Origin of the sequence: Curtobacterium sp. VKM Ac-2884, from assembly GCF_015350945.1 — a bacterium.
Lineage (GTDB): Bacteria > Actinomycetota > Actinomycetes > Actinomycetales > Microbacteriaceae > Curtobacterium.
In genome coordinates, this window is record NZ_JADKSA010000003.1 from 51120 (window position 1) to 108303 (window position 57184).

At 69.9% G+C, this 57184-nt stretch carries 54 protein-coding genes (1 of these 54 running past the window's edge); 30 read left to right on the forward strand and 24 right to left on the reverse strand.

Going from position 1 to position 57184, the window contains the following annotated elements; genetic code table 11:
- Positions 1-56: 56 nt before the first annotated feature.
- The 4 genes from ITJ60_RS08590 to ITJ60_RS08605 form a co-directional block, all read right to left on the reverse strand.
- Positions 57-2201, reverse strand: a complete 2145-nt coding sequence (locus ITJ60_RS08590; protein WP_194647645.1) for a 3-hydroxyacyl-CoA dehydrogenase NAD-binding domain-containing protein — start codon at positions 2199-2201, stop codon at positions 57-59.
- Complete coding sequence (locus tag ITJ60_RS08595; RefSeq protein ID WP_123338336.1) at positions 2198-3418, reverse strand: thiolase family protein; 1221 nt, start codon at positions 3416-3418, stop codon at positions 2198-2200. Before ITJ60_RS08595 ends, ITJ60_RS08590 begins: the two co-directional genes overlap by 4 nt.
- 127 nt (positions 3419-3545) lie before the next feature.
- A complete protein-coding gene (locus ITJ60_RS08600) occupies positions 3546-4802 on the reverse strand; it encodes an HRDC domain-containing protein (RefSeq protein ID WP_416371907.1) in 1257 nt (418 codons plus the stop codon).
- Positions 4799-5380 carry a DUF3000 domain-containing protein gene (locus ITJ60_RS08605; RefSeq protein ID WP_194647646.1) on the reverse strand — a complete coding sequence of 194 codons (582 nt, stop codon included), beginning with the start codon at positions 5378-5380 and terminating at the stop codon, positions 4799-4801. Before ITJ60_RS08605 ends, ITJ60_RS08600 begins: the two co-directional genes overlap by 4 nt.
- A gap of 23 nt (positions 5381-5403) precedes the next feature.
- On the opposite strand from ITJ60_RS08605, the gene ITJ60_RS08610 reads away from it, so the two are divergent.
- The gene (locus ITJ60_RS08610) at positions 5404-6627 is read left to right on the forward strand and encodes an alpha/beta fold hydrolase (RefSeq protein ID WP_194647647.1); all 1224 of its coding nucleotides are present in this window, start codon (positions 5404-5406) and stop codon (positions 6625-6627) included.
- A gap of 105 nt (positions 6628-6732) precedes the next feature.
- On the opposite strand, the gene ITJ60_RS08615 is transcribed toward ITJ60_RS08610, so the two are convergent.
- The 6 genes from ITJ60_RS08615 to ITJ60_RS08640 form a co-directional block, all read right to left on the reverse strand.
- A complete protein-coding gene (locus ITJ60_RS08615; RefSeq protein WP_194647648.1) occupies positions 6733-7299 on the reverse strand; it encodes a hypothetical protein in 567 nt (188 codons plus the stop codon).
- Positions 7296-8021: a hypothetical protein gene (locus tag ITJ60_RS08620; RefSeq protein WP_194647649.1), complete on the reverse strand. Its 726-nt coding sequence runs from the start codon at positions 8019-8021 to the stop codon at positions 7296-7298. The genes ITJ60_RS08615 and ITJ60_RS08620 overlap by 4 nt, the downstream gene beginning before the upstream one ends.
- A gap of 87 nt (positions 8022-8108) precedes the next feature.
- Positions 8109-8528 carry a DUF6188 family protein gene (locus tag ITJ60_RS08625; RefSeq protein WP_194647650.1) on the reverse strand — a complete coding sequence of 140 codons (420 nt, stop codon included), beginning with the start codon at positions 8526-8528 and terminating at the stop codon, positions 8109-8111.
- Positions 8516-13891: a DUF6531 domain-containing protein gene (locus tag ITJ60_RS08630; protein ID WP_194647651.1), complete on the reverse strand. Its 5376-nt coding sequence runs from the start codon at positions 13889-13891 to the stop codon at positions 8516-8518. The genes ITJ60_RS08625 and ITJ60_RS08630 overlap by 13 nt, the downstream gene beginning before the upstream one ends.
- Positions 13892-14035: 144 nt before the next feature.
- Positions 14036-14485: a SufE family protein gene (locus ITJ60_RS08635; protein ID WP_123312753.1), complete on the reverse strand. Its 450-nt coding sequence runs from the start codon at positions 14483-14485 to the stop codon at positions 14036-14038.
- On the reverse strand, positions 14482-15387 hold the full coding sequence (locus tag ITJ60_RS08640) for a sulfurtransferase (protein WP_194647652.1): 906 nt from the start codon (positions 15385-15387) through the stop codon (positions 14482-14484). Before ITJ60_RS08640 ends, ITJ60_RS08635 begins: the two co-directional genes overlap by 4 nt.
- 137 nt (positions 15388-15524) lie before the next feature.
- Between ITJ60_RS08640 and zapE the strand changes: the two genes are divergently transcribed.
- The 3 genes from zapE (at position 15525) to ITJ60_RS08655 (ending at position 18832) form a co-directional block, all read left to right on the forward strand.
- Positions 15525-16544, forward strand: coding sequence for a cell division protein ZapE (gene zapE, locus ITJ60_RS08645; RefSeq protein ID WP_228510002.1), 1020 nt, complete (start codon positions 15525-15527; stop codon positions 16542-16544).
- 205 nt (positions 16545-16749) lie between these two features.
- Entirely contained in the window at positions 16750-18024 is a 1275-nt protein-coding gene (locus tag ITJ60_RS08650; RefSeq protein ID WP_111086361.1) for an ammonium transporter, read from the forward strand.
- A gap of 157 nt (positions 18025-18181) precedes the next feature.
- Positions 18182-18832 (forward strand): tyrosine-protein phosphatase, encoded by a 651-nt coding sequence (locus tag ITJ60_RS08655; RefSeq protein ID WP_194647653.1) that lies wholly within the window; start codon positions 18182-18184, stop codon positions 18830-18832.
- A gap of 139 nt (positions 18833-18971) precedes the next feature.
- Here ITJ60_RS08655 and ITJ60_RS08660 read toward each other — a convergent pair whose 3' ends face one another.
- Positions 18972-19943 (reverse strand): aldo/keto reductase, encoded by a 972-nt coding sequence (locus ITJ60_RS08660; protein WP_123338347.1) that lies wholly within the window; start codon positions 19941-19943, stop codon positions 18972-18974.
- Positions 19944-20110: 167 nt separating this feature from the next.
- Here ITJ60_RS08660 and ITJ60_RS08665 point away from each other — a divergent pair, with 167 nt between their 5' ends.
- Positions 20111-21079, forward strand: coding sequence for a beta-ketoacyl-ACP synthase 3 (locus ITJ60_RS08665; protein WP_194647654.1), 969 nt, complete (start codon positions 20111-20113; stop codon positions 21077-21079).
- Between the two features lie 58 nt (positions 21080-21137).
- On the opposite strand, the gene ITJ60_RS08670 is transcribed toward ITJ60_RS08665, so the two are convergent.
- Positions 21138-22061: a hypothetical protein gene (locus ITJ60_RS08670; RefSeq protein ID WP_194647655.1), complete on the reverse strand. Its 924-nt coding sequence runs from the start codon at positions 22059-22061 to the stop codon at positions 21138-21140.
- A 38-nt stretch (positions 22062-22099) separates the two neighbouring features.
- Between ITJ60_RS08670 and ITJ60_RS08675 the strand changes: the two genes are divergently transcribed.
- Positions 22100-22729 (forward strand): hypothetical protein, encoded by a 630-nt coding sequence (locus ITJ60_RS08675; protein ID WP_194647656.1) that lies wholly within the window; start codon positions 22100-22102, stop codon positions 22727-22729.
- 35 nt (positions 22730-22764) lie between these two features.
- On the opposite strand, the gene ITJ60_RS08680 is transcribed toward ITJ60_RS08675, so the two are convergent.
- The 5 genes from ITJ60_RS08680 to ITJ60_RS08700 form a co-directional block, all read right to left on the reverse strand.
- Positions 22765-23724 carry a hypothetical protein gene (locus ITJ60_RS08680; protein WP_194647657.1) on the reverse strand — a complete coding sequence of 320 codons (960 nt, stop codon included), beginning with the start codon at positions 23722-23724 and terminating at the stop codon, positions 22765-22767.
- A gap of 474 nt (positions 23725-24198) precedes the next feature.
- Positions 24199-24567 (reverse strand): flagellar assembly protein FliW, encoded by a 369-nt coding sequence (fliW, locus tag ITJ60_RS08685; protein WP_194647658.1) that lies wholly within the window; start codon positions 24565-24567, stop codon positions 24199-24201.
- On the reverse strand, positions 24564-25445 hold the full coding sequence (gene flgL / locus ITJ60_RS08690) for a flagellar hook-associated protein FlgL (protein ID WP_194647659.1): 882 nt from the start codon (positions 25443-25445) through the stop codon (positions 24564-24566). The genes fliW and flgL overlap by 4 nt, the downstream gene beginning before the upstream one ends.
- A 2-nt stretch (positions 25446-25447) precedes the next feature.
- Positions 25448-26869, reverse strand: a complete 1422-nt coding sequence (gene flgK, locus ITJ60_RS08695) for a flagellar hook-associated protein FlgK (RefSeq protein ID WP_194647660.1) — start codon at positions 26867-26869, stop codon at positions 25448-25450.
- A 4-nt stretch (positions 26870-26873) separates the two neighbouring features.
- The gene (locus tag ITJ60_RS08700; RefSeq protein WP_111086397.1) at positions 26874-27359 is read right to left on the reverse strand and encodes a flagellar protein FlgN; all 486 of its coding nucleotides are present in this window, start codon (positions 27357-27359) and stop codon (positions 26874-26876) included.
- 463 nt (positions 27360-27822) lie between these two features.
- Between ITJ60_RS08700 and ITJ60_RS08705 the strand changes: the two genes are divergently transcribed.
- The 23 genes from ITJ60_RS08705 to ITJ60_RS08815 all read left to right on the forward strand — a co-directional run bounded on the left by ITJ60_RS08705 (position 27823) and on the right by ITJ60_RS08815 (position 48458).
- Positions 27823-28641 carry a sigma-70 family RNA polymerase sigma factor gene (locus tag ITJ60_RS08705; RefSeq protein WP_194647661.1) on the forward strand — a complete coding sequence of 273 codons (819 nt, stop codon included), beginning with the start codon at positions 27823-27825 and terminating at the stop codon, positions 28639-28641.
- Positions 28642-28758: 117 nt separating this feature from the next.
- Positions 28759-29598, forward strand: a complete 840-nt coding sequence (locus tag ITJ60_RS08710; RefSeq protein WP_181437623.1) for a flagellin — start codon at positions 28759-28761, stop codon at positions 29596-29598.
- Between the two features lie 104 nt (positions 29599-29702).
- Complete coding sequence (fliD, locus tag ITJ60_RS08715) at positions 29703-31091, forward strand: flagellar filament capping protein FliD (protein ID WP_323749129.1); 1389 nt, start codon at positions 29703-29705, stop codon at positions 31089-31091.
- Between the two features lie 10 nt (positions 31092-31101).
- Complete coding sequence (fliS, locus tag ITJ60_RS08720; RefSeq protein ID WP_194647663.1) at positions 31102-31575, forward strand: flagellar export chaperone FliS; 474 nt, start codon at positions 31102-31104, stop codon at positions 31573-31575.
- Between the two features lie 43 nt (positions 31576-31618).
- Positions 31619-31921, forward strand: coding sequence for a hypothetical protein (locus ITJ60_RS08725; protein ID WP_123292718.1), 303 nt, complete (start codon positions 31619-31621; stop codon positions 31919-31921).
- A gap of 540 nt (positions 31922-32461) precedes the next feature.
- Complete coding sequence (locus ITJ60_RS08730; protein ID WP_194647664.1) at positions 32462-32806, forward strand: flagellar basal body rod protein FlgB; 345 nt, start codon at positions 32462-32464, stop codon at positions 32804-32806.
- Entirely contained in the window at positions 32803-33198 is a 396-nt protein-coding gene (locus ITJ60_RS08735; RefSeq protein ID WP_235035933.1) for a flagellar basal body rod protein FlgC, read from the forward strand. Before ITJ60_RS08730 ends, ITJ60_RS08735 begins: the two co-directional genes overlap by 4 nt.
- A complete protein-coding gene (gene fliE, locus ITJ60_RS08740) occupies positions 33198-33533 on the forward strand; it encodes a flagellar hook-basal body complex protein FliE (RefSeq protein WP_123312739.1) in 336 nt (111 codons plus the stop codon). Before ITJ60_RS08735 ends, fliE begins: the two co-directional genes overlap by 1 nt.
- Positions 33533-35206 carry a flagellar basal-body MS-ring/collar protein FliF gene (gene fliF, locus ITJ60_RS08745; RefSeq protein ID WP_194647665.1) on the forward strand — a complete coding sequence of 558 codons (1674 nt, stop codon included), beginning with the start codon at positions 33533-33535 and terminating at the stop codon, positions 35204-35206. Before fliE ends, fliF begins: the two co-directional genes overlap by 1 nt.
- 8 nt (positions 35207-35214) lie before the next feature.
- Positions 35215-36279, forward strand: a complete 1065-nt coding sequence (gene fliG, locus ITJ60_RS08750; RefSeq protein WP_123292859.1) for a flagellar motor switch protein FliG — start codon at positions 35215-35217, stop codon at positions 36277-36279.
- Complete coding sequence (locus ITJ60_RS08755; RefSeq protein ID WP_194647666.1) at positions 36272-36934, forward strand: hypothetical protein; 663 nt, start codon at positions 36272-36274, stop codon at positions 36932-36934. The genes fliG and ITJ60_RS08755 overlap by 8 nt, the downstream gene beginning before the upstream one ends.
- A complete protein-coding gene (locus tag ITJ60_RS08760) occupies positions 36931-38274 on the forward strand; it encodes a FliI/YscN family ATPase (RefSeq protein WP_194647667.1) in 1344 nt (447 codons plus the stop codon). Before ITJ60_RS08755 ends, ITJ60_RS08760 begins: the two co-directional genes overlap by 4 nt.
- Positions 38274-38705 carry a flagellar FliJ family protein gene (locus tag ITJ60_RS08765; RefSeq protein ID WP_194647668.1) on the forward strand — a complete coding sequence of 144 codons (432 nt, stop codon included), beginning with the start codon at positions 38274-38276 and terminating at the stop codon, positions 38703-38705. Before ITJ60_RS08760 ends, ITJ60_RS08765 begins: the two co-directional genes overlap by 1 nt.
- Complete coding sequence (locus tag ITJ60_RS08770) at positions 38702-39436, forward strand: C40 family peptidase (protein WP_194647669.1); 735 nt, start codon at positions 38702-38704, stop codon at positions 39434-39436. The genes ITJ60_RS08765 and ITJ60_RS08770 overlap by 4 nt, the downstream gene beginning before the upstream one ends.
- Entirely contained in the window at positions 39433-40902 is a 1470-nt protein-coding gene (locus tag ITJ60_RS08775; protein ID WP_194647670.1) for a flagellar hook-length control protein FliK, read from the forward strand. The genes ITJ60_RS08770 and ITJ60_RS08775 overlap by 4 nt, the downstream gene beginning before the upstream one ends.
- A gap of 25 nt (positions 40903-40927) precedes the next feature.
- Positions 40928-41371, forward strand: coding sequence for a flagellar hook assembly protein FlgD (locus ITJ60_RS08780; protein ID WP_123292727.1), 444 nt, complete (start codon positions 40928-40930; stop codon positions 41369-41371).
- A gap of 56 nt (positions 41372-41427) precedes the next feature.
- Positions 41428-42603 carry a flagellar hook protein FlgE gene (locus ITJ60_RS08785; RefSeq protein WP_123338361.1) on the forward strand — a complete coding sequence of 392 codons (1176 nt, stop codon included), beginning with the start codon at positions 41428-41430 and terminating at the stop codon, positions 42601-42603.
- Positions 42604-42718: 115 nt separating this feature from the next.
- Positions 42719-43900 carry a site-specific integrase gene (locus tag ITJ60_RS08790; protein WP_194647671.1) on the forward strand — a complete coding sequence of 394 codons (1182 nt, stop codon included), beginning with the start codon at positions 42719-42721 and terminating at the stop codon, positions 43898-43900.
- Positions 43893-44459, forward strand: a complete 567-nt coding sequence (locus ITJ60_RS08795) for a hypothetical protein (RefSeq protein ID WP_194647672.1) — start codon at positions 43893-43895, stop codon at positions 44457-44459. The genes ITJ60_RS08790 and ITJ60_RS08795 overlap by 8 nt, the downstream gene beginning before the upstream one ends.
- 535 nt (positions 44460-44994) lie before the next feature.
- Positions 44995-45906, forward strand: coding sequence for a hypothetical protein (locus tag ITJ60_RS08800; protein ID WP_194647673.1), 912 nt, complete (start codon positions 44995-44997; stop codon positions 45904-45906).
- Between the two features lie 66 nt (positions 45907-45972).
- Positions 45973-46377, forward strand: a complete 405-nt coding sequence (locus ITJ60_RS08805) for a GNAT family N-acetyltransferase (protein WP_194647674.1) — start codon at positions 45973-45975, stop codon at positions 46375-46377.
- 609 nt (positions 46378-46986) lie between these two features.
- On the forward strand, positions 46987-47793 hold the full coding sequence (locus ITJ60_RS08810) for an isocitrate lyase/PEP mutase family protein (protein WP_194647675.1): 807 nt from the start codon (positions 46987-46989) through the stop codon (positions 47791-47793).
- 188 nt (positions 47794-47981) lie between these two features.
- Positions 47982-48458: a hypothetical protein gene (locus ITJ60_RS08815; protein ID WP_194647676.1), complete on the forward strand. Its 477-nt coding sequence runs from the start codon at positions 47982-47984 to the stop codon at positions 48456-48458.
- A 376-nt stretch (positions 48459-48834) separates the two neighbouring features.
- Here the strand turns inward: ITJ60_RS08815 and ITJ60_RS08820 are convergent, their stop codons facing one another.
- Positions 48835-49692, reverse strand: a complete 858-nt coding sequence (locus tag ITJ60_RS08820; protein ID WP_194647677.1) for a DUF2510 domain-containing protein — start codon at positions 49690-49692, stop codon at positions 48835-48837.
- 236 nt (positions 49693-49928) lie between these two features.
- Here ITJ60_RS08820 and ITJ60_RS08825 point away from each other — a divergent pair, with 236 nt between their 5' ends.
- Positions 49929-50795 carry an AraC family transcriptional regulator gene (locus ITJ60_RS08825; RefSeq protein ID WP_194647678.1) on the forward strand — a complete coding sequence of 289 codons (867 nt, stop codon included), beginning with the start codon at positions 49929-49931 and terminating at the stop codon, positions 50793-50795.
- Between the two features lie 347 nt (positions 50796-51142).
- Here ITJ60_RS08825 and ITJ60_RS08830 read toward each other — a convergent pair whose 3' ends face one another.
- From ITJ60_RS08830 to ITJ60_RS08855, 6 genes are all read right to left on the reverse strand, one after another.
- Positions 51143-51448 (reverse strand): hypothetical protein, encoded by a 306-nt coding sequence (locus tag ITJ60_RS08830; protein WP_123314036.1) that lies wholly within the window; start codon positions 51446-51448, stop codon positions 51143-51145.
- A gap of 243 nt (positions 51449-51691) precedes the next feature.
- Positions 51692-52486 carry a polyprenol monophosphomannose synthase gene (locus ITJ60_RS08835; RefSeq protein WP_194647679.1) on the reverse strand — a complete coding sequence of 265 codons (795 nt, stop codon included), beginning with the start codon at positions 52484-52486 and terminating at the stop codon, positions 51692-51694.
- Positions 52487-52966: 480 nt separating this feature from the next.
- Positions 52967-54511 (reverse strand): glycosyltransferase family 39 protein, encoded by a 1545-nt coding sequence (locus ITJ60_RS08840; RefSeq protein WP_194647680.1) that lies wholly within the window; start codon positions 54509-54511, stop codon positions 52967-52969.
- On the reverse strand, positions 54508-55155 hold the full coding sequence (locus ITJ60_RS08845; protein WP_194647681.1) for a phosphatase PAP2 family protein: 648 nt from the start codon (positions 55153-55155) through the stop codon (positions 54508-54510). The genes ITJ60_RS08840 and ITJ60_RS08845 overlap by 4 nt, the downstream gene beginning before the upstream one ends.
- A 612-nt stretch (positions 55156-55767) precedes the next feature.
- Positions 55768-56520 (reverse strand): ABC transporter permease, encoded by a 753-nt coding sequence (locus ITJ60_RS08850; protein WP_123314040.1) that lies wholly within the window; start codon positions 56518-56520, stop codon positions 55768-55770.
- A 138-nt stretch (positions 56521-56658) separates the two neighbouring features.
- On the reverse strand, positions 56659-57184 hold the 3' portion of the coding sequence (locus ITJ60_RS08855) for a DedA family protein (RefSeq protein WP_123314105.1). The gene runs 131 nt beyond the window's last position; 526 of the gene's 657 nt are visible here — the last part of the coding sequence; its start codon lies beyond the right edge, outside the window — the gene reads right to left on this strand; its stop codon occupies positions 56659-56661.

The following is a 57184-nucleotide window of genomic DNA, read 5'->3' on the forward strand; positions in this document are numbered from 1 at the left end:
CGCGCCCCGAGGAGTCGGGGCGCGACGCCCGCCTCGGGGCGCGACACTCGCGCCGGCTAGCGGGAAGCGGGGCCGACGATCAGCGGGTCGTGGAAGCTCCCACCGAAGACGCGCTCGGACGCCCCACTGCGGTCGAGGTACGGGCTGATCCCACCGGCCTGGAACGGGTAGCCCGCACCGAGGATCAGGCCGAGGTCGATCTCCTCGACGTGCTGGACGACCTCGTCTTCGAGCATGCGGTGCAGCTCGTCGGCCAGGGCGTCCTCGAAGCGCTGCTGCATCGCGGCGGCGTCGACGGGCGTCGCGTCCTTCTTCGACGGCGCGACGAGCTTGACGGCGGCGGGGTCGTACCCCGTCGCGTTGCCCTTCTTGTCGCGGGTGAGGATCTTCCCGTGCTCGGCGATCTTCTTCAGCCCGTCACCGGGGTAGAAGCGCTCCGGCCACGCGGCGTGGTGCGAGTCGAGCACGTGCGCGCCGACCGGCAGTCCGACGAGCTCGAGCAGCTCGAAGGGCGACATCGGCAGTCCCAGCGGCGCGGCACCGGCCGCCACGACGTCGAACGAGGTGCCCTGCTCGACGCCGCGCATGGCCTCACCGAGGACCCGTGCGAGCACGCGGTTGACGACGAAGCCCGGCTGGTCGGCCGTGATGATCGCCGTCTTCTTGAGGGTCTTCGCGACGGCGAGTGCCGTGACGAGCGTCTCGTCGGAGGTCTCGGCGGTGCGGACGACCTCGAGCAACGGCATGACGGCGACGGGGTTGAAGAAGTGGAACCCGACCAGGCGCGACGGGTCGGACAGCACCGAACCCATCTCGGAGACCGACAACGACGAGGTGTTCGTCGCGAGGATGGCATCCGGGGCGATGACCTGCTCGATCTTCCGGAAGACCTCCTGCTTGACGGTCATCTCCTCGAAGACGGCCTCGATCACCCAGTCGGCGTCGGCGAAGGCGTCGTAGGACACCGAGCCGCTGACGAGGGCCGTGATGCGGTTGGCGTCGTCGGGGGAGATCCGGCCCTTGTCGAGCAGCTTCGCGACCTCGCCGCGGATGCGCTCCACGCCGGCGTCGACGCGGGACTGGTCGACGTCGGTGATCACCACGGGGACGCCGAGGCGTCGGGCGAAGAGCAGCGCGAACTGCGACGCCATCAGCCCGGCGCCGAGGACACCGACCTTCGTGATCTTCTTCGGCTCGACGCCCTGCGGAGCGCCGACGGGCTTCTTCGCACGCTTCTGCACCAGGTCGAACGCGTACATCGACGCAGCGAACTGGTCACCGGAGAGCAGGTCGGCGAGGGCGTCGTCCTCGTCGGCGAACCGTTCGTCCAAGGACCCGCCGCGAGCGGCGGCCACGAGGTCGAGCGCGCGGAACGGCGACTTCGGCACCGTCCCGATCTTCGACGCGACCTGCCCACGGGCGACCTTGACGACCGTGCCCCATGCCGCCTTCTCGAGCATGCCCGGTTCGTTGGGCCGCTTGACCGACACGCGACCGGCGATGACGCCGTCGGCCCACGCGACGGCCGACGGCAGGAACGTCACCGACGGGATCAGCGCGTCGCCGATGCCGATCTCGACCGCAGCCGGACCGTCCATCAGGCGGTTGTTCTTGAGGGGGTTCTCGACGATGACCCGGAGCGCGCGCTCCGGACCGATCAGGCGGGGGAGCAGTGTCGCGCCGCCCCAGCCCGGGATGATGCCGAGGAAGACCTCGGGCAGGCCGATGCCCTGCGCCGCGGACGAGAACACCCGGTAGGTGCAGTGCAGTCCGATCTCGAGCCCGCCGCCGAGGGCGATGCCGTTGATGAACGCGAACGACGGCACCCCGAGGTCGGACAGCTTGCGGAGGGTGGCGTGGCCGAGGGCCGCGAGGTCGTGCGCCACGTCCCGCGACGGCACGGACGCTGCCTGCGAGAGGTCGGCACCGGCAGCGAAGCAGTACTCCTTGCCGGTGATCGCGACTCCCTGGATCGTGCCGGCGGTCGCCTCGGTCTTCAGGGTGTCGAGCACCCCGGAGAGTTCGCGCAGCGTGCGCGGCCCGAGGGTGCTCGGACGCTTGTAGTCCTTGCCGTTGTCGAGCGTGATGAGCGCCAGGGTGCCACCGGAGGGCATCGTGACGTGCTTGACGAACGAGTGGGTGACGACCTCGTCCTCGCTGAGTTCGGACAGACGGTCGGTGTCGACGGTGGTCATGCTCATGCCCCCTTCCGAGCCGAACGTGCTGCGGACTTGCTGAAGCCGGGGTTCTCCCAGATCACGGTGCCGCCCTGGCCGAGTCCGATGCACATCGTGGTGATGCCGTACTGGACGTCCGGGCGCTCGGCGAACTGCGCGGCGAGCTGGTTCATCAGGCGGACACCGCTCGATGCCAGCGGGTGGCCGACGGCGATCGCGCCGCCCCACGCGTTGACGTTCGCGGAGTCCTGCGCGATGCCGTAGTTGTCGAGGAACGCGAGCACCTGCACCGCGAACGCCTCGTTGATCTCGAACAGGCCGATGTCGTCGATCGACAGGCCGGCCTTCGACAGCGCCTTGTCGGTCGCGGGGACCGGGCCGACGCCCATGACCTCGGGCTCGACGCCGGCGAAGGCGAACGAGACCATGCGCATCTTCGTCGGCAGGCCGTGCTCCTTGGCACCCTCGGCCGAGGCGAGCAAGCTCATGGTCGCGCCGTCGTTGAGGCCGGCGGCGTTGCCGGCGGTGACCCGTCCGTGCGGGCGGAACGGCGTCTTCAGCGCGGCCAGTGCCTCGAGCGTGGTGCCCGGACGCGGCGGCTCGTCGGTGCTGATGACGTCCCACCCGTCGCCCTTGTTCACCTCGACCGGGATCACGTCGGGCTGCAGCTTGCCGGCGGCCCACGCTGCGGCGTAGCGCTGCTGGGACTGGACGGCGTAGGCGTCCGTGCGGTCCTTCGTGATCGCCGGGAAGCGGTCGTGCAGGCGCTCGGCGGTGGACCCCATCACCAGCGCGTCGCTCGACACCATGCGTTCGGCGATGAACCGCGGGTTCGGGTCCGAGTTGAAGCCCATCGGGTGACGCCCCATGTGCTCGACACCTCCGGCGATCGCGATGTCCGCGGCGCCGAAGGCGATGGCACCCGCGAGCGTCGTGACGCTCGTCATGGCCCCGGCGCACATGCGGTCGATCGCGTACCCGGGGACCGACTTCGGCAGGCCGGCCAACATGCCGACGGTGCGGCCGAGGGTCAGCCCCTGGTCACCCTGCTGCGTGGTCGCCGCGACGGCGACGTCGTCCACCGCTGCGGTGTCGAGCGAGGCGTTCCGGTCGAGCAGTCCGCGCATCGCGTGCACCGCGAGGTCGTCGGACCGGGTCTTCCAGAACACCCCCTTCTCGCCGGCTCGTCCGAACGGTGTCCGTACTCCGTCCACGAACACGACGTCTGATGCCTTTGGCAATCCGGGCCTCCCAGATCCTCATCGATCGGGCCGGAACGCTGGTCGCTCCGGCCGGCCGGGCCTCGCCCGGCGACGCTCCCGACGCTATGCCCCCAGGCTGGGCGGCCGCATGCCGGTTGGGCGGTTCCTACGACTCGACGTCGTCCGTCGGCGCGGGCTGCTGTGCAGCAGCGACAAAGGCCGACGCGATGATCGAGGCGAGTTCCTCCACCTGCCAGGGGCGGGCCTCGTGTGCGGCGAGGGCGGCCCCGACCAGCTCGGTCGATGGCGGCGACGGCGGTGCCCACGAGACCACACGCAGGGTCTCCGGCGTGAGCAGGTTCTCGAGCGGGATGTCGAGCTCCTCGGACCGCTTCGTCACCGCGGCCCGTGCGGCCTTGTACCGGCGGTCGGCCGCGGGGTTGCGGTCGGCCCAGGCGCGGGGCGGCGGGAGTGTCGCCTCACCGGATCCGCGGAGCTTCGGCAGGTCCTCGGTCGTCAGGCCCTCGTCGACCGCGGCCCACCAGCGGTCGAGCTCGGACCGGCTGGCGCGACCCGTGAACGCCTTCAGAGCGCCGAGTTCGGTGCGCGACGACGGTGCGGCGGCTGCCGCCGCGACGATCGCGGCATCGGGGATCGTGCGCCCCGGAGCGATGTCGGCGGCGCGGGCGTACTCGTCACGGGCAACCCAGAGCGACCGGGCGATCGCCAGGGCGCGGGCACCACGGAGGGCGTGCATGCCGGACAGCCGGCGCCACGGCTCGGCACGGACGGGCTTCGGGGCGCGGTGCAGCACCGCGTCGAACTCCTCTTCCGCGATGCGGGACTTGCCGGCCTCGTCGAGCTTCGCGGCGAGGGCGTCACGCAGGTCGGGCAGGAGTTCGACGTCGAGCGACGCGTACACGAGCCACGACTGCGGCAACGGCCGGGTCGACCAGTCGGCTGCCGAGTGCGCCTTGGCGAGCGTGATCCCGAGCAGCTGCTCGACGACGGCGCCGAGACCGACCCGGGGGAACCCGGCGATGCGGGCTCCGAGTTCGGTGTCGAAGATGCGGGTCGGGACGAGACCCACCTCCTGCAGGCAGGGCAGGTCCTGCGAGGCGGCGTGGAACAGCCACTCCTCGTCGACGATGGCCGCCTGCAGTTCGGAGAAGTCGCCGATCGGGATCGGGTCGAACAGGAACGCGCCGGCACCGCGACGGAACACCTGGATCAGGTAGGCGCGCTGCGAGTAGCGGTAGCCGCTGGCGCGTTCGGCGTCGACGGCGACGGGCCCGTGACCGGCGGCGATCGCCGCGACGGCCTCGAGGTAGTCGTCGCGCGAGTCGATGACCTTGACGGCCTCGTGCGAGTCCTCGAACGCGGGGTCCGGTGCACCGGGGGTCGAACTGGCGGGGTCGGTCACTTGGCGAGCCTCCTCGGGGCCAGCAGGGTCACGCCGTCCGAGGCAGGAGGCAGACCGGCGAGCATGGCGACGATGTCCTGCCATGCCTGGACGTGTGCGGTGAGGTCGTCGCCGCGGGGCGTCCACGACGCGCGGAGTTCCAGCTGGGCGCCGTCGCCCTGTGCGGCGAGGTCGCCGTACCCGCGGGAGATGATCTTGGTGGCCGTGCCCGAAGCGTGGTCGTACTCGGCGCCGTGCGTCGCGAGCGCGTCGACGAGCCAGCTCCACGTAACGTCGGCGACGAACTCGTCGACACCGATCTCGGGTTCGAGTGGTGCTTGCGCGAACGAGACCACCCGGAACGCGCCGCCCCAGCCCTCGGGTTCCTCGGGGTCGTACAGGGCGATGAACCGTCCGGTGCCGAGGTCCGACTCGACGCCGTGCGCGGTGCCGGACACGTCCGCCGCCAGGGCGATCGAGAACGGTGCGATCCGCGTGGGCGAGGGGATCTCGGTGACGGTGGTCTCGGAGCGGCTGCTGCCGGAGGACACGAACGCGCGGAGCCGCGCGAAGGCGTCGGGCTCTCGGGTTTCGGACACACATGCAGACTAGGCTCCGGGCCATGTCCCGATCCGCGCGACCCGCCGAGGACGTCGTCCAGGAGACCGCACGATCGGCCGGCTTCATCGCCCTCGGCGCCGGGCTGGCCGCCGCCGCGGTGGGGACGGCCGTCATCGGTGGCTTCGTCGCCGCCGTCGCCCGCGCCGTCGTCACCCCGGACCGCAAGCGCACCGAACGCGTCCCGATCCACGCCGTCGACCCGGTCCGGATGACCGTGACCATCGAGCGGACCGCCGACACCGAGCTGCAGGGTCGGTACTCGCTCTGGTTCGGCGCCGGCACCGGTCACATGCGCGTCGGCGAGGTCCTCGGCACCACCGACACCACGGTCACGCGCCGCATCATCGCGATCGACGCCGGCGACCCGACCGCTGCACGCCGCGGACGCTGGGGCGGCTGGTTCTACCTGACCCCCGGCGAGCTCGACGTGCCCGTCGAGGACATCGACATCCCCACCCCGAACGGGCCCGCACCCGCCTGGGTCGTCCGTGCCGACGACCCGGACGCGCCGTGGGCCGTCCTGGTGCACGGCCGCGGCGTCACCCGAGCCGAGACGATCCGCGCCGTCCCCGTCTTCCGCGCCGCCGGCTACTCGGTCGTGCTTGCCTCGTGGCGCAACGACGGCGTCGCTCCGCCGAGCGTCGACGGTCGCTACGGCCTCGGCAGCACCGAGTGGGAGGACATCGACTCCGTCCTCCGGTGGCTCAGTGCCCAGAACGCGCAGAGCGTCGTGCTCATGGGCTGGTCGATGGGCGGTGCCGTCGTGCTGCAGACCCTGCTGCGCTCACGCTTCGCCGGGCTCGTCGATGGCGTGGTGCTCGAGTCACCCGTGGTCGACTGGCACGCGGTGCTCAAGTCGCAGAGCCAGCTCATGGGGTTGCCGCGGCCGGTCCGCAAGGTCGCCCAGCGTCTGCTCCGCACCCCGGTGCTGCACCGGCTCGCCGGCCTGCAGCAGCCGGTGGACCTGCGGGAACTCGACATGGTCACCCGGTCCGCCGAGCTGACGGTGCCGATCCTCCTGCTGCACAGCGACGACGACGGGTTCGTGCCGTCCTCGGCCTCGCACGACCTGGCACGCGCACGGCCCGACCTGGTGCGGCTCGAGGTGCAGACCACGGCCCGGCACACCAAGCTCTGGAACCACGACGCCGACTGGTTCGACGCCCGCATCCTCGCGTGGCTCACCGAGGTGGTCCAGCGTCGCGGGGCGGCCAGCGCGCGGTAGACGCGATCGGAAAGCGGACGGGAGGCGCGGTGCCAGCTGGCACCGCGCCTCCCGTCCGTCCGTCCTTGCGTCCGTTCGGTCGCATCGTGAGCAGAAATGGTCGGATCACCGTCGCGCACTCGACCCGTTCTGCTCACGAAGCGGCCGGTGTGGCGCGGCATTCGTCCCGTTCGTCGTCTGCTGTCGTGGCCCGAACTCCTCGAGACGCGTCGCCGGTCGGCCGGGGTGCGCTGGGCCGTGCGTCCGGTCGAAGGCATCGCTCATCGTCGTGAGCGGCGGTCGGACCGTCACGGTCCATTCGCCACTGTCGAACGCGTCGATCCGGACGACCAGGTTCGACCCGTCGGCCAGGTCCGAGCCGGGGAGGTAGCCGAGGAACACGCCGTCGATGAGCTGCCGCATGCTGTCAGCGATCTCCATCGCCTCGGCATGGCTCAGGATGAGCCCGGGTTCCGCCGCCGCGTCGACGCGGCGTTCGAGTGGGAGCGCTTGGACCGGCTTGTCAGAGGACGTGACGGCGTACAGGGTCGTGAGGACCCAGACGAGCTCTGGTGAATGGAGTTCTGGTGTTTCGAGCTCTGAGAAGAACTGCACCAGGTCGGGCAGCACGATGCGAGCAGCGGGGATGCGGTAGGTGACCATCCCCAGGTCGCTCGGCACTGTCGTGGTCATCCGTTCTCCTCGGTCGTTCCTGTCCGGGGCGAGAGCCCGCCGACGCTCATGGCGGCGAGGACGTCGGTCCTGCAGGGCGTGAACGCGGTGATCGCGACCGCGGCGTCAGCCTGCACGGTGCAGAACCCCGGCTGCTCGGCGCCGAGCGGAACAAGCGCACCTGCGAACCCGTCGAGTCCGCGGATGTCGAAGCCCTTCTCCGCGGCCGTCGTGTACTTCGTCAGGAAGGTCCGTGCCGTCGACAGCGCGCCCTGCTCGAAGATGCGGACCCGTTCCTCGGCCGGACACTGCGATGCCACCTCGAGCGCCAGTTCCACTCCCGGGGCGTTCGACGCACGGAGGCGCGCATACAGCTCCTGGACGGTGATGTGGACGAGCCTGACGGAACGGTCGATCGCCGTGGCTGCCACGAGCGTTCGGTCCGTCGCGCGCAACACGACCGTCACGAGTTCATCGCCGTGCTCGACCTGACAGATCAGGACGAGCTCGTCCCCGAGGGCTAGGAGCGGGTCGATGAACGGTACGAGGTTCGGCTCCTGCTTCGAGTAGGTCCGCCGGATGACCGCTGCGAACGACCGTGCGGACACGTCGGAGACGAACACATTCGTGTCCGGCCCGACAGCGGCGAGGATCTCGACGACACGGTCCGGCAGGTCCACAGTCGTTCCGGTGGTGACCGCTCGGAGATGACCGATCGAGATCTCCGGGGGCGCGTCCGTCACCGTCGGATCTCCGCCGACGATGGGTTGTGTCGGTTCCGGACCTCGTCTGGTCGAGGCATCTGGCTGCGCGGCCATCGTCAGCTCAGCTCAACCGTGCTCGATCGGAGTGCCGTCACCAGGTATCGAGATGAACAGGTTGCCACCTCCGAGAGCGGTCGCTCTGACCGGCGGCGTCTCAGGGCCGGAGTAATGCCACGATTCGTAATCGTCGTCCGGTTCTGCTCGAAGAGTCGTTCCCGATGAGAATGTGATTTCGAGCGCACTTTCGTCGATCCGAGCTCCCGTGACGTTCTGTGTGTGGAGATGGAGAGCGGGGAGCAGGGAATCCTTGTCTTCCGGATCCACCGAGACCGTCACACCATCCGTATCCCTGATCGCGAAGGTGGTCTCGAACGAGACCATGCTCCGGTTCGAGAACGCGAGAGTGAGCCTGAAGTCGATCCAGATGAGGTCGACAGTCTCGCCGACGAGTGCGAGGTGAACGTCATTTGCGGTCAGTTCGGCCATCCGAGGTACTCTCCCTGGTGCTCACTGGGAACATGGCTGTCCGGCTTTGAGCCGGGCTTCCCCGTTCGGGGATCGATCCATTGCCCGTAGTCGTTGCTGTAACGGCTGTAGCCGTTCGGATACCGTTCGGTGGGTTCCATCACCCGGATCATGTTGGCATCGTCGTGCATGCCCGGGTTCGCTGCAGACGCAGGATCTTGCGCAACGAGCCCTCGGTTGGTCCGCGCCGGTCCGATGTCCCAACCAGCAGGGATGTCGTAGGCCGTCCCCTGTGGCGTCACGACGAACGTCTTCCCGCTCGACGAGAGGACGTTGACAGGCGGGGTCGGCGTGAGGTCGTCCAACTTGTTCACCGCGGTCGGCAGGTGGACCTTCGACATGGTGCCGCCGGTGGCCGCCGACGTCGCCGCACCCTCGGCAGCGTTCCGGAGCAGACCACCCGGGGTCACCGGCTGGCCGCTCACCGCGTAGTTCGCGACGTTCTCGACCGCGCCTTCTGCCGCGTTGCCGAGCAGGTGCTTCCCGATCAGGGCTCCGGCGCCACCGCCGACGGCACCGAAGGCCCCGCTGACGGCGACCTGGCCCCAGTTCACCTCGCCGGTGGTGGCCTTCTGGATGATGGTGTCGGCACCGGCGCTGATGAGCATCATGCCGACCGGACCGCCGACGCCGGTGGCGAGAAGCACACCGCCCGCGACGACCATCGCGCCGCCGGCGACGTACTCCCAGTTGTCCGCGAACCAGTCACCGGTGGCCGCAGCGGCCCGGGCGAGCGGACCCTGTTCGGCCGCCGCGTAGGCCTCCAGCTCCGCGTCGGTAACGGGCGCGAGGCCGAGCGGGTCGATGGCGTGCAGCGGATCGTTGCCGGCGAACGAGTAGGGGTTGCCCGCCCCGGCTGCTCCGGCGGGCGCGGTGACCGGGTCGACGGACAGGAAGCCGCGCGACGACGAGTCGTAGGCGCGGGCACCCATCCACTCCAAGCCGGCGACCTGCAGCGAACCGTCGGCACCGAGGGCGATCCCGCCGGGCAGGCCGGAGCCGCCGAGGTCGACGAGCGTCTGCCACGGGTCGGTGTCGTCGGCTGCTCTCGTGGTGCGCCGACCGCTCGTGGACCAACCGCCGTCCACCCCGGTCAGGCCGCCGGGAGCGCGGACGACCGGTGTGTCACCGACTGCGAGGAGCGTCGGCGCGAACGCGGCGGTGTCCCAGTCGATCGAGACGCCGTCGACCTTGGCGAGTTCGCCGAGGGCGTCGACGTGCAGGTCGGTCGTGGTGCTGCCCGCAGCAGCAGTCTCGGTCACGCTCGTCAGGCGGCCCTGGGGGCTCCAGCCGTAGCGGGTCGTGCCGTTCCCGGGCCGGACCGCCCGGGTGCGACGGCCGGCGCCGTCGTACGCGTAGGTCGTCTCGCGCGACCCGTCCGCGGTGTCGACCCGGGTGAGCTGCCCGGCGGAGTCGTACGTCGACCGTCGGGCGGAGGACTCCGTCCGCTCGTCGACCAGACGTCCGGCGACGTCGTAGGCCCAGTCGGTTCGTCGGCCGTCGTGCACGGCCGCGACCAGTTGGGCCGCGGCGTCGTGCTGGTACGTCGTGCTCCCGCCGGGGCCGTCGACCCGGGTGATGCGCCCGTCGGCGTCGCGTTCGATCGTGCTGGCGTGCGTGCCGTCCGCGTCGATGCGCGCGTGCCGGACCACGTGTCCGTTCGCGTACTCCCAGGTCTGCAGCTGATCGCCGGCGCGGGCCTGCAGGAGCCGCCCCGCCGCGTCGTGCTCGTACCGGACTTCTCCGAAGGCCGAGTGGTCGACGCGGACGACCCGACCGGTGGCGTCGTGCGCGTACCGGGTCGTGGACCCGTCGGGGGACTGCACCGAGGTGCGGAGACCGTCGGCATCGTGGGTCCACCGCGTTTCGCGCAGGCCGGAGGCGCGTCGGACGAGCTGGCCCAGTCGGCTGAACTCGAGGACGTGGGTGGCGGGGGAGTCCGGGCGGCTTTCGTCGGTGATCGTCACCGTGCGAGCACGCGCATCGCGGTCGATGCGGCCGATCAACCGGTCACCGGCGTACTGCGCGGATTCCCGACCGGCCGCGTCGTACTCCCACCGCAGGACGCTCCCGTCCGAGTCCGTCTGGGTGAGCTGTCGTCCGGCGGCGTCGTAGGTCGCCGTCGTCGTGCGCCCGAGCTGATCCGTGGACGAGGCCACCTTGTCGAGCTGCGTGTACGTCCGGACGGTCACGCCACCCAGCGGATCGACGGTGCGGATGAGGCGTCCACGCTGGTCGTACTCGTAGCGGGTGGTGCCGCCGAGCCCGTTCACCGCAGCGACGAGCTGTCCGGCGGCGTCGTACCGGAAGGTCCGCTGGCCGAAGCGGGTGTCCCGCGCCGAGACCACGCGACCGACCCGGTCGTACCGGTGCCGGACGGTGCCGACCCCGGGGACGTCGGCGTGGACGACCCGGCCCTGGCGGTCGTACTCGGTGCGTGCGACCTCGCCGGTCGGCAAGGTGCGCGCGACGACCCGCGAATCGGCGTCGTAGGTCAGCGTGGTGCGTGCACCGGCGGGATCGATCGCGGAGACCGGTCGGCCGCACGCGTCGTACTCGTACCGGGTTGTGCGGCCCGCCGGGGTGGTGACGGCGACGACTCGTCCGGCCAGGTCACGCTCGATCCTGGTGAGCCCACCGTCCGCGTTGACGAGTTCGACCGGTCGGCCGCACGCGTCGTACGTCGTCAGCTCAGCAGAGGAATCCGCGTGCTCGAGCCGGGTCGGACGCCCGAACTCGTCGGTCGTCACGGACACGGCGTCGAAGGCGTCGCGGACCGTGGAGACGCCGTCCGCGCGCGAGCGCCCGACCTCGGTGCGGACACCGGTCGGGTCGACGGTGGCGCCGAGGGCTCCGACCGCGTCGTACACCCGCTTCCAGGTGCCGCCGGCCGGGTCGACCACGGCTTCGAGCCGCGAGAGCGCGTCGTGCACGAACGCCCACTCGGCACCGTCGGGCAGGGTCATCGACGACACGTTGCCGAAGGCGTCGAAGTCCTTCGTCACGACGCGACCGAGGGGATCCGTGGTGGACACGATCTCGCCGTGTGGACCGTGGGTGACCTCGGTGCGGGCACCGGTCGGATCGATAGTCGCGGTGACCCGGCCGCCGTCGCCGTGCTCGAACCGCCACAGTCCGCCGTCCGGATCCTCGCGCGCGGTGAGCAGCCCGGCGTCGTCGTAGCGGTACCGGGTCCGGTGGCCGAGCGGTGTGACGGCCTCGACGATCCGGCCTCCGGCGTCGCGGATCAGCCGTGCGGTGTCACCCACGGCGTTCTCGACGCCGACGAGCTCGCCCGATGCGTCGTGGTGGAACGTGACGATGACGCCCGTCGGATCGGTGGTGCGGACGAGCAGGCCGTCCTGCCAGTCGAGCACGGTGCGACCGCCGACGGGGTCGACGATGATCGACGGGTTCCGGTCGTCGCCCGCGTACGAGTACTCGACGACCCCGCCGTTCGCGGTGACCACGGTGGTCAGTCGGTCCTGCTCGTCGTACCCGAAGGTCAGATCGGCGCCATCGGGGGTCACGGTCCGGACACGGCGCCCGCGGTCGTCGTACCCGTGCACGGTCACCTGCCCGTCGCGCTCGGTCACCGAGACGAGGTTGCCGTGCGGGTCGTACGACATCGACTGGCGCTGCCCGTCGGTGTCGATGATCCCGACAACGCGGCCCTTCCGGTCGGCGATCCAGGTGTTCGCGTGCTCCCCGTCGACGTCGGAGACCGAGGTGACCCGCCCCGGCAGGTACGCGAACCGGACCCGCCGACCGAAGGGCGTGCGCTGCTCGACCACCCGGCCGCGGTCGTCGTAGGTGTTGTCGCACTCGACGACCCCCGTCGCAGCGGTCACCCGGTCGATCAGGCCGTCCGCGTTCCAGCGGTACCGGCGACTGCCGACGGCGTCGGTCGCCCGGACCAGCCGGCCGCCCTCGTCGTAGTGGTACTCGACGCGGCGCCCGTCCGACGCCGTCACGGACGCCACCCGGTCGCCGCCGTACTCGATGTCGACGAACCGCCCGAACGCGTGCGCGAGCCGCGTGATCCGATCGTGCGCGTCGCGTCGCACGGTCACGGCGGTGCCCGCTCCACGCGCACTGCTCAGCCACAGTCCGGACGGCGTGAACGCCCACCTACCGCCGGCGTTGTCCCGCACGACGAGCGAGTCCTGCTCGGCCCGGAGCCACAGGTCCTCGCCGACGCCGCGGCTCCACCCGTCCCCCTGCCGCGGGAAGTCGACCTGCCGGCCGTCGTCGAGCACGACCGACGCAGCGTCGTCACTGACCTCGAGCCGGGTGTCGAGGATCGAGGACCACCCGAGCCCGAACACCCCGGCACGACCGTCGAGCGAGTTGTACATCCGGGTGAGCCGGAGCGACGCCGCCTGCCCGGCGAACGACAGGTCGGTCTCAGGCTCGAGGAAGTTGCCGGTGGCCGTGTTGACCGGGTCGTCGGCGAACCCGTTGGTCGGGGGCGTCCCCATCGCCGTGAACGGCCCGATGGTGAAGTCGTCGCGACCGGCGTCGATCCCCGCCGAGGACAGCGCGGCCGCGATCGCCGCGTCCGACAGCGTCGCGGGCCCGGCACCGCCACCGGCGGCCTCGAACTGCGCTGCGACGGTGCCCGCCCAGTCGGCGTCCTGCGCGTTCGCGGTGAGCCAGTCGTTGACGGCGGTCAGCAGCGACTGGGCGTTCAGCGTGCCCCAGCAGGGGTTGCACTCTGCCTCGTAGTCGCTCAGGGCGTTGCGGAACGTGGAGACGGCACCCGACAGGTCAGAGTCGAGCGTGCGGGTGTTCGCCTCGAAGGAGCGGAGGTCTCCGGGAACGGCCGACGACGTCCCACCGCTGGTCCCACCACCCGCGGGGATCTCGCGCCCCTTGACGCTGACCTCGTCCGCCTGCAGACGCGGCTCCGGTTCCGGCGCCGGGGGCTTCGGGTCGTCACCGCCGCCGAACCACGTCGAGATCTCGTGTCCGGCGCCGACGAAGAAGTTCTCCTCGCGTTCACGCTTGCGGGCGTCCCACGCCTTCGCCTGCTTCCGCCGGTCGTCCTCGTCCTTCGCGGCGTCGCGGAGCTGCTGCACGAAGCCCGACAGGCTCTGCAGCGCCTCGACGAGCTTGGTCGCGCTGCGCGCGCCGATGTCGGCGTTGTCCGCGAAGACCTCGGAGAAGTACCCCCGGAACTCCGCACTCGCGGTCGTCACCGATGACGACCGCGACCCGGACTGGCCGCCGATCGACGACGCGAGCGCCGTCGAAGCCGACTTGAGTGCATCCGCTGCGCTGTACGAGTAGCCGGTCGGATCGTTCCCGTGGATCTTCGCCATCGTCATTCCCCCCTGGTGCTGACCGCACCATCCTGGCACGGATCCGGACTGAAATTCCAGAGGATGGCATGCGTGCCGAGGGGAGATGGACGGGAGGCCCGTGGCGGATCCGCCACGGGCCTCCCGTCCGCTTCCCGGTCGCGTCTACGACACCGCAGCCTGCACCTGACGCTGCACGCGTCCGAGCATGCCCACCATGCCGCGGATCCGCAGCGGACTGACCGCCTCGGACAGCCCGATCGTCAACGGGTAGTCCGCCGGCACGGCGAGCACCTGCGCTGCCGTCAAGCCGCTCAGGCCCTGCGCGAGGATCGAGGCGAAGCCGCGCGTGGTCGGTGCCTCGCGCGGGGCGGTCGCGTGCATGCGGACGACGTCGGGTGCGTCGCCGTCCTCGCCCACGGTCACCGTGATGAACACGGGGGACTGGCACTCCTCGACCCGTTCGAGTTCGTCCTCGTGCCCCTGCAGCCGTTCGGGCAGCGCGGGCAGCTCGTTCGAGAACTCGAGGAGGAGCTGCAGGCGGTCCTTCTGGCCCAGGGCGAGGAAGTCGTCGCGGATCTCGGCGAGGGTGGCGGGGAGTGTGGCGTCGTTCATCGGTTCGGAACTGTACCCGGCTCCGCGCCCTGCACGATCGGGACACGGACGGCGCTGCCCCACTCGGTCCACGAGCCGTCGTAGTTGCGGACGCTGTCGTAGCCGAGCAGGTGCTGCAGGACGAACCAGGTGTGGCTCGACCGCTCGCCGATGCGGCAGTACGCGATGACCTCGTCCGCATCGCCGATGCCGGCGCCCTCGCGGTAGATGGCGTCGAGTTCCGCGCGCGGCTTGAAGGTGCCGTCCGGTGCGGCGGCGGTCGCCCACGGGATGTTCACCGCGGTGGGGACGTGGCCGCCGCGCAGCGCTCCTTCTTCCGGGTAGTCGGGCGCGGTGGTGCGGGAACCGTCGTACTCGCCCGGGCTGCGCACGTCGATGAGGGGCTTGCCGAGGTGGGCGAGCACGTCGTCCTTGTAGGCGCGGATCTCGCTGTCGATCCGGTCGACGACCGGGTACTCGGCCGGCGTGACGACGGTCTCGTCGGTGGTGAGGGCGCGGTCCTCGGCGATCCACTTCGCACGGCCGCCGTCGAGCAGGCGGACGTCCTCGTGGCCGAACAGCGAGAAGACCCAGAGGGCGTAGGCGGCCCACCAGTTGTTCTTGTCGCCGTAGAGCACGACGGTGGTCTCGCGGCCGATGCCCTTGCTGCCGAGCAGTTCGGCGAAGGCCTCGCCGTCGATGTAGTCGCGCTGCACCGGGTCGTTGAGGTCGGTGTGCCAGTCGATCTTGACCGCGCCGGGGACGTGGCCCGTCTCGTAGAGCAGGACGTCCTCGTCGGACTCGACGACGACCAGGTCGGGGGTGTGGGCGTCCAGTTGTCCCTGCAGCCACTCGGTGGAGACGAGACGCTCCGGGTGGGCGTAGGCGGTGAACTTCTCGGACGGGTCGACCGGTGCGGTCATGGTGGGCTACCTCCAGGTGGTCATCCGGCACCGGACTAGGATCGGTCGTCGGTGCCTGTGGGCAACGGTACGCGGACGTACCGTGCCCCAGCCGCAACGTGACACCGCACGACTTGCTTCCCGGAAGGGCCTCCTGTTTGTCCACGAACACCGCGCCAGCGCACCTCGTCGACCGTGACCCCCAGGTGACCCCGCAGCAGATGGCCGCGGCACTCGTGCCACCGCCCCAGTTCGCGGACGCCTCGTTCGACTCGTACCGGCCCGATCCGGACTACGCCTCGCAGACCGACGTGCGCGACGCCGTCGCCGCGTTCGTCGCGGCCGGGCCGACCGACGCGCCACGTCGTGGGCTGTTCGGCCGCCGCAAGCAGTCGGTCGAGCCCGCAGCGAAGTCGGGCGTCTACCTGGACGGCGGGTTCGGTGTCGGCAAGACCCACCTGCTCGCCGCGGCGTACCACGCGGCCTCCGGACGGAAGACGTTCGGCACGTTCATCGAGTACACGGCCCTGGTCGGCGCGCTCGGGTTCCAGGGCACGGTCGACCTGCTGCGGGGGACCGCGCTGGTCTGCATCGACGAGTTCGAGCTCGACGACCCGGGCGACACCATGGTCATGACCCGCCTGATCAAGGAGCTCACCGAGACCGGCACCCGGTTCGCCGCGACCTCGAACACGCCTCCGGGCGCGCTCGGCGAGGGACGGTTCGCGGCGCAGGACTTCCTGCGCGAGATCCAGGCGATGTCCGACCGGTTCGACACGATGCGGATCGACGGGCTCGACTACCGCCGCCGCGCGGTCGACGAATCAGCCGGTGTGGTGTCCGACGTGGCCGCGGCGCTGCCGGCCGGAACCGTCACGCTCGACGACTTCTCGGCCGTGGTCGCGCACCTCGGCTCGGTGCACCCGTCGAAGTACGTCGCGCTCGTCGAGGACCTCGACGCCGTCGGGCTCACCGACGTCCGGGCGTTCACGGACCAGACCGACGCGCTCCGGTGGGTGGCGCTCGTCGACCGGCTGTACGACGCCCAGGTCCGGATCGTGGCCTCGGGCACGCCGCTCGACCAGGTGTACCCCGACGCCATGCTCGACGGCGGCTACCGCAAGAAGTACCTGCGCGCAGCCAGCCGTGTCGTGGCGCTGAGCCGCGCCCAGGACTGACGCCCACCGCCCGGGGCATCCGCTGACCGGTCGGTGCACCCCCTGTCCAGGGGGCATCGGGCCGTGCGAAACACGACGTTTACAAACCGCGCCGTCGCGTTACATCCGCGAAACACATCGTGCCCCCTCGTGAAACGTCACCTCGCCAGACTCGGTGTCACCCGAGGCGGTCCAAGAGCCGCTCGTGCAATCGAGAGGTGAACAGATGCTTGATCAGGGCAACACGACGTTCGTGTTGGTCATGGCGGCGCTGGTGTTGTTCATGACACCCGGCCTGGCCTTCTTCTACGGCGGCTTGGTGAAGGCCAAGTCCGTCATCAGCATGATGATGATGTCGTTCGGTGCGATCGCACTCGTGAGCGTCCTGTGGGTGCTCTACGGCTACGCGATCGCCTTCGCCAACCACGGTGACGGCACGGCGGTCTCCGGTGTCGTCGGGTTCTTCAGCATCGACTGGAACCAGATCGGCCTCGGCCAGGCCTTCGAGGAGGCGCAGTCCTCGAACATCCAGGCGGCGTACCCGTCGATGGCGTTCGTCGGCTTCCAGGCCACCTTCGCGATCATCACGGTCGCGCTCATCTCCGGCGCCATCGCCGACCGCGCCAAGTTCGGCGCCTGGATGGTCTTCGCGGGCATCTGGGTCACCGTCGTCTACTTCCCGGTCGCCTCGTGGGTCTTCAACCTGACCTCGGGTTGGGCTGCCACGTGGGGCGTCATCGACTTCGCCGGTGGCACCGCGGTGCACATCAACGCCGGTGCAGCAGGTCTCGCCCTGGCGCTCGTCCTCGGCAAGCGCGTCGGCTTCGCCAAGGGTGCGCACAAGCCGCACAACCCGCCCTTCGTCCTGCTCGGTGCCGCCATCCTGTGGTTCGGCTGGTTCGGCTTCAACGCCGGCTCCGAGGGCGCTGCTGACGGCATCGCCGCGATCGCCTGGGTCAACACCCTCGCCGCACCGGCTGCTGCCATCCTCGGCTGGCTGCTCGTGGAGAAGCTCAAGGACGGCAAGGCCACGTCGGTCGGTGCCGCCTCGGGTGCCGTCACCGGTCTCGTCGCGATCACCCCGGCATGTGCCAACCTGACCCCGGGCTGGGGCATCCTGCTCGGCTTCGTCGCCGGCATCATCTGCTGCTTCGCGATCGACTGGAAGTACCGTCTCGGCTTCGACGACTCGCTCGACGTCGTCGGTGTCCACCTGGTCGGCGGCATCGTCGGCACGCTGTACCTCGGCTTCTTCGCCAACGACACCGGCCTGATCTACTCCGGTTCGTTCGAGCAGCTCGGCAAGCAGGCCACCGCGGCCCTGGCCGTCGGCATCTACTCCTTCGTCCTGGCGTTCGTCATCGGCTTCCTCATCGAGAAGACGATCGGCTTCCGCGTCAAGACCGAGGACGAGGTCGCCGGCATCGACACCGCGGTCCACGGCGAGGAGGGCTACGTCCTCTACGAGCAGACCGACGACTCGCCGGTCTCGGTCCGCTAGCCAGTAGACGTAAGCACCACCAGCACCACCCGCACGACGACGGGCCCCGCGCACACAGCAAGCGCGGGGCCCGTCGTCGTGCTGTCGGTCCTCGCTCGTCGGTCGTCGGTCGTCTGTCGTCTGTCGTCTGTCGTCTGTCGTCTGTCAGGGTGGGGGCATGACGACGACGTCGACCCTCACCAACCTGCGCGAGGTCGGGGGACCGGGCCTGCAGCACGCCCGACCCCGCACCGTGTACCGCGCCAACACCGAACGCGTCGGTGCCGACGCCTACCCGCACGGACTCACGGCCGTGGTCGACCTCCGCCGTGACGACGAGGTCGCCCGCGTCCCGCACCCGCTCGGCACCACCGACGGCTACCGGCTCGTCCCGCTGTTCGACCCGTCGACCGTCGAGTCCGGCGCCCAGGCCGTGCAGCTCGAGGAGCAGTACATCGACTGGCTCGAGCGCCACCGCACCGGGATCGCCGCCGCGTTCCGCGCCATCGCCCGGTCCGACGGCGACGTGCTCGTCTGCTGCGCGGCCGGCAAGGACCGCACCGGCGTCGTCAGCGGACTGCTCGCCCGGCTCTGGGGTGCGTCGATCGAGGCCGTCGGCGACGACTACGCCGCCAGCGCTGTCGGGCTGGCGGACCGGTTCGCCGCGGAACGTGCGGTCAGCACCGCCCCCGAGGCCACCGCCATCGCGCAACGGTGCGTGCCGGAGACCATGACCACCGTGGTCCGGCACGTCGAGGCGCGGTGGGGCAGCGTCGCCGCGTACCTGCGCTGGGCCGGGCTGACGGACGCGGAGATCGCAGCGCTCTGACGGGCGGGCGACGTCCTGTCGGCTCACCACGTGCGGTGGTCGCAACGGCGGACGGGAGGCGCGGTGCGCGTCCGACGCGCACCGTGCCTCCCGTCCTTGGCCCTGATCGCGGGCCGTGGTTCCGGCCCGTTCCGTCAGCTCACCAGGCGTAGTCCTCCGGTGAGGTCTTGTGCCCCGGGAAGATCTCGTCGAGCCGGTCCAGCGCACGCTGGTCCAGGCGGATGTCGACGGCGCGGACCGCGGACTCCCACTGCTCCATCGTGCGGGGGCCGGTGATCGGCGCGGTCACACCGGGCTGGTGGAGGAGCCACGCGAGGGCGAGCTCGCCGGGCGTGTGGCCGAGCTCCTCGGCGAACGACTCGTAGGCCGTGAGCTGGTCACGGTGCCCCTCGACGTACTCGGCGCTCCGACCCGACAGGCGGCGGGAGCCGTTCTCGGTCTTCTCGATGACACCACCGAGCAGACCGCCCTGCAGCGGCGACCACGGGATGACACCGAGGCCGTACTCGCGGGCGGCGGGCAGGACCTCGCGCTCGATGTCACGCACCACGAGGTTGTAGATCGACTGCTCGCTCACCAGGCCGAAGGTGTGGCGGCGCTTCGCGGCCTCCTGCGCCTGGGCGATGTGCCAGCCGGCGAAGTTCGACGACCCGACGTACAGGACCTTGCCCTGCTGCACGGCGACGTCGATCGCCTGCCAGATCTCGTCCCACGGGGTCGCACGGTCGACGTGGTGGAACTGGTACAGGTCGATGTGGTCCGTCTGCAGGCGCTGCAGGCTGGCGTCGAGCGACTGACGGATGTTGAACGCGCTGAGCTTGCCGCCGTTCGGCCAGTCGATCATGTCGCCGTAGACCTTGGTCGCCAGCACCGTCTTCTCGCGACGGCCGCCGCCCTTCGCGAACCAGCGGCCGATGATCTCCTCGGTGGCGCCCTTGCCCACCGAGCCGCCGTAGCCGTTGGCGGTGTCGAAGAAGTTGACGCCGAGCTCGTGGGCCCGGTCCATGATGGCGTGCGAGTCGTCTTCAGTGGTCTCCGGGCCGAAGTTCATCGTGCCGAGCACTGCTCGTGAAACCGACAGCCCTGTCCGTCCGAGGTGTGTGTAGTCCATGGGTCCGGTCTACGCGCTCCGAGGGGCACCCTGCCAGGCCCTGGGAGTACCGGTTCTGCATGCTGGGCTGTATCGGTCTGCTTGCTGGGATGCATCGTTCTGCATGGTGCGTGGCTGCATGCCGTCCGGGGCATGTCCGCGCTCCGGGGAGGAGTACCGTGACGACGGTGAACACCCCAGCACTCCGTGGCAGCCGGATCCTCGGGTTCGGTCACCACCAGCCCGAACGCATCCTGACCAACGACGAGCTCTCGACCATGGTCGACACCAACGACGAGTGGATCCGTACCCGGACCGGGATCCAGACCCGCCACATCGCCGGTCCGGACGACAGCGTCACGTCGATGGCGATCGAAGCGGGCCGCAACGCCCTCGCCGACGCCGGTGTGTCGCCCTCGGCCGTCGGCCTCGTCATCGTCGCCTCCACCACGCACCAGGACCGTGCGCCCTACACCGCCGGTCGGGTCGCCGCCGCGCTCGGGATGACGAACGGCCCGGCGCCCATCGACATCAACACCGCGTGCAGCGGGTTCGAGTACGCGCTCGCCCTCGCCGACCAGTCGATCCGCGTCGGGTCCACCGACGTCGCGCTCGTCATCGGGTCCGAGACCCTCTCCGCCATCGCCGACTGGACCGACCGGTCGACGTGCGTGCTCGTCGGCGACGGGGCCGGAGCCGCCGTGCTCGGCGCCGCCGACGTCCCGGAGATCGGGCCCGTGTCGTGGGGCAGCGTGCCGCACCTGCTCGACGCGGTGCGGGTCGAGGGCTCGCCGGGTCGGTTCAACCAGGAGGGCCGATCGATCTACCGCTGGGCCATCACCGAGGCCGAGGGGCACGCCCGCAAGGTCGTCGAGGCCGCCGGGCTCACCATGGACGACATCGAGGTGTTCGCGTTCCACCAGGCGAACCTGCGGATCATCGAGCCGCTCGTGACCGCACTCGGCGGGGAGTCGAAGTTCGTCATCCGCGACGTCGTCGAGTCCGGCAACACCTCGGCCGCCAGCGTGCCGCTCGGGTTGTCGAAGGCATGGGCGCGTGGCGACCTGCCCGAGGGCGTCCCGGCGTTGCTGTTCGGCTTCGGCGGCGGGTTCGCGCACGCCGGTCAGGTCGTCAGGACGCCGGTGCGGTCGTTCTGATCGGGCCTCGGTCGTTCTGATCGGGCCTCGGTCGTTCTGATCGGGCCTGCCGCCCGGTTCAGCGCTCGGGCGTCTCCGACCAGAGATCCTCGTCCTTTGCCGAGCCTCGACGCCAGCCGAGCTGCTTGGGCTGCTTGGGCTCCTTCGGCTGCTTGTCCTTTGGCTGCTTGTCCTTCGGCTGCTTGTCCTTCGGCTGTTTCTCCGGCTTCGCGGGCTTGGGCTCGAGGACGATCGGGAAGTGTGCCGACGGCGGCCCGAACCCGGTCCGCGAGGCCTGGATGACCTTCCGCCCGAGCGCGTGGTTGCCGAGCCCGCCGACGGCGGCGCCGATGCCGAACGGCAGTGCACGGCCGAGCACCGACGTCCCCTGGCGCACTGCGAACCGCTTGATGAACTGGTCGCGGACCTGCCCGCCGAGGCCGTTCACGACCTGCTTCGGCAGGGACGAGGTCACCATCTCGCCCCAGAAGGCCGTGCGTGCCTGACCGCCAGCGATCTGCCCGCCGAGCTGCTTGATGAGCTGTGTGCCCGGAGCACCGAGGATCATCGCCATCACCAGGGTCCGTGCCCGTTCGGGGTCGTCCAGGGCGATGCCGTGCACCTCGGTCACCGACTGGGCGAACAGCGCGGTGGTCTCGAGGAACCCGACCGTCTCCGCGCCGCTCAGCCCGAGGGCGGCCACCATCCCGACGCCCGGGATGACCGCACTCGCACCGACCGCTGCGCCACCGGTGGTGACCGCGGTGAGGTACTGCCGCTCGAGGATCTGGATGACCTCGGCGGGGGTGGCGTCCGGCTTGCGTCGGCGGATCGCGTTGACGTGCGCCACGACCACCGGGCGCTGGACGCTGATGGCACGGTCGAGCCACTTGACCCACCCGCCGGGTTGTTGCGGCTGCGGGGTCCGGGAGTCGTCGGGCATGGGGGAGACCTGGGCGTTCGGCAGCGGCACGATCGCCTGGTCCTTCGGGGAGCGGGCCATGCGCTCACCGTACGCCGGGCATGTGGGAGGCTCGCTGGATGGACATCGACGGCGCGCCCGATCAGGCGGACACGGCTCGGCGGACCTCCGGGTTCCTGACGGTCGCCGATGTGCGCGGCTTGCTGCCCGAGGTCGTGGTGCTCGACCCCGGCTCCGTGCTCGTCGGCGCGGACGTCACCCTTGCAGCCGGGGTGGTGCTCTACCCCGGAGCCGTGCTCGAGACGCGTGCCGGGGGTTCGATCACCGTCGCATCCGGCACGCGGCTCGGTCCGGGCCAGGTCACCGTCGTCGCCACCGCGGCCCGCGTGACCATCGGTTCCGGTGCCGAACTGGGCCCGGGGCCCGTCACGATCACGGCGACCGGGGTGGACGTGCTCGTGGGGGACGGCGCTCGGTTGTCGGGCGGCTGCCTCGTCGAGGGCCCCACCGAGCTCGGCGCCGGTGCCCAGGTGCTCGGGACGGTCGCCGTCCGCGACGCCGAGCTCGCAGCCGGGGGCGACCACCGCGAGCCCGACCCCGATCGGCGTGGCGGTGTGGTGAAGGGTGTCGGGCGGGTCCACGGTGTGCGGGTCGGTACCGGCGAAGTGATCGTCGGCGGTGGCGTGCCGAGTGCACCGCTCGTGGTCGAACGGCAGCGTGCACACCACCCGGAGGCGCCGAGCCGCTGATCGCGGCCAGGCCCTCGGAGCCGCTCGCCTGTTCGTCACCGGCACGGGACACCCGCCCGGCGGAGTGCTGCACGCACGCGGTCGGGCTGCATGAGGTCGGCCCACGACAACCGGATGACGAACCGGACCTCGGGGAACGACCGGACGAAGTCCTCGCGACGCTTCTCCCGCCAGTGCGCCTCGGCGGTGCTCCGCCCCTCGAGCATCGTCGGGTCCTCGTACTTCGCGCGACCGTCGACCTCGACCACGACGCCCTGATCCGGGAACCAGAAGTCCACGACGGCCGTCCCACCTCCGGTCCGTCGGAACTCGTGCTGCTGCACCGGCTCCGGCGCGCCGACCTGCCGGAAGCGCACCCGGCACACCGACTCCGCCGGCGACCCCGACAGCGCCGACCCCATCCCGATCGCCACCCCTGCCTTCTCGGATCCCTTGCGCTCGTGGGCCGAGAGTTCGTCCCGGAGCATCTCCGGCAGGACCCGTCGCCCGCGCAGCGCCTGATCGATCATCGGTACGGCCTGGTCCAACGGTGCGGTGGCCGAGAGATCGACGAGCGTCCGGACCAACGACGTCACCGGCGCCCCGTTGATCTCGATCGGCACGGTCGGCGGCGTCCCTGCCCATCGTCCGGCGGAGTCGTCAATCGCATGCCCCGGCCTGACCCGGACAAGCGCCGTCGTGTCCGGCCGGGTCAGCCGAGGGTCGACGACCTCGACTCGGTCGGGAGCCGCTGCGGTGAAGGGCAGCCCGTGCACGGTTGCCGCGGAGGAGTGGGAGAACGCCCGGGGCAGCCGGACCGACGGGACCGTCGCCCGGACGAGCAGGAGCAGACGGTCCTCGCTCCGCAGCCCCTGTACGAGCGCCGGATCGACCAGCACACCGGGCCGGATCGAGGCGAGTGAGCCGCGGTGCACACGACGCTGGAGCGCACGCCGTTCCGCGCTCGGATGGTCGCCGGTGCGGATGAGGGGGATGTCGAGGACTCGGTCGTTCATGCCTCAACGATCGGTGGTGCGAGCCCACCACGTCGGTCCGGAGCGACGATCTGTGGGAAACGAGCCGGGCCTCCAGTCTGTGGAGGGATGAGGCGGACGCACGGCGCAACAACATCGATGTCGCACGACGTCGATGTTGTCGTCCGGCCGCGCATGCAACTGTTGCGCACGCGCGGGTGCGACGAACTCGATGTCGTACGACATCGAGGATGTCGTTCGGGGTCGACCGACGACAGGACCCAGCCGGGATCGGTGCCCCGGGCCGAGGGCGTACGCGTGTTCGAAGCTGGACCGACCCCGTGCAAGGTACGACAACATCGATGTCGCACGACGTCGATGTTGTCGTCGGGCCGCGCATGCAACTGTTGCGCACGCGCGGGTGCGACGAACTCGATGTCGTACGACATCGAGGATGTCGTTCCGAGTCGACCAGGCAGCGGAAACGGGTGCGGCCGGCCGGCACCCCCGCAGCACCTACGCCCGCGCGAGCTCCGCCCGCAGCGGCAGGTCCTGGTCCTCCAGGATGAGCTGCGCGCCCACGGCGGTCCGGGCGTTCACGACGATCGGCGCGAGCAGGTTGACGGTCGTGCCCGACGCGCCGGGGTTCGCCACCACGAGCAGCACGGCGTCGGCGGGGTCGGTCAGCTCGAGCCCCGCGGCCTGCTCGTCGGTGAGCTCGGGCGAGTACGACGGCAGGTGCACCGCGGCGTCGAGCACGAACAAGCGCGAGGAACCCCCGACGAGGGTGAACAGGCCCTCGGCGCCGTCCACCGGGGTCAGCGTGAAGACCGGTGCGGGGGACAGGCCGAACGGCGGGACGGCGAAGGTCAGGGAGATGCTCATCGGAGGTAGTCCATCAGGGTCGGCTGCAGGACCTTCGCGGTGACGGCGAGGGCTGCCTGGTAGTTGGTCTGCTGCACCTGCAGGTCGAGGACGGCCTTGGCGAGGTCGACGTCCTCGATGCCGGCGCGGCGGTTCTCGAGCGAGACGGCCGCGGTCTTCAGCGAGTCCTGGGCGGCGAGGGCGGTCGCGTGCCGGACACCGACGTCGGCCTGGGCGCCGCGGACGGCCCCGAGCGCGCCGTCGACGTCGTTGATCCGCGCGTTCACGTTCACCCCGTTCTGCAGGTCGCTGACGATGGAGTCGAGCACCCCGAACACGGACGACGCGCCGGTGCCGAAGACGTCGGCCCCGGCGGTGTCGACGCGCACGGTGGTGCCGTCGCCGATCCGGCGGGAGACGTCCGTGCCGGAGGCAGCCCACCCGGTCGTCGGGTCGTACGCGGCGGCGGCGGTCGAGGCACCGGCGAAGACCGAGCGGGTGCCGTAGGTCGTGTTGGCCCGTGCCTCGAGGTCGGACTTCAGCGACTGGAACTGCGTGATGAAGGCGTCGCGGTCGGTGTCGCTCATGGTGCCGGAGTTCGCCGCCTGCACGGTCAGGTCCCGCACGCTGTTCAGCACCGAGTAGACGCTCGACAGGGCGCTGTCGGTGGTCGCGAGCCAGGCGACGGCGTCGTTCGCGTTGCGCGTGTACTGCGCGGCGGCGGCCTGTTCCTTGCGCACCTGCATCGACGACGCGGTGCCGACGGGGTCGTCGGACGGCTTCTGGATCGCCTGCAGCGTGGTGGCCTGCTCGGTCAGCTGCGCCACGCGCGCCGCACCGGTCTGCAGCCGTGCCGAGGCCGCGGCCATCGACATCTGGGTGGTCACCCGGGTGATCACGATCAGCCCCTCCCGACGAGTCCGACGCGGTTGATGATGGTGTCGAGCATCTCGTCGACGGCGGTCAGGACGCGTGCCGCGCCCTGGTACGCGTGCTGGTAGCTCAGCAGGTTCACGTTCTCCTCGTCGAGGTCGACGCCGGCGCTCGACTGCTGCTGGGTGCGCGCGTTGGTCAGGGCGAGTCCGGTGAGCGTCGACTCCGTCGCGGCCGACCGGGAGGCGGTGCCCACCCCCGCCACGAACGTCGCCCAGGTCGTGTCGGCGGCCCCAGGGCCCGTGCCGAGTCGCGAGAGCGCGTCGGCGAACGAGTCGTCGAGCTGCCCCGCCGCGTTCCGCGTCGCCAGGCCGCTGCCGTCCGTCGGGACGACCGACAGGCCCTGCGCGGCGGGGACGCCCGCCGCGAGGGCGAAGAACGCGGTGCCGGCGGTGCCGGCCGGGGTCGTGCCGGTGGCATGGACGGCGTTGACGGTCGCTGCGAGCTGGGTCGCGACGGCGTCGTAGGACGCTGCGGCCTGGGCGAGCGGGCCGCCCGTGCCGTTCCCGTTCGCCGGGGCGAGGACGGCGAGGGCGCCACCGATCGACCCGCCGCTCAGGGACACCGCGCCGGCGCTGCCGGAGGTCCAGGTCAGGGTGACCGCGGCGCCGTCGGCGAGGCGTTCGCCACCGCCGAGGGCGACGGCGCGGGCGTCGGTGCCCTGCACGAGCGGGTTGCCGCCGAGCAGCACGTCGACCGTTCCGTCCGCGTTGGTGCGGGTCGTCCCGCCGGCGAGCGTCGCGATCTGCTCGGTGAGCTGGTCGCGTTGGTCGAGGAGTTCGTTGGCGTTGCCGCCGGAGGCCAGTGCGGTGCGGATCCGCCCGTTCAGGTCGGCCACCTGCTTCGCTGCGTCGTTCAGCTGGGTGACCTGGCCGGCCGCGGTGCCCCGGACCGAGGACCACTGCGCGTCGACGGCCTTCGACCCGGCGGCCAGGGCCGCGGCGACGGTGCCCGCTGCGCCGAGGACGGCGCTGGCGGCACCCGGGTCGTCGGGGTGACTGGCGAGTTCGCTCCACGACGACCAGAAGGCATCGAGCTTGGCGCTCAGGCCGTCCTTGCCGGGCTCGTGCAGGCCGGTCTCGAGGGCGGACAGTGCCGTCGCACGGGCGTCGGCGTAGGCGGAAGACCCCGCGGCGACCCGGACGCCGACGTCGAGCGTCAGCGATGCTAGGCGGGCGATGCCGTCGACGGAGACGCCCTGACCGGCGAGGGCGGCGGTGCCGCGCATGAACCCGGTCTGGGTCGCGGGGATTGAGTTCTGCGTGACGCGCTGCCGCGTGTACCCGGCGGTGCCGGCGTTCGCGATGTTCTGGCCGGTGACGTCGATGCCGGCGCGGGCGGCGGCGAGGCCGGAGTACGCGGTGGCGAGGGAGCCGAAGGTGCTGACCACGGGGTTACAGGGTCCCCTCGAACAGGCGGGCGCCGTCGGAGCCGGAACCGGAGGTGCCCGAGGCGTCGTAGGTCGCGGCGGTCGTCACGGTGCCGGCGAGGGTCTCCTCGGTGGCCTGGGCGGCAGTGCGCAGGAAGCGGTCGTTCTCGTCGCGCAGGGCACCGATCTGGGTGGTGAGCTCGACCATCGCGGTCAGGTGCGCGGCGAGGATCTCACCCCACGGGCCGTTCGGCGCTGCGGCGACGACGTCGCGCAGCGGTGCATCGGCGGGGACGCCCCACTCCTCGGCCACCTCGGCACTCGACGCGGCGCGCTCGAGTCCGGTGCTGCGGAGTCGTTCGAGGACCTGCTCGACCTCGCGGCTGGCGTGCGACACCCAACGGGAACGGCCCGCGGTGAGCAGGAGCTGCTCCTCCTCGAGCTTGAAGGTGAGCAGCTCGAGCAGTTCGCGTTCGCGCCAGAGCACGGCGGACAGGTCGTTCACGCTCATCAGCTCCTCCCGTGTGGGTCGTCGTCGGGTGTTCGGGTCTTCGGGTCCACCATCCGGCGGACACCGAGACCTATCGACCCGACGGCGGTGGTCGTAAGCGGCGGGGGACGTGACCTGCGAGGCGGACGTCCCCCGGGCCTCCCGGAATGTCGGGAAACGCACCCCGTCCGGGGGGCGGGAACGGTCGTTCTACGGGTCGGGTCCCCCCAAATGTGGACCGGGAAACACCGCGAATGCCCCCGCACTGGGGACGGGTGAACCCCTGTTCAGGACATTGCCAGCCGATACATTCAGAACGCAACACGAGGGCGACCTCGAACCGCGTCACAGGGGCGCGGGGTGCACCGCTCGGAGGGAACCGGGCGGGTCTTCGGCGTACGCACCGGCCATCCGAGGCCGGCGTCCGTCGTGCCCAGGGACGGGTGAGTCGAGACAGTCACGTCAGGTCGATCAGGGGATCAGCATGGACCGCACCGCACGCAACGCGATGATCGTGGAGCACCTCCCGCTCGTGGGCTACATCGTCGCGGACGTCCGCTCCCGTGCCACGCACCTGGACCGCGACGACCTCGCCGCCGTCGGCTCCCTCGCCCTCGTGGCCGCTGCCGACGCGTTCGACCCCACACTCGGCGTCCCGTTCGGCGCCTACGCCCGGACCCGGATCGCCGGAGCCCTCGCCGACGACATGCGCTCGGCCGACTGGGCGTCTCGTGGCACCCGGAGGCGGATCCGCGAGACCCTCGCCACGCAGGAGGCCCTGTCCGCCCGACTCGGCCGGAGCGTCGGCGTGCAGGAGATCGCGGACGCGATGGGTGTCGACCGGCAGACCGCCTCGGACGCCATGAGCGACGCGGCCCGCATCGTCGCGCCCCTCGACGAGACCGTGCACGACCTCGTCGCCGCGGACCTGCCGTTGCCCGGCGACGACCTGCTCGAGACCGAGAAGCGCCGCTACCTGCGCGCAGCCGTCGAGGCGCTGCCCGAGCGGATGCGCTTCGTCGTCGAGGCCGTCTACTTCGGGGACCGCTCGGTGACCGACGTCGCCGCGGAGCTCGGCATCACGCACTCCGCCGTCTCGCAGCAGCGCTCCGAGGCGATGCGCCTGCTCCGCGACGGACTGGCCGCCCACTACGGGGACGGCGGTGCGGCCGCCGAACCCGCCTCGCGCACCACCGCGGCTCGCCGGAGCGCCTACCTCGCACGCGTCGCGTCGAACGCGGCCGCCGGCGTCGCACGTGCCGTCCACGACGCGACCGCGCCGGTCGCCGTGGCGGCGAGCTGAACCGTCGACGGGTATTTCCGTCGATTCCCTAACGACTCCCGGCACCCGGTCGAGAGTCATCCACGTCAGCCCACGGACGGGCTGTAGTACGACCCAGCATTCACGGAGGAAACCACCATGGGTATGTCCATCAACACCAACCTCTCGGCACTCAACACGTACCGGAACCTCAACTCGACGCAGAACGACCTGTCGAAGTCCCTCGAGAAGCTCTCGTCGGGTCTCCGCATCAACCGTGCTGCCGACGACGCGGCCGGTCTGTCGATCTCCGAGGGGCTGAAGTCCCAGGTCGGTGGCCTCACGGTCGCCGCCCGCAACGCGCAGGACGGCATCTCCGTCGTGCAGACCGCTGAAGGTGGCCTCACCGAGACCCACTCGATCCTCCAGCGCATGCGCGACCTGGCCGTCCAGGCCGGTAACGACTCGAACAACGAGGACTCGCGCAAGGCGATCACCACCGAGGTCGGCGAGCTCACCAAGGAGCTCACCCGCATCTCGCAGTCGACCAACTTCAACGGCATCAACCTGCTCGACGGCTCCGCCGGCACCGCAGGCGTCCTGAAGTTCCAGGTCGGCGCCAACGGCGACGCGGCGAGCCAGATCGACGTCGACCTGTCGAAGTCCAACGTGGAGTCCGTGTCGACCGCTGTCGGCGCCCTCACCTTCGACAGCGCGACGAACGCTCAGGCCGCCATCACCGCGATCGACGAGCAGATCAAGTACGTGTCCTCGGCACGTTCGAGCATCGGTGCTGTCCAGAACCGCTTCGACCACGCCATCAACGTGACGAACGTGGCCAAGGAGAACCTCACCGCTGCCGGTTCGCGCATCACCGACGTCGACATGGCCGAGGAGATGGTCAAGTACACGCGCGACAACATCCTCAGCCAGGCCGGCACGTCGATGCTCGCGCAGGCGAACCAGAGCACGCAGGGCGTGCTCTCGCTCCTGCGCTAGCACCCACGACGCCGCCTTCCGGGATCGTTCAGGCTTCCCGGGAGGCGGCGTCGCCCTCCTGACCATCCCCACGACGCCAGGGAGTGTCGACGATGTCATCGTCCGTGTCCTCGAGCACCAGCCTCGCGATCGACGGGCTCGTCAGCGGGCTCAAGACGACCGACCTCATCAACTCGTTGATGAGCGTCGAGGGCGTGCCGCAGACCCTGCTCAAGAACAAGCTCACGAGCACCAACTCGTTCATCTCGTCACTGCAGACGATCAACGGCTTGGTGCAGGCCCTCGCAACGAAGGCGAAGGACGCCGCCAAGGCGACCTCGCTCGACCTGTTCACCGCCACGAGCTCGTCGTCGGGCGTCACCGCCGTCACCGGCACGAACGCGAGCGCCGGATCACTGACGTTCAGCGTCGGCTCGACCGCGTCCGCCCAGGTCGGGGTCACCGCCGCGATGTCCACGTGGTCGGCCGCTGCCGAACCGATCACCCTGGTGGGTGCCGACGGCACGAAGACCACCGTCACGCCCTCGTCCGGCTCCCTCGACGACACGGTCTCGGCGATCAACAAGTCCGGGGCCGGCGTCACCGCCACGAAGGTCGCCGCGGGTGCGGCCGCCGACGGCACCAAGCTCTACCGGGTGCAGCTGACGTCTGCCAAGACCGGGGCCGCGGGTGGTTTCGAGGTGTACCGGGGGACCGCCGACCAGGTGACCGCGGGCACCGCGACGAACGTGCTGGCCGAGGTCGGCGCCGCGGTCGTCGCCCAGGCGAAGGACGCCAGCGTCACACTGTGGGCCGGCACCGCCGCCGAGCAGACGATCACGAGTGCGACGAACACGTTCACCGACCTGGTCCCCGGGCTCAGCGTCACCGTGTCGAGGGCCTCGACGGACCCGGTCACGGTCGGCGTCGCGCAGGACACCACGAAGGCCCAGTCCGTGGCGTCCGGACTCGTCGACGCGATGAACGCGGTCTCGGCCTACTACAAGACGAACACCGCGGTGACGAGCACCACGAGTGCCACCAGCGGGTCGACGACCACGACCGCCGGGGTCCTGATGGGCGACGGCACCTCGCGCGACGCCGTGCAGCGCCTGGGCAGCACCATGTCGGCGCCCGTCGGCGGGAAGTCGCCGTCGTCGATCGGCATCTCGATCACCAAGGACGGCAGCTTCACCTTCGACGCGGACGTCTTCCAGAAGGCCCTCGCCACCGACCCCGAGGGAACGCAGGCGATGCTGTCCGGCGTCGCCGCGAACGTCGGTGCCGCCGCCACCGCGGCGTCCGACAAGTACGACGGGTCCATCACCACGACGATCACCGGCCAGCAGGCGGTCGCCAAGGACCTCAACACCCAGATCGACAGCTGGACCGACCGACTCACGATGCGCCGCGCATCGCTCCAGACGCTGTACTCGTCGCTCGAGACCAGCCTCAGCAAGCTCCAGTCCCAGTCGAGCTGGCTCGCCAGCCAGCTCGCGGCGACGACGAGCTGACGGGATCACCATGACCTTCGACTTCCAGGCCGCCGCCTTCCGCCAGGCCGCGCAGCCCCGCACCGTGACCGACCAGCGTCGCGCGCAGTACACGAACGAGGCCGTCCTGTCGGCCACCCCGGCGCAGCTCGTCACGATGCTCTACGACCGGCTGCTGCTCGACCTGCACCGCGCCGAGGCCGCACAGACCGGCGCCGACTGGGACACCGCGCGCGAACAGCTGCTGCACGCGCAGGCCATCGTCGGCGAGCTGTCGTCCACGCTGCGGATCGACGTCTGGGACGGTGGTGAGGGCCTGCTCGCCGTCTACAACTACGCGTCGACGTCCCTCATCACCGCGAACGTGCACCGTGACGTGCAGGCCACGCGCGACTGCATCCGGATCCTCGAACCCCTGCGGCAGTCGTGGCACGACGCCGCCGCGGCGCTGCCGGCGACGCCGGCACGTCAGCAGGCGACGGGCGGAGCCCTCGGTGTCGCTTGAACCGGCACCGTCGCGTGAAACGACACCGTCGCCTGAGCAGGAGGTGTCGCCCGAGCAGGTCGACCACCGCCTCGCCTGGGAGGCCCTGCTCGACTCCCTGGAGCACGACGCCGCCCGACAGGCGGCCGACCCCACGGCCGTGGTGGGGTGGTCGGAGCCGGCCGGGCTGGGTCCGGTGCCGCGCGCGTTGGTGGGGCGTGCCTCCCGGCTGCTCGCTGCGCAGCGCGACCGCATCGCGGAACTGGAGTCGGACCGGCGGGCGACGCTCGAGCACCTCGGTGCGCTGCGCGCCGTCGACGCGACCCGCGAGCCCCGCGGCGCGGTGTACCTCGACGCGTCCGCCTGACCCGCGCGCGCTCTCGACCCGGAACGACATGCTCGACGTCGTACGACAACGAGGATGTCGATGCCCCGCGAGCGCAACACCGGGCGGGCGCAAGGTGCGACGAGGTGGTCGTCGTACGACAACGAGGATGTCGATGCCCCGCGAGCGCAACGGCTTCCACTGTGGACGACCAGCGTCGGCAACGTGCGACGAGGTGGTCGTCGTGCGACGACGAGGATGTCGTCGGACCGCGGGCGCAACTATCTGCGCGCGCAACGTGCGACATCGTCGACGTCGTACGACATCGATGGTGTCGCTCGCCCGCGCGTGCAACACCGGGCGCGCGCAAGGTGCGACGAGGTGGTCGTCGTACGACAACCAGGAAGTCGTTCTGCATCGGACGAACGCGCCCCAGCCACCCCCGTTCGGGGCGAGGGCTAACGCGGCCGGGGACGGGCACCGATAGCGCCACACGAGCACGGATCGCTCACCAGTTCGGCCACGGATCGGCCACCACCGCACGGCGACGTCCCATCGACGACGCCTGACGAGGGGACCACCGTGTTCGATTCCGTGACGAGCGTCGCGCTGCAGAGCGCACTCGACGGCCTGTCGATGCGCCAGAAGGTGATCGCGAACAACATCGCGAACATCAACACGCCCGGCTACCACGCCGAGAAGGTCCAGTTCGAGGACGCCCTGGCGAAGTCGATCACCGACGGCAGCGGGGACACCGCGCCGACGGTCGCCCGCAGCCTCGAGCCGACGAACACGAACGGCAACAACGTCAACCTCGACGAGGAGACGCTCTCCAACGTCGACACCGTGCTCCGGTACCAGTTCGCCACGCAGGCGATGAACTCCGAGCTCACCAGCGTCCGTGCGGCGATGCGGACGAACTCGTGACGACCTTCGACGCGATCGGCATCGCGAGCACCGGCATGACCGTGCACCGGAAGTGGCTCGACGCCGTCGCCGACAACATGGCGAACGCGAACACCGTGAAGTCGATGGACGACACCGCGTTCCAGGCCCGCTACGTCGAGGTGCAGGAGGGCAACGGCGTGTCCGGCGCCTACGTCAAGGGTGCCGCGTTCGGCAGCGCCGCCGGCCGCGTGACCTACGACCCGGACAACCCGCTCGCGAACGACGAGGGCTACGTCCGCATGCCGGACATCGACCTCGGCACGCAGATGGCGGACCTCATCATGGCCCAGCGCGGCTACCAGGCGAACGCCGCCGTGGTCGACCGTGCCAAGACCGCCTACGAGGCGGCACTGCAGATCGGGAAGAACTGATGCCCATCGACGCCGTCAACGGTGTGACCACCAACGCGATGACGAACGCACTGACCAGTGTGTCCGGCACCTCCAGCGACGTCGCCGGCACCGCCGGCGCCACCAGCACCGACGGCAGCGGGTTCGCCGCCAGCCTCGGGAACGCCGTCGACGGGTTGCAGGCGCTGCAGAGCGACTCGAAGACCCTCGCGCTCAAGGCCGTCACCGGGAACCTCGACGACATCCACGACGCGACCATCGCCGCCACCCGCGCGCAGGTCACGCTCGAGCTCGTCTCCGCCGTCCGCAACAAGGGTGTCGACGCGTTCAACGAGATCATGAGGATGCAGGCCTGATGCCCGTCGCCGTCAAGAACGTCTTCGCGCGCCTGTCCGCGTACGTGAAGGGCTTCTCCGCCGCCCAGCGCACCATCGCGATCCTGGTGATCGCCGCGCTCGTGCTCGGTGGGATCGCCCTGGCGTCGTGGCTCGGCAAGGCGTCCTACGCGCCGCTCTTCACCGGGCTGGCCGCCGCCGACGCGAGTTCCATCACCGACCAGCTGCAGACCGACGGTGTGCCGTACCAGCTCACCGACGGTGGCGCGACGATCCTGGTGCCGCAGGCGCAGGTGTACTCGGAGCGTCTCAAGGCCGCGTCGAACGGGCTGCCGTCGTCGAACGAGGGCGGCTACTCGCTGCTCGACCAGATGGGCGTGACGAGCTCGGAGTTCCAGCAGGACGTCACCTACAAGCGGGCGATGGAGGGCGAGCTCGCCAAGACCATCGGCGCGATGGACGGCGTGCAGACCGCGACCGTGCAGCTCGCGATCCCGGAGAAGTCCGTGTTCGTGTCCGAGGAGAAGGACCCGACGGCGTCGGTGTTCATCGCCACCGACAACGGCACGCAGCTGAGCACCGACCAGGTGCAGGCGATCGTGCACCTGACCAGCGCCTCGGTCGAGGGCATGCAGACCACCGACGTCTCGGTCGTCGACGCCGAGGGGCAGACGCTGTCCGCCGTCGGGACCGGTGCGACCGGCAGCGGCGCCGACCAGGCCGCCGACTACGACGCCGCGACGAGCAAGAAGATCCAGGACCTGCTCGACACCACCCTCGGGGCCGGCAACGCGACGGTCGTCGTCTCCGGCACGATGAACCAGGAGTCCGGCACCCGCACGTCGGAGAGCTACACGTCACCGACCTCCGGTCCGGTCGCGCTCAACGAGTCGAGCACCACCGAGCAGTACGGCTCGGGTGCCGCGGGCGCGTCGAGCGGCGCGACCGGGGTCCTCGGCCCGGACAACATCGCGGTGCCGAACGGCACCGCCACGAGCGGCACCGGTGACGGCGGCTACACCAACGAGTCGGCGACCAAGAACAACGCCGTCGACCACACCACCGAGACCACGCAGATCCCCTCGGGGTCCCTCGACCGGCAGACCATCTCGGTCGCGCTGAACTCGAAGGCCGACGCCGTGCAGAACGCGAACCTGCAGAGCATCAACGACCTGGTGTCGGCCGCCGCCGGCGTCGACCAGAACCGCGGCGACCAGGTCAAGGTCGCGATGATGGACTTCGACACCAGTGGTGCCGACCAGGCTGCGAAGGCCCTCGAGGCGCAGCAGAAGGCCGACCAGCAGGAAGCCCTGTGGTCGTCGATCCGCACCGCCGGCATCGTCATCGGCATCCTGCTCGCGCTCATCGCGGTCGTGTTCGTCATCGCCCGCCGCAGCCGGAAGCAGGAGCGCGAGGCCGTCGACCTCGGGGAACTCGACGCCTTCGCCGGTGAGACCTTCCAGCTGCCGCTCGCGATGGACGGCGCCGCCGACCGGGCGACCCTCGGCGCCGGCGACGCCCCCACCGCCGTGCTGTCGACGATGCCCGCCGGTGACCCGCCGACCGAGGTGCTGACGACCGACGAGATCACGGCCGAGCGCCGCCGACAGGACATCTCCGCGCTGGCCGAACGCGACCCGAAGCGCACGGCCGAGCTCCTGCGCGGGCTCCTCGACGACCGGGCACCGGTGTGAGCGCCCTGATGCCGAGCGGCAGCAACGGCAACGGCAACGGCCCGGGCACCGGCAAGGGTTCGAACGACCGTGCGCTGACCGGCGCCCAGAAGGTCGCGCTCATCCTCATGCAGATGGACACCGACCGCGCTGCCGAGGTGATGAAGCAGTTCACCGAGATGGAGGCCGAGGAGATCTCGGCCGAGATCGTCCGGATGCGCCGCGTCGAGGACACCGTCGTCGACCAGACCATGTCGGAGTTCCACCGGATCACGATGAGCGGCCGGCTGCAGAAGCGCGGCGGCAAGGAAACCGCCCTCGGGCTGCTCGAGGCGTCCTTCGGCGCCGAGCGCGCCGCCGGCGTGATGGACCGGCTCGCCTCGAACCTCGCCGGCCAGTCCTTCGACTTCCTCGACGACGCCGAGCCCGGGCAGGTCATCACCCTGCTCGAGGGCGAGCTGCCGCAGACCATCGCCCTCGTCCTCGCACACCTCAAGCCCGGTCAGGCGAGCGCCGTCCTCGCGGGTGTCGACGAGCGCGTCCGCACCGACGTCGCGCAGGCGTTCGCCACGATGGGCAGCGCGACCCCGGAGGCCGTCGGGATCGTCGCCGGTGTCCTGCGGCAGCGCGCCGGCGCCGTCGTGTCGCCGCGCGAGAGCGTCGAGGTCGTCGGGGGCATCGCGCCCCTGGTCGACATCATCAACCGCTCCGACGTCGCCACCGAGAAGGCCGTGCTCGACGGGCTCGAGGCCCGCGACCCGGAGCTCGCCGAGGACATCCGCTCGCGCATGCTCACCTTCGAGGACATCGTCAAGCTCGAGTCCCGCGACATCCAGCAGGTGCTGCGCGGCATCGACTCGAAGCTCCTCGCGACCGCCATGAAGGGTGCCGCCGGACCCGTCGTCGAGACGATCCGCGCGAACGTGTCCGAGCGCAACCGCTCGCTGCTCGACGACGAACTGCAGGCCATGGGCCCGGTCCGCGTCTCGCAGGTCGAGGAGGCGCGTGCCGAGGTCGTCCGTTCCGTGCGCGAGCTCGAGGCGCAGGGCGTCATCACCGTGCACCGTGCCGAGGAGGACGAGCTCGTTGACTGACACCACGACCGCCGGCACCGTGCAGCGCATCGCGTTCCCCGCGATCGGCACCGCCGCCGCGACCGACCGCGCGTCCGGTGCCGACGTCCGCGGCCACGCCGCCGGCTACACCGCGGGACTCCGCGCCGCACAGGCCGAGACGGACGCCCTGCGCGCCCGCCTGCAGGCAGAGCACGCCGCGCTGACCGCGTCGCTGCGCGCGGACACCGTCCGCCGCATCGCCGTCCTCGACGCCGCGACGAACGCGATGCTGTCCACGGTCGCGCCCGTCCTCAGCGACGCCGAGGCCTCGGTCGCCAGCGCGGCCACGGACCTGGCCGAGGCGATCGTCGGGTACGAGATCCGTGCCTCCCGTCCGGCGGTCGGGACCGATGACGGAGGGGAGGCCCGGATCACGTCCGGCGCCGAGACCACCGTCCGGCGGGCACTCGCGTCCATCGACCGCAGCGTCCCGGTGGCCGTCCGGCTCAGCCCGGCGGACGCCGCCCGCGTCGCCGACGTCGACCTGCCGGTCCCGGTGGTCGCGGACCCCGCGCTGCGGGACGGCGACGCCGTCGTCGACCTGCCGAGCGGCATCCTCGACGCCCGGATCGCCACCGCACTCGACCGCGCCCGCACTGCACTGGGTGTCGAGCTGCAGGGGGTGTCCGCGTGACCGCCACGCTGCTCCGGCCCCGCGGGCTCGACGACGCCCTGCGGCAGGCCGCACCCCAGCGGGTCGGCGTCGTCACGAGTGCTGTCGGCCTCGGCCTGACGATCGCCGGGCTCGACGCCCACGTCGGTGAGGTCGTCACGGTCGGACCGGAGAGCGGCGTGCAGACCGCCGTCGAGGTCGTCGCGACCGACGCCACCGGCGTGCGCTGCATGCCGCTCGGCCGCCTCGGCGGCGTGACCGCCGGCACCCCCGCACGCCCCACCGGCCGGCCGGTGCTCGTGCCGACGGGTGCCGGGCTGTTCGGCCGTGTGCTCGACGGGCTCGGCCGGCCGATCGACGACCGCGGACCGCTCGTCGGTGCCGGTGGTGAGCCCGTCGACTGGGTGCCGCTCGACCACGCGACCCCGAACGCGATGGCACGCACCCGCATCGACACCCCGATGCAGCTCGGTGTGCGGGTGCTCGACACCCTCACCACCGTCGGCCGTGGCCAGCGCATGGGGCTCTTCGCGGGCTCCGGTGTCGGCAAGTCCTCGCTGCTGTCGATGATCGCTCGGGGGAGCGACGCCGCCGTCAACGTGATCGCACTCGTGGGGGAGCGTGGCCGCGAGGTGCGCGAGTTCCTCGAGGACGACCTGGGCCGCGAGGGCCTCGCCCGCTCGATCGTCGTCGTGTCGACCTCGGACGAGCCCGCCCTCATGCGTCTGCGCGCCGCGTTCGTGGCCACCCGCATCGCCGAGTCGTTCCGCGATGCCGGCCAGGACGTCGTGCTCATGATGGACTCGCTCACCCGCGTCGCGATGGCGCAGCGTGAGATCGGACTCTCGGTGGGGGAGCCGCCGGCCACCCGGGGCTACCCGCCGTCGACGTTCTCGGTGCTCGCCGGACTGCTCGAGCGTGCCGGGACGGACCGCGTCGGCAGCATCACCGGCATGTACACCGTGCTGGTCGACGGCGACGACCACAACGAGCCGATCGCCGACGCCGCCCGCAGCATCCTGGACGGTCACGTCGTGCTCGACCGGAAGCTCGCGATCACCGGGCACTTCCCGTCCGTGGACGCCCTCGGCTCGGTGTCCCGTGTGGCCTCGAAGGTGACGGACCCCGCGCAGCGCGGTGCCGCGACGACCCTCCGCAAGGTGATGGCAGCACGTGCCGCCGCCCAGGACCTGCTCGACGTCGGCGCGTACCAGCGCGGCTCGAACCCGCTCGTCGACGCCGCCGTCGACCACCAGGGCGCGATCGACGCGTTCCTGCGCCAGGGGATGGACGAGCGGGCGACCGCCGACGCGTCCTGGCAGCGACTCGGTGGTCTCGTGCAGCAGCTGGGGGTGTCGTGATGGCCCGCCGGTTCCCGCTCGCGGGGCTCCTGCGCCTGCGGCACACCGAACAGGACCGCGCCGCCGCCTCGCTCGCCACCGCGAACGAGCGCGCGCGCGACGCCGCCGACGCCCGGATCGCCGCGCGCCGCAGCCTCGCCGACGCCGAGGGCGCGCAGCCGATCGAGGACGCCGCCACCCTGAGCGCCGTCGCCGCTGCGCGTGCTGCGACCCGCGGGATGCTCGAGGAGCTCGACGCCGTGGTCCGGACCCGTCGTGCGGACGCCGACCGTGCGCAGGACGAGTACACCGCCGCACGACGTGCCGCGGTCGGCCTGGAGAAGCTCGAGGGCAAGCACGCCGCCGAGCAGGCCGCCGAGGAACTCCGCACCGAACAGAACGCCCTCGACGAGATCGCGGCACGACGCCGCACGGAAGGTGGTGCCCGATGAGCGTCGAAGCGGTGCTCTCCCGGATCTCCGAGATCCGTTCCCAGATCGACACCCTGCGCGGTGGCTCGGCCGCGGCGACGAGTACGTCGTCGTCCGCCGGGTCGACCAGCGCGTCGTCGAGCGCGTTCGCCGATGCCCTGGCCACGGCGACCGGGACCACCGGCACCGGGACCGCGACCGCTGCTGCCGGCGCTGCGGCGGCCGCGCGCAGTGCGCCCGCCACGTCCGTCGACGCCGGCGCGGGCACGCTCGCGACGGGCAGCGGCGCCACCGGGTCCGACGTCGTCGCGGACGCGAAGAAGTACCTCGGCGTGCCCTACGTGTTCGGCGGCACCACGACCGCCGGCATGGACTGCTCGGGCCTGGTGCAGACGGTGTTCAAGGACCTCGGCGTGACCATGCCCCGGGTCGTGCCGGACCAGGCGAAGATGGGCGTCGAGGTCGGCTCCCTGAAGGACGCACAGCCCGGCGACCTGATCATCCCGAAGGGCGAGGGCCACGTCGTCATCTACGTCGGCGACGGCAAGGTGCTGCACGCGCCGCGCCCCGGCAAGGACGTCCGCATCGTCGACAACTGGTACTCGGACGCCGACATCGCCACCATCCGCCGCATCGTGCCGGCGCAGGCGTCCGCAACCACAGCGACGACCGCGACCACCGCCGCGAGCAGCGCCACCGACCTGCAGACCGCCGCGCTGCTGTCCATGATGCAGTCCGGGAGCGCCGCATGAGCCTGACCATCGCCACCCAGCCCGTGCCCGCTCCGGCGAGCAGCGTTGCGCCCGCCCGCGCCACGTCCGACGCCGGGACTGCCAGGGCGTTCGACGCCGCGTTGTCCGCGGCCGCCGCGACCGATCGTCGTACCGGTGAGCGCGCACCTGCGCGCCGGGACGACTCCCGAGCAGTCGACGACACCGCTTCGACCACGTCGCCGAACGCTGCCACGACCAGCACCGGGACGGACGTGGCGGCTGTCGCTGACGGCGCGACCGGTGTCGCCGTGGAGGCCCAGGCGTCCACGCTCACGCTCCCGCTCGCGGGGACGGTGCCCGCCCCGGTCCCTCCGGTCGCGGTGACGACCCCTGCCGCGACGGTCACGCCGGCGACGTCGACCGCGCCCGAGCCGACGGCGCAGGACGTCACCGCGGCGCCGACGACGCCCGCCCCGGAGACGACCACGCCGACGACGCCTGCTGCCGTCTCCGCCGTCGCCACCGGGGCTGCCACTGCCACGGGGGCCGCGCTCTCGCCGTCGGCCACGACGGCGCCGTCGGCCAGCACCACGGCGTCCGTCGCATCCGCCGCCGTACCGGCACCAGGCACGACCGCCGATCCCACCGACGGGTCCGCACCGTCACCGGCGTCGGACATCCCGAGGCCCGGCACCCCGTCCGGCGGGACGACCGGCACCGGCACCGGCACCGGCACCGGCACCGGCACCGTCGGAGTCACGAGCACGAGCAGCGCGCCCGCTGCCACTGCCGCCGCGGCCGCCGCGACGCTCCAGCCGATCGCCGCGGCAACCCAGCCCACCCAGCCCACCGACGGCTCCGCGACCACGACCCCGGCCGTCGTGACGGTGGCAGCGGCGACCGCCGCGCGGGGTGGACAGACCGGCCACGGGACGGACCAGCAGGGATCGACGGCGGGTGATCCGGGCCTCCCGGCAGTCACCACCACGCGCGGCGGCGAGACGCCCTTCGTCCTGCCCTCCACGCCGACCGCCGCGCCCGCCCCGGTCACGGCGGCCGCCGCTCCGTCGGCCACGCCCGCGCCCCTCGGGCAGCAGCTCGCGCGACCGGTGTTCTCGCTCGCGCAGGCCGGGCCCGGGGAACACGTCGTCACCGTGCAGGTCGTGCCGGACAGCCTCGGACCGGTCACGGTCCGCGCACACGTCACCGCGCACGGCATGCACGTCGAGCTGTTCGCGGCGTCCGAAGCGGGACGCGACGCGGTCCGCCAGGTGCTGCCGGACCTGCGGCGCGACGCCGCCGGCACCGGGCTGAGCACCACGCTCGACCTGTCGTCGCAGAACCACCCGGGCACGTCGGCGGGTCGCGACCAGCGACCGGCCGACGGCCGCCTGCGTGCCGACACCGGCCTGGAGGCACGGCGCACCTCCGCCGCGCAGCCCGCCTCCGCAGCCGCCACGTCCACCTCCACCATCCGCACCGCGGGACTCGACGTCCTCGCCTGACCGGCTCACGAACAGGAACGCAACCATGCCCATTGACGGCATCACCGGCAGCGTGGACCAGGCTGCCCAGGCCGCGGCCCTCGCCGCGAACTCGACCGCGAAGAAGTCCCAGACGATGGACTCCGAGGTGTTCATGAAGCTGCTCGTCACGCAGCTGCAGAACCAGGACCCGTCGTCGCCGATGGACACCAACCAGATGATCAGCCAGCAGACGCAGCTCGCGATGATGGAGCAGATCACCAACCAGACCACGACGGGGAACGAGAACTTCTCGCTCCAGATGCGCATCGCCGCCGCGAACCTCGTCGGCAAGCAGGTCAGCTACACCGACGCTGCGACCGGTACCGCCGTCACCGGGACCGCCTCGGCCGTGTCCTACGCGAACAGCGTGCCCACGGTCACCGTGAACGGGAAGGAGGTCGCTCTCGACGTGATCTCCGGCATCACCACCACCGCTCCGGCTTCCTGACACCGCTCCTTCCCCTCCTTCTTCCTGCTCTTCTTGCCTCTCCGAAAGGACGCACCATGCTCCGCTCGCTCTACTCCGGGATCTCCGGCCTCCGCTCGCACCAGCAGATGCTCGACGTCACCGGCAACAACATCGCCAACGTCAACACCGTCGGCTTCAAGGCCTCGTCGACGGTCTTCCAGGACACCCTGTCGCAGATGACCCAGGGTGCCGGCGGACCGCAGACCGGTGTCGGCGGCACCAACCCGGCGCAGATCGGCCTCGGCGTCCAGGTCGCCGGCGTCTCCACCAACTTCGCGCAGGGCTCGGCCCAGGCCACCGGCAAGGCCACCGACCTGATGATCTCCGGCGACGGCTTCTTCGTCACCCGCCTCGGCAACGACACCGTCTACACCCGCGCCGGTGCGTTCGACTTCGACGCGAACGGCCGCCTGGTCACCGCCGACGGCAAGATCGTGCAGGGCTACCCGGCCACCAACGGCGTCGTCAACGACAACGGCGGCCTCGCTGACATCACGCTCCCGCTCGACGCCGCGGCACCGGCCGTCCGCACCACCTCGGCCTCGGTCGCCGGCAACCTGCCGTCCGAGACCGCCGTCGGCGACACCATCACCCGCGAGGCCACCGTCTACGACGCCTCGGGCGCCAAGCACACGATGTCCCTCGCCTACACGCGCACCGGCACCGGCTGGGACGTCACCGCACGCAACGGGCAGGGGACCACCACAAACGGGTCGCTCACGTTCGGCACCGACGGCAAGCTGACCTCCGGCGGTGCCCTGACGGTCGGCGGCATCGCCGTCGACATGGGGGAGCTCACCGGCTTCGCCTCGCTCAACACCGCGTCGATCGGTTCGCAGAACGGCCGCGAAGCCGGCGCCCTGCAGGGCTACGCGATCTCGAAGGACGGCACCGTCACCGGCACGTTCTCGAACGGTGCGTCGCTCGCCCTCGGCCGCATCGCCCTCGCGACGTTCGCCAACCCGGCGGGCCTCGAGAAGACCGGCGCCTCGGGCTACCGTGCCACCGGCAACTCGGGCACCGCGACCGTCGGCGGTCCCGGCTCGGCCGGCGTCGGGTCGCTCGCGGCGGGCACCCTGGAGATGTCGAACGTCGACCTGTCGCAGGAGTTCACGAACCTGATCGTGGCGCAGCGCGGGTTCCAGGCGAACGCGCGCATCATCACGACCTCGGACGAGGTGCTGCAGGAGCTGACGAACCTGAAGCGGTAAAATTGCGGGAAAATCCCGTGTCTCCTACCCAGGGGCGTCTCCGCATATGTGCGGGGACGCCCCTATCTCCTTGGCCTGAACTGCGTGCATACTGACCCCAACGAGGAGGTCAGGGATGACACGTGTGGGACTGCACCACGGCGGCGAGTGGGACAACGCCACCGTGCGAGGGGTCCTCGAGGTCGACCCCCTGGACGTGAAACCCCTCGAAGCGCCAGCTCTCAGCGTCGACGGCCTGCTCGAACCCGACGCCACCGCATGGCTCCGGCACGTCGCCTCGCGATCGTTCCGCAACCGAGCCACCACCACACCCATGACGCGAGCGCAAAGCCTCCGCGGCTTGCTCCAATTCCTCACCGAACGAAACGTTTCACTCCGCGGCGCCACCAACCAACACATCCTCGAATACATCAACAGCCGAATCGACGGACCCCACCGCGTATCTGGAAACACCCTCGCGAACGACCGGACTGCGATCAAACAGTTCTACGAATGGCTCCGCGAAGAGCACAACGTCCCACTCCCCATCACGATCGACCAACTGAAGAGCCCACGCGGCCCCGTATCCTCCATGCGGGAAGGCCGCGGCATCCCAACCGCAAGCGCAGCATCAACCCCACTCGAACCGCCACAGCTCGACGAACTCATGGCCGCCGCAGTCCAATACGGCGCCAACCAAGCACCCAACGGCAGCTACACCGGAATACGCGACGCCGCCTTCATCGCCCTCGGCGCCGCCTGCGGCGGACGCGCCAGTACACTCACGCACCTCACGACCTATGAGATCCCCACCGCACCGCGCAAGAACAGCGACCGCGACGAAGGCGACCTCATCAGCATGCACCTTCCAGCAGCATTGTCAAAAGTCAATCGAGAAGTGCGACTCCCGGCGTTCCGCCACCATCTGGACACCGTGCGCGCATTCATCGACCCGAAGAGCGGGGCACGCAGATTCCAAATCACCGACTGGCGGCCAGATGACCCCATCACCATCGCTGTCGAGCCCACCAAACGATTCCACGGCATCATCGACACCGACGGCATCGCCCGGAGCTTCAACGAGATGACAGCGGACGTCCGCCGCCGTCTCCTGAAGCCCAACGGTGAGCCCGCAATGATCTTCCTCACCGCCCACGACGGCCGGCCCCTCAAACTCGCAACCGCCCGAGAAATCACCGGCGACGTATCAATCATGGCCGAAGCGGACGCTGCTCGCCGAGGCGGAGACTTCCCCCACGTCCACACCCACGACCTCCGGGCGACCTACGCCTCGCCGCATAGCTCCCCATGTGACTGACAACACGCTCGAGAACTCGCGCTCCAACGCGGAGACCGCAGCCAAGCCCCTCACGCTGACCGACGCCGCAGAACTCCTCGCGCAGATGACCGTCGGTAGCGTCCTCGTGGTCAGCGAGACTCGCGGCAACGCTCGCTTCGTCCTCGTCCGCACGGAGCACCATGGACGTCCGCGCTGGTGGAGTGCCCCTCTCCAAACCGCCCCCTTCGTCAGCGACGCAATGTTCGACATCGCCGACCTCCTCGGACACTCCGCCGCCCACGCGGTGCTCGTGGGGACAGACCCCGACCGTTCGTTCGATCTACCCGACAACGCACTCGACGGCCCATACAGCTACACCGCCCGAGTACCCACCTGGCGTGGTGAGCTGCTTCTCGATCTCGGCCGCACAGCGCCAGATGGAACGGTCCTCACCATCTACGCCGACGCGCAACCCTTCGCCGTCGTGAGACCGGGTCGAGATTCATGGAGCGTGGCCTCGGAGGGCTCGACCGCCCTACTCGCCGACGAGGCGCGGCAAGCTCTTGTGGCGCATCGGTGCACGCTGTTCAGAGCTTGACAGTGCGGATCCGCTCGACCGCTCCTCGGCTCTATGCCGCACCGAGCTCCTCCAAACCCACGCCGCGAGTTTCGTCTCGCCTCGGCCCGCTTCCACCTAGACAGCGTCACGAGTCATGCTCCGCGCAAGCGCATCATCCCGACGGATCAGCCTGTCCGGTAGCTGGAACCAGGCGTACACCGGCATCGGCTGCTCAAGCTGCCGCACGTCCGCCCCACGTGCCGCTTTCTCCAGCGAGAACGGCTGCGGCGGCACTCAACGAATCGAACGACGACGACTTACGGGACGGATCGTACGAGAAGGCACCGACGCTGATGGCGCGGCCGTATGGCGCACGCGAAGTGAGATTCGGTCCGGACCACCTATGTGCGACGGAGCTGCTCGCCGCCACGTACGTCGATCGTCACAGCAGCCTGAGGCAGCGACGCGACCAGTCAAGGACCGGCTTACGGCACCGGATCGTGCCGCGTCTCCGAATCCCTCCAGCGGGCGACGATTGCGCACCGATGTCGCACCGACCCACCAACATTGAACCGTGACCGATCCCGAGCCCGATGAATCAACCCTGCCGCCGCAACAGATCCACCTCGTCGGTGGTACCAACTTCTCAACCTGGCCCGATCTCAAGTGGGCCCGGGGGAACACCCACGCGAAGGCGCTTGAGGCCAGTTTCGTGGAGTGGTCGGCGAGTGCTCCGGTGACGGTAGAAGCCGTCCTGCGCGAGGACCGTCAGGGGCTCGATTTCGTAGCGCGCGTCCCCCGCGGTATCCCCAAACACGAGTGGTCGCTAATGCTCGGGGACGCCCTGCACAACTTCCGGAGCGCTTTTGACGCCCTCGCATGGGGCATGGCACATTTCAACGACGCCCAGCCCACGAAGCCCAAGGCGATCTACTTCCCGATTTGCACCGAACCGAAGCAGTGGAACGACGCGCTGAAGTCATGGGTGGGCGAACTTGATCCGGAGTTCCAGCACCGACTCCACATCATGCAACCGTTCAACTACGTGCCGCCCGGCATGCCATCGGTGCTGAGAATGATTCACGATCTTGACATTCAGGACAAGCACAAGGACTTCCTGACCGTCTCAGCGGACATGAACGGGCTTGCCCTCGACGGAGCAATCTTCAAGTACGAAAACGCGGACGTTGTGGCGACACCACGCATCGAGATGAGGACGGATGTGAAGTTCGCCGATGGCGTCGTGCTCGGGACGTTGCATGCCGGTGCGACTGTCGAGATGGCGGGCCAGGTGTTCCTGCGCCCGACGATGCAAGTTCAGCTGACCTGGGAGGGCCGAACCTATGACGTGGGGACCATGCTTCCACAGTTCATCACCGAGGCGCGGCGGTGCCTCGACATCTTGATGCACGGGCTCGCTCCTGTGGACGACCCCGACGGCGAGTGGTCGGAAATGGATGTGAAGGTCGGTCCGGCACCGCAGTGAGGTGCTCGGTCAGCCACCGGCTATCGGGCGCTTTACTGATGACGCACCTCGTGGGAACTTGGGACGATGCAGCACAACGACGTGGCGCTAACGTGGCGTTCAGCCATCAGTGACGAAGAGCTTGCGGACCTCACCGCGGCACACGGAGGTTCGCCTGAGATCGGCTGGTGGGATCGGGTGAGCCGACACTCCCTCGGATGGGTTGCGGGCAGAGACTCGCAGGGAGCCCTTGTCGGCTTCGTGAACGTCGCTTGGGCTGGCGCGGACCACGCGTTCCTCATCGACACGAAGACGCATCCCGCACATCAGCATCAGGGCCTCGGCACTGCTGTCGTCAGGTATGCCGTGGAAGCTGTCCGCTCTGCCGGCTGCGAGTGGTTGTTCGTCGACTACGGCGAGGACATGGTGCCGTTCTACGAGAAGGCTTGCGGCTTTGCTCCCACCCACGCAGGGCTCATCCGTCTGCGCTGACGACGCGCCTCGATAGCCGATCGTCAACTGAACGATGTGCAGGGCCGGAGGTGCCCCGCTACGTCGTGAGGATCCAGAGGAATCCGAGTACGGCGAGAACCACGCCCCCGATACACCCGGCGACCCCGATGAGAGTGGCGATCTGAGCGAACGTGCGAGCAGCCCCTTCGGTGTAGAACCGGTCCTGAGCCGCGGAGGCCAGGAGCGTGGCCGCGACGGCGACCGGGAGCGAGGTGATCCACGTGAGGCGCAGAAACTCAGTGGCACCCACGACTTCCGGGGCTCGGGCTCGAGGCACCCCTCGGCCGTCTGCCGGGAACGCGGCGTCCATTCGGGCAAAGTGCAGGTACACGACCACACATAAGAGAGCACACGCAGCCAAGAGCACGAGAGCAGCGCCCGGCAGGGCCCAAACGATCACTCGCTCCCGCATCCCACCCCTCACGCCTTCAGCCTGCCAGACCGATTAGGGCGAATCATGGCCGAGAGGGCGAGGAGCTGCGTGCCGAATGCGTCCGGTAATCGACCGGCTATCGAAATCGCTGTAACGCTGACCGCGTCGTCCGATATCCGCCAGAAACTGAAGCGCGGCTCGGCTGAACTGAGCAGGTGAACAACAGAACCACGCAGGCCGCCGCCTTCCACACGCTCCACCAGGACTTCGCACAGCCGCTCCTTCTCGCCAACGCCTGGGACGTAGCAAGCGCCCGACTCGTCGAGAGTGCGGGTGCGCCAGCCATCGCTACCACCAGCGCAGGTGTCGCATGGTCGCTCGGTCATGCGGACGGTAACGCGCTCGGGCGCGAGGAGGCCGTCGCGGCAGTCTCTCGGATCGCTGGCGCGGTGACTGTGCCGGTCACCGCTGACATCGAGGCCGGCTACGCCGACGACGCAGACGGGGTGGAACACACGGTCGACGCAGTTCTCGAAGCCGGTGCAGTCGGCATCAACATCGAAGACGGCGCACTGCCCGCAGCTGAGCTCATGGACCGTATCGGCGCGGCTCGACGTGCAGCGGGTCGTGCTGGGGTACCGATGTTCATCAACGCGCGGACGGACGTGTACCTCGCCGGCCTGGTCTCGCCGGAGCAGCGCTTCGCTGAGACCCTCCATCGGGCACACCGGTACCTCGAAGCAGGAGCAGATGGTGTCTTCGTACCCGGAGTTGGCGATGCCGACACGATCAGAGCGCTGGCTGAGGCAATCGACGGCCCGCTGAACGTGATGGTCGGCCCCGGCTCCCTGACTGCCGCGCAGCTCTCAGAACTCGGAGTGGCCCGCGTGAGCGTCGGTTCGGGCATGGCGCAGGCCGCGTACGAGATTGCTCGATCGGCCGCTATGGAACTGCTGACTGCCGGCACATACGGGTCCTTGACGCCGGCCGTCGACTACGGCGAGCTGAACTCGCTGTTCTAGCGAGGTCCGCGACGAAGGAAGAGGACCAACGTCGAGTGACGTTGGTCCTCTTCGCTCCTTGCATGTCTGCCTCGGCTAATCCAAGGGTTGATGGTGAAGGTCTCGGCGACCGATCGGCTACCGGGCGGGCCGGGGTCGTCTTGGCGCGCGGATAAGGGATCACGAGCAATCCGTTCTACGGTGTTGCAATGACGAGTGACGTCGAGGGCGGGCCTGGCTGGGTCATTCGGGGCGCTGACCTTCGGCCAGCGATCACCGATCTCGCGAAGTTCCGTGACGGCATGGCAGGTGACCCGCTGGTTGCAGTCATTGAACTGTTGTGGACCGGTCACGCACAGAACGCCCTCGAGCGCCTCGAACGACTCCCAGAGAGCATGCGCGTGAGAGCACTGGTCGCAGACTGCAAACGTGATCTGGGGGATCACCTCAGCGCGGTCCGGGAGTATGACCGACTCGTCGCGGAGTGCGCCGGAACAGCCCGGGAGGCCGTCATGCGGCAACACCGAGCGAAGGCGTTGCCCGCCGCCGGCCGCACGGACCGAGCAATCGAGGACTTCCGTCAAGCGGTCGAGCTCCGACGCGGACACGACACCGCTCTTCTCGCCTCAGCCGAGCAAGGTCTCGCCGCGGCCCAAGCAGCCACACTCCGGCCACCGCTGGCGTAGCAACCTGTCTCGCTGACGGATCGGCTACCGGACGTCGGTGTCCTCTGGCGCATCTCTGCGACGGCGGATAGCTCGGAGAACCGCTCTCCAGCTGGTGAGGTACACCACGAGGCCGATTGCTATGGCGATCGTTTGCGGGGCGCCGACGAGCACGAGTGCCACCGCTGCGAGGAGCGCTGCCAGAAGAGCGCCGACGAGAAGCAGGGTCTGGAAGTTGCGCAGCCGCCGCTCGGCTCTGGTCGCCCGCATGTTTCGAATCTAACGAAAGCGTCCGTCAGCCAATCGGTGAGCGGTCGGCTGCGAGTCGTGCGCAGTCACGCAAGGGGAAGGCTGCTCGCGCTACACGGCGCCCTCGGCTCGGCCGGCCCGGTCAGGTTTAGCGGCAGGTCGCCTGGGTGAACTTCGCCCTCGAGACGCCGCTGCGGGTGAACGTGAACTCGAGCGCACCCGTCTCGCCCTCACCGAGGGCGTAGAGGGTGTCGTTCGACGACGCGACGACCGTGCCTGCACTGTCTAGGCCGTTGACGCCAACATAGACGCCTGACGGGCAAGCGTCGTACGCGTAGACCTTCGCCTTGAAGCAGGAGCCGAACGAGTACTCGCAGCCACCCTCGAAGCCGTCGTCGCCTCGGCTGAGCCACTTCAGCGCGATGCCGGACCCGGCGTCCTTGAACCCGGCCGGCAGGTCCGGGGCGGCCTCCACCAGAGCCGTGTCGTCGTCCGGTTCGGAGGCGGTGCGGGGCTCCGTGTTGTGAGAGTCGACGCTCACGGCGACCATTGTGACGATGAGGGCGAGGGTGGGTATGGCAATGATGGTGAACCACCAGCCCACGGGAAGGATCTGACGGGACTTCCTCACCGGGCGGGGCTGCTCGATGGCCTCGAACCCGCCGTCACCCTCGTTCAACCAGGTACGGCCGGTCCAGTACCGCCACGTGTTTCGCTTCCACCCGTGCTCGTGCCAGCCGACACGGCGAACGTTGTTGTTCGCCGCTGTCGTCGCACCAGGATCAGGGGATGCCACCGCGGCCGGCTCCGCCTGGGCTGGGTACTCGCGCGGTGCGGCCACCGTTGCTTCTGCCATGGAAGACACCTCGGCGCCGATCGTCTCGACGTCCTCCCGAATGGCGCGCTCGACGATCCACTCCGAGCCGTCCCAGTAACGTTCGCGGCCAGCGACCACTGAGGGGTACCAGCCAGCAGGCGCAGCAGGTGGGGCATCGTCGTCGTGCACAGGAGCCTTTCACAGAGGGAACCGTGCAAGCCTAAGAGACGCGACAGGCGCTCAATACCCCTGTTTCGGGGCGTCGGGCGGCCGCAATGCTGAGCACAGGCGGGGCCATGGCAGCGCCCGTCCGGTCATCGACCGGCTAACGGGCACGTTCCGGAGCACAGAGGCGATCCGATCGGACCGCGATAGTAGGGTGCCGACCGTTATGACCCGGAAGTGTGGGTGTCGAAGGAGGCGGCATGATCGCGGAGCTCAACAGACTGGTCGAACTGATCGAAGGTCGCCTGAACGACAACCTCGACGTTGCATCCTTGGCGAGGGAACTCGGCACGACGGAGTACCACCTCCGTCGAATGTTCTCGTCACTCGCTGGGATGCCCCTGTCGGAGTACATCCGGCGTCGCCGAATGTCAGTCGCGGCAGCGGATGTCCTCGGAGACGGAAACCTGTTGAGCATCGCGGTGCGGTACGGCTACGGCTCCACCGAGGCATTCGGTCGAGCGTTCCGATCAGTGCACGGTGTCAGCGTCGGCAGCGTCAAGCGAAATGGCGGCCCCCTTCGAACGCAACCGCAGCTCAGGTTCCGCCTGACCGTAGAAGGGAACATCACCATGGACACCCGCATCACCGATCGACCGGCGTTTCACCTCATCGGCCACGCCATCCGCGTGCCCCTCATCCACGAGGGCATCAACCAGCAGATCCAAGCCCACATCGCCTCACTTCCGGCAGCAGAACACGCACGCCTCAAAGCCCTGAGCGACACCGAACCGGCCGGCCTGCTTCAGGTCAGCGCCGACGTCGACCCGGACTACACCGAGGGGAGCGAACTGACCTACCTGCACGGAGTAGCCGTCACGGGGAAGGCGCCGATGATCGGAGATCTCGACACGATCGAGGTTCCGGCCGGCACGTGGGCCGTGTTCCACACCGAGGGCGAGTATCCGGCTGCGCTGCAAGAGGCATGGGCCGCGACCGCGACCGGGTGGTTCCCGTCGAACCCCTGGCGGCTTCGGCCTGGACCGTCCATCGTCGCGGTACTCGACCGCGCCGGCGACTTCAGCACGGCCACCTGCGAGCTCTGGCTCCCTGTCGAGCGCGCTTAGTAGAGAAGGACCTGTCGGCCGTGGGATGCCGGCAGGTCCGCCGCCCGTTGATGGATCGGCTACCGGACGTGATCACGACACGGATTGGTGCGAGAACGACGACACCGAACGAAGCTGCTCACAGGTAGACCTCGGCAGCTACCACCCAGTGCGCCCGTATCGATAGCCGATTCCCCCAACGGGCGCAGTCGCAGCCCTAGGCCGCTGTCGCTTCGTCAGACTAGCTCCGGCACAACGCCGCCCGCCGATACATCAGTCGATGTCAGCTTGAACTTAAGGGCTACCCTTCCGCCGCGCCGTGTCCAGTCGGCCGACCCAAGGGACAGGGCAGCTAGAAGCGATAGCGGTCAGTGCGTGAGCGCCCCGAGCGCGTTGGGCCAGTCGACGTGCCCAAGAGCTTGCGCGAAGTCCACCGAGCTGGACGCGTTTCCGATCTCGTTCTTCGTGCGCAGGTCGAATATCAACACAACGTAAGCGTCACCTGCGACACGCTCCGGGCCGTGAAAGTCGAACCTCAGCGGATGCCCATCGATCGACCCGAAGAGGGATGAAAGCACTGCCGGGATACGCACCTGCGCGGCGGCCGGCGTGAACGTCGCCCCGTAGGGCGCCAGCTCACCGGAGATGGCGGCTTCAAGTCCTGAGGTCACCATGTTGCCGTACCTTTCAACGCTTGCGGCTGCGTTTGATTCGAGGACACAAGCATCATCCTTCAGTCACCCATGGCTGCGGGGACTACCGCTTGAAGCTGTCGGCACTTACTCAGGGTCGCCCGCTTTTGCAATCTCCTGCAAGGTGGACGCCGAGAGGTTGCTGTCGAGCGCGCGACGCCGATCCAAAGCGCGTGGTCGGTCAGCGATCAAGGACTGAGATGAGCGTGCGCCATCGATGGAACGTCAGTTGTTTTGAGCGGGTTTCGTATGCGCGTTGGTGCGGACGGACGGCAGCTTCCGGTGGTCCTTGACCAGGGAACGGGTCTCGCGGATGCGGCGGTCGATGCCCCACTTCGTCACGAGGGCCAGGCTCTCGCGCACGATGTTGCCGCTCATCTTCGAGACACCGAACTCCCGCTCGGTGAACGTGATCGGGGTCTCGACGACGCGCAGACCCGCCTCGAGGGCACGCCAGCACAGGTCCACCTGGAAGCAGTACCCCTTCGACGCCACACCCGCCAGGTCGATCCGCTCGAACGCCCGCGAGGTGAAGACCCGGAACCCGCCGGTGGCGTCGCGGACGGCGATGCCGAGGGCCAGGCGCGTGTAGAGGTTGCCGCCACGGGAGAGCAGTTCGCGGTACCAGGGCCAGTTCTCGACCTTGCCGCCCTTGATCCAGCGGGACCCGAGCACGAGGTCGTTCGTGTCCGCGAGCTCGAGCATCCACGGCAGGTACTCGGGGTGGTGCGAGCCGTCGGCGTCCATCTCGACGAGCTTGGCATAGCCGTGCTCGAGGCCCCACGCGAACCCGGACAGGTACGCGCCGCCGAGACCGTCTTTCACCGTGCGGTGCATGACGTGCACGCGGTCGGTCTCACGGGCGATGGCATCGGCGATGTCACCGGTGCCGTCCGGTGAGTTGTCGTCGACGACCAGCACGTGGACGTTCTCGTCGGTGGCGGCGAGCGTGCGCTCGACGATGGGACGGACGTTCTCCGCCTCGTCGTAGGTCGGGATGATGACCAGGGTCTCGCTCATGGTGCTCCTTGCTCTTCCGCCGCGGGGTGACAAGGGGACGGTGAAGTGCCCGAGATCATCCCGTTCGCCACAAGGGACGATGAGACACCCGGCTTCACCGGGAACCGCAATGGTTGAGGATGATGCCGACCCCGAAGCCGGCCGCTGTGCCGACAATGACGAACCCCAGGAAGGTGGCGACGAGAGCCACAACGATCTGCCATCGCATCCATGGCTTCCAGGAACCGCCGAGAAGTCCGCGTACCCAGTTGGTCATTCTCGGCTGTTCGAGCGTGAACGTGTCTGGATTGTGAGTGGACACGGTCCACGGGCCGGTCCCGTCGGGTGCGTACAGCCATGGGCCGGTTCCGTCGGATGCGTAGGCGTAGCGGAGGGTTCTGGGGTCAACCGGAGGCTGCTCCGACGGTTGAGCATCGCGTTCGGTGCTTTTGTCGCGGCTTTGAGTGCTGTGCGGTCTCGGGGTTTGCGGGGGTGATGGTGTCATCGCTGGTACTGCACAATCCAGGTGCGGGTGCGCTGCCACGTGTGACGCTGCTGGTAGCCGGCATGGGCGAGTGCCTGCGTCACGATGGTGCGGACATCGGGTTTGACGGCGGTGAGCAGCCACACCACCTTTGCTGCACCGACCTCGTTGCTGATATTCGGCAGCGGTCGTTGCGTTTCCCACAGGCCAGCTGACTTACTTGCCGGGACCACCAGGAGCGGATCGCGCAGTCCGGAGAACGCTGCCGGGTACGTCTCCGCGATGATCCTCGAGGTGGTCAACGGATGCCGCTCAAGGGGTCCGAAGACCACGGCGTCTTCCTGCCCAGCGGGCTCCTGAGTTCGGTGCGCGGCGATGACGGCGGCGGCTTCGTTCCAGGCGGCGTCATCCTTCGCTGCGACTGTGCGCTGTTGCACCCACGTTGGCGCCGTGAGCACCGCGGCGACGATGGTCGCCGTCGCGATGGCGCGTCGGGCGTACTGAGTCGGCACGGCGGTGAGTGCAGCACCCATGCAGAGCGCCACCGCGGGTGCGGTAAACGCTGCGTACCGCGGGGAGTACAGCGGGTTCGTCACCAACGACGCGGCGATCAGGCCGACGGTGGGAACGAGCGCCCAAGGCAGCGCGACCACGAGGAGCCGCCGGCCAGTGTCGTTCCGGCGCATCAGCACGACGCCGGCCACAGCGAGGGCGCATCCGAAGACCGCAAAGCCCGGGTTCTTGGTGAACCACTGCGTCATCAGCACCTCTTGGATCGTGTGCGCGCTTATTGGATTGATCCAGGCGATCTGACGATCCTGGCCCGCGGATGCCGTGGCGAGCGGCAGCAGTGCGCACGCCGACAGGGCAGTTGCGGCGACCCAGCTGAGGAGCACCTTCCGGCTGTCTCGATCACGGCCAGAGCGCCGCAGCAACGGGATCCCCGCCGTCACACCGTGACCGACCGTGACCAGCGCCAAGTAGAGGAACACCGCGCCGCTGAGGATCGAGATCGCCGTGTACACCACCCACCACGGCCACGACCGGGCTCCCTGTCGGGTGCGATCACGGGCGGCGACGAAGAGGATCGTCGCTCCGACTGCGAGGGCGGTGTCGATGGCGAACGACCGCCCTTCCGACCCCATCCACGTCACCCGTGGGAAGAGCGCGAAAAGGACTCCGGCGATGAGACCGGTCCTCGGGCTGGCGAGTGTGCGTCCGAGGACCACGAGCAGTGCCGCGGCGACACCGATCGCGAACGCGGAGGGCAGACGCAGGGTGAACGGCGTGTACCCGACGAGCGCGAACCAGCAGTGCATCACGGCGTAGTACGTCGCGTGGACGACGTCGACGTGTTGCACCTCGCGTGCCAGCGCCGCCCAGGGGCGGGTGGCGGACACGACCGTCGCGGCCTCGTCGTACCAAACCGACGGCACCCAGCTGAACGCCGCCGCCACGGACGTGGTTCCGACACCGACCAGGGTGGGGACCACCCACAGCCGTACCGGCCGGGCGCGTGTGCTGCGCACCGGTACGACACTCCGCTCCGCGACAGCGGTCATCGGTCTCGCGCCTTCCCCACGAGTGATCGAGGCCGGAGACCGGCAACAGCGGTGGGGCCGCGACGTGACCCTGCTCGACCCGCCCCGATCTGTGTCAGCGCGATGTGACGCACGACGGCCCAGACTGCGGACGTCCACACGATCGCGGCCAAGACGTCAGTCGGGTAGTGCACGCCGAGTGCAAGTCGGGAGGTCGCGACCACGACCACGACAACGGTCCCGACCGCGGCGACCTGCACTCGAGCCTTGCCGTGCGTCACGGCGACGAGTCCGAGCACCAGAGCAGTGACCAGCGCGACGTGCCCGGACGGGTACGACCAGCTCTCCACCGCGTGGTGCACGCCGGCGAGCACTGGGCGAGGCCGCTGCACCAGCAACTTGACCGGCTCGACCGACACCCACGACACCCCAGCGATCGCCACGAACTGCATCGCGGCGACACGATCGGACCGCCACCAGACGACCGCTCCGATGGTCACGAGGATCGCAAGACCGCCCGCGGGCTCGAGGAGCACGCCGATACCGGACGCGATGAGCAGCGCGGTCGGCGTCAGGTGTTCACGCAGCAGCTGGTCGAAGCCGGTCTCAGCAGCTCCGACACCCGGAACGGCGGTCAACGTGAGCCCGATGAACACTACGATCACCGCTGCAGTGAACGCCGATCCGAGCTGCCACAGTGCGCGGTCACCCCGCATCGGACAACCGCTCTTGATCCGCTTCAGTCGCTACGGCGAGCAACGCGGCAGCTGCCGCCGTCGCCACAATCAGCGCAGCGACAGCACTGGCACCTACCAGCAATCCAACAGTCATGTTCGTGACCTCCGAACAGCAGCCTCGCGTCGCCGCTCCAAGGAACCACCCAGATGCGCCCTGTCCCGACTCTGCTGCCGCTGACTTGCTTCTGCGAACAGCGGCACTCCTGGTGACGGCGCGGATCCTCATCGGGAGAATGGCTGACGCATGGTCGACCTGCGCCTCATCGGGACTGACCCACGACCATCGACCGCGCAGCCGGGCTCCTGATCGGTCTGCCTTTCCTGTTCCGCCGACCAGCGCCGCTCACGGGATTGCTGCGCCCCCACTAGCGGCGGTGCACTCCGCACCGAAGCATCATCCACAGCGCACTGCCCGGGGACACTGCGAGGCGTCCGCCGTCCCTTCAGATGACGTCACACAGACACAGACGGCTCCGGTAGCTGACGGGCGAGCCCAGAACGTCCCGGACGGTCCTGCACGATCATCGCCAAGGCCGGGCGTCAGCGGATCGCTACGACGTCCGGCCGGGTCTGCACCGGGCCGAGCCAGCGCGTCACGAGGACGGCGGTGATGCTTCCCGTCGCCATGATCGCCGCGAGGACGACGATCTGGAAGCGCCCGGCTTCGAGGGGAGAGACGCCACCGAACACGGCGCCCACGAACGCGCCAGGGAGGGTGACGAGTCCGGTCGTCTTCGTCTGGTCGACTGTCGGTATCAGAGCGGCGCTCACGGCGCGACGTACCAAGTCCGCGGTGGCGCGGCGCGGTGTCGCTCCGAGCGCGAGCCACCCCTCGACCTCGTCCCAGCGATCGTCGACGAGCTCGCGGAAGCGACGGCCGGCTATGGTCGCGATCGACATCGCGTTCCCGATGACGATGCCGCCGACCGCGAGGGCGTAACGGGGTGAGAGCGCGATCGCTCCGCTCCCGAAGACGACGACCGCGCTGACCAGGATTCCGGCTGCCATCGCCCCGGCGACCGGCAGCACCATCGTCCGGAGGTCCCCGAGCCGCCGAGCCGACGTGCAGGACGCGACGAGGAACATCACTCCGAGCGCGAAGCCGATCAGCACCGGCGATCTGATGACACCGGTGAGCACGAGGCTGATGGCCGCGAGCTGCAGGGCGCCGCGCACGATCGCCGCCGCCGGAGCCCACGGCGCTGATGCGCGAGCAGCAAGCAGAACGACCGTCGCCACCGCGACGAGAGCGAGCACACCGAGCAGGGTGCGCACCAGGGCGTCCGCGGTCACGCCTGCTGCTCAATCATCAGGTGCACTGTACGGCCGGCACGGTGTCATCCGTCGAACGCCATGCGTCGCCGACCGCGCTGATGACCCTGGTGATCGGATCCGTGATCTGGTTCGCCGGCGATGGGATGCTGGTCTTGCTCAGCGGTCGCTGCTGATGGGCTGTTTGTTCTGGTTCGTTCGGCTGGTCCGCCGCTTGCGGACCACCCCGATCAGGATGGGCAGGATCGAGACGATGACGATGACGATCATGAGGACGTCGATGTTGTGCGCGACGAACGGGATCCCGCCGAGCAGCACGCCGACCGCGGTGAGTCCGCACGCCCAACCGACCGCACCGACGATGTTCCACAGGATGAACCTCCGGTAGTGCATGTCGGCTGTTCCCGCGGCGAGCGGGACGTAGGTCCGGACCACCGGCACGAACCGGCCGAGTACCAGGGACAGGCCACCCCACCTGGTGAAGAACGCTTCGGCCTCGTCCAGCCGAGCGGTCGTGAGGACCCGTGCACCGTCACGGAAGAGTCGGCGGCCGAAGCGTCGACCGATCCAGTAGCCGACCTGGTCGCCGGCGACGGCAGCGATCGACGCGACGACCGCGACCTGCCATGGTGCGATGCCCAGCGCGGCGCTGGTGATCGCTGCGGTGACCAGGAGCGAATCACCG

What these genes read in the sequence shown, in the direction of transcription:
- ITJ60_RS08590 (WP_194647645.1), bottom strand. Translation starts at nt 2,201, where the DNA reads ATGAGCATGACCACCGTCGACACCGACCGTCTGTCCGAACTCAGCGAG.
- ITJ60_RS08610 (WP_194647647.1), top strand. Translation starts at nt 5,404, where the DNA reads ATGTCCCGATCCGCGCGACCCGCCGAGGACGTCGTCCAGGAGACCGCA.
- ITJ60_RS08615 (WP_194647648.1), bottom strand. Translation starts at nt 7,299, where the DNA reads ATGACCACGACAGTGCCGAGCGACCTGGGGATGGTCACCTACCGCATC.
- ITJ60_RS08625 (WP_194647650.1), bottom strand. Translation starts at nt 8,528, where the DNA reads ATGGCCGAACTGACCGCAAATGACGTTCACCTCGCACTCGTCGGCGAG.
- ITJ60_RS08630 (WP_194647651.1), bottom strand. Translation starts at nt 13,891, where the DNA reads ATGGCGAAGATCCACGGGAACGATCCGACCGGCTACTCGTACAGCGCA.
- ITJ60_RS08635 (WP_123312753.1), bottom strand. Translation starts at nt 14,485, where the DNA reads ATGAACGACGCCACACTCCCCGCCACCCTCGCCGAGATCCGCGACGAC.
- ITJ60_RS08640 (WP_194647652.1), bottom strand. Translation starts at nt 15,387, where the DNA reads ATGACCGCACCGGTCGACCCGTCCGAGAAGTTCACCGCCTACGCCCAC.
- ITJ60_RS08650 (WP_111086361.1), top strand. Translation starts at nt 16,750, where the DNA reads ATGCTTGATCAGGGCAACACGACGTTCGTGTTGGTCATGGCGGCGCTG.
- ITJ60_RS08655 (WP_194647653.1), top strand. Translation starts at nt 18,182, where the DNA reads ATGACGACGACGTCGACCCTCACCAACCTGCGCGAGGTCGGGGGACCG.
- ITJ60_RS08660 (WP_123338347.1), bottom strand. Translation starts at nt 19,943, where the DNA reads ATGGACTACACACACCTCGGACGGACAGGGCTGTCGGTTTCACGAGCA.
- ITJ60_RS08670 (WP_194647655.1), bottom strand. Translation starts at nt 22,061, where the DNA reads ATGGCCCGCTCCCCGAAGGACCAGGCGATCGTGCCGCTGCCGAACGCC.
- ITJ60_RS08675 (WP_194647656.1), top strand. Translation starts at nt 22,100, where the DNA reads ATGGACATCGACGGCGCGCCCGATCAGGCGGACACGGCTCGGCGGACC.
- ITJ60_RS08680 (WP_194647657.1), bottom strand. Translation starts at nt 23,724, where the DNA reads ATGAACGACCGAGTCCTCGACATCCCCCTCATCCGCACCGGCGACCAT.
- fliW (WP_194647658.1), bottom strand. Translation starts at nt 24,567, where the DNA reads ATGAGCATCTCCCTGACCTTCGCCGTCCCGCCGTTCGGCCTGTCCCCC.
- ITJ60_RS08700 (WP_111086397.1), bottom strand. Translation starts at nt 27,359, where the DNA reads ATGAGCGTGAACGACCTGTCCGCCGTGCTCTGGCGCGAACGCGAACTG.
- ITJ60_RS08705 (WP_194647661.1), top strand. Translation starts at nt 27,823, where the DNA reads ATGGACCGCACCGCACGCAACGCGATGATCGTGGAGCACCTCCCGCTC.
- ITJ60_RS08710 (WP_181437623.1), top strand. Translation starts at nt 28,759, where the DNA reads ATGGGTATGTCCATCAACACCAACCTCTCGGCACTCAACACGTACCGG.
- fliS (WP_194647663.1), top strand. Translation starts at nt 31,102, where the DNA reads ATGACCTTCGACTTCCAGGCCGCCGCCTTCCGCCAGGCCGCGCAGCCC.
- fliE (WP_123312739.1), top strand. Translation starts at nt 33,198, where the DNA reads ATGCCCATCGACGCCGTCAACGGTGTGACCACCAACGCGATGACGAAC.
- fliF (WP_194647665.1), top strand. Translation starts at nt 33,533, where the DNA reads ATGCCCGTCGCCGTCAAGAACGTCTTCGCGCGCCTGTCCGCGTACGTG.
- fliG (WP_123292859.1), top strand. Translation starts at nt 35,215, where the DNA reads ATGCCGAGCGGCAGCAACGGCAACGGCAACGGCCCGGGCACCGGCAAG.
- ITJ60_RS08765 (WP_194647668.1), top strand. Translation starts at nt 38,274, where the DNA reads ATGGCCCGCCGGTTCCCGCTCGCGGGGCTCCTGCGCCTGCGGCACACC.
- ITJ60_RS08770 (WP_194647669.1), top strand. Translation starts at nt 38,702, where the DNA reads ATGAGCGTCGAAGCGGTGCTCTCCCGGATCTCCGAGATCCGTTCCCAG.
- ITJ60_RS08775 (WP_194647670.1), top strand. Translation starts at nt 39,433, where the DNA reads ATGAGCCTGACCATCGCCACCCAGCCCGTGCCCGCTCCGGCGAGCAGC.
- ITJ60_RS08780 (WP_123292727.1), top strand. Translation starts at nt 40,928, where the DNA reads ATGCCCATTGACGGCATCACCGGCAGCGTGGACCAGGCTGCCCAGGCC.
- ITJ60_RS08785 (WP_123338361.1), top strand. Translation starts at nt 41,428, where the DNA reads ATGCTCCGCTCGCTCTACTCCGGGATCTCCGGCCTCCGCTCGCACCAG.
- ITJ60_RS08790 (WP_194647671.1), top strand. Translation starts at nt 42,719, where the DNA reads ATGACACGTGTGGGACTGCACCACGGCGGCGAGTGGGACAACGCCACC.
- ITJ60_RS08805 (WP_194647674.1), top strand. Translation starts at nt 45,973, where the DNA reads ATGCAGCACAACGACGTGGCGCTAACGTGGCGTTCAGCCATCAGTGAC.
- ITJ60_RS08815 (WP_194647676.1), top strand. Translation starts at nt 47,982, where the DNA reads ATGACGAGTGACGTCGAGGGCGGGCCTGGCTGGGTCATTCGGGGCGCT.
- ITJ60_RS08825 (WP_194647678.1), top strand. Translation starts at nt 49,929, where the DNA reads ATGATCGCGGAGCTCAACAGACTGGTCGAACTGATCGAAGGTCGCCTG.
- ITJ60_RS08830 (WP_123314036.1), bottom strand. Translation starts at nt 51,448, where the DNA reads ATGGTGACCTCAGGACTTGAAGCCGCCATCTCCGGTGAGCTGGCGCCC.
- ITJ60_RS08835 (WP_194647679.1), bottom strand. Translation starts at nt 52,486, where the DNA reads ATGAGCGAGACCCTGGTCATCATCCCGACCTACGACGAGGCGGAGAAC.
- ITJ60_RS08840 (WP_194647680.1), bottom strand. Translation starts at nt 54,511, where the DNA reads ATGACCGCTGTCGCGGAGCGGAGTGTCGTACCGGTGCGCAGCACACGC.